38 protein-coding genes and 2 tRNA genes are annotated in these 44,046 nt (G+C 72.8%); 31 read left to right on the top strand and 9 right to left on the bottom strand.

The features are described from left to right. From JXZ78_RS37620 to JXZ78_RS37660, 9 genes are all read left to right on the top strand, one after another. On the top strand, positions 1-2,923 hold a 2,923-nt coding region (locus tag JXZ78_RS37620), incomplete at its 5' end, for an Rne/Rng family ribonuclease (RefSeq protein WP_238783655.1). 227 nt (positions 2,924-3,150) lie between these two features. After that, a complete protein-coding gene (gene rplU, locus JXZ78_RS37625; RefSeq protein ID WP_030020525.1) occupies positions 3,151-3,471 on the top strand; it encodes a 50S ribosomal protein L21 in 321 nt (106 codons plus the stop codon). Positions 3,472-3,485: 14 nt separating this feature from the next. Beyond that, positions 3,486-3,743 (top strand): 50S ribosomal protein L27, encoded by a 258-nt coding sequence (gene rpmA / locus JXZ78_RS37630; RefSeq protein WP_030020524.1) that lies wholly within the window; start codon positions 3,486-3,488, stop codon positions 3,741-3,743. 142 nt (positions 3,744-3,885) lie between these two features. Then, complete coding sequence (gene obgE, locus JXZ78_RS37635) at positions 3,886-5,322, top strand: GTPase ObgE (protein WP_030020523.1); 1,437 nt, start codon at positions 3,886-3,888, stop codon at positions 5,320-5,322. 252 nt (positions 5,323-5,574) lie between these two features. Then, positions 5,575-6,693, top strand: coding sequence for a glutamate 5-kinase (gene proB / locus JXZ78_RS37640; protein WP_443735646.1), 1,119 nt, complete (start codon positions 5,575-5,577; stop codon positions 6,691-6,693). Positions 6,694-7,050: 357 nt separating this feature from the next. Next, a complete protein-coding gene (locus JXZ78_RS37645) occupies positions 7,051-7,548 on the top strand; it encodes a DUF8830 family protein (RefSeq protein WP_030020521.1) in 498 nt (165 codons plus the stop codon). A 163-nt stretch (positions 7,549-7,711) separates the two neighbouring features. Beyond that, positions 7,712-8,980, top strand: a complete 1,269-nt coding sequence (locus JXZ78_RS37650) for a glutamate-5-semialdehyde dehydrogenase (RefSeq protein WP_030020520.1) — start codon at positions 7,712-7,714, stop codon at positions 8,978-8,980. Positions 8,981-9,098: 118 nt separating this feature from the next. Beyond that, the gene (locus JXZ78_RS37655; RefSeq protein ID WP_030020519.1) at positions 9,099-9,734 is read left to right on the top strand and encodes an SCO2584 family spore wall biosynthesis protein; all 636 of its coding nucleotides are present in this window, start codon (positions 9,099-9,101) and stop codon (positions 9,732-9,734) included. A gap of 150 nt (positions 9,735-9,884) precedes the next feature. Further along, positions 9,885-11,045, top strand: coding sequence for an SCO2583 family membrane protein (locus JXZ78_RS37660; protein WP_030020518.1), 1,161 nt, complete (start codon positions 9,885-9,887; stop codon positions 11,043-11,045). On the opposite strand, the gene JXZ78_RS37665 is transcribed toward JXZ78_RS37660, so the two are convergent. After that, complete coding sequence (locus JXZ78_RS37665) at positions 11,008-12,153, bottom strand: M48 family metallopeptidase (RefSeq protein ID WP_030020517.1); 1,146 nt, start codon at positions 12,151-12,153, stop codon at positions 11,008-11,010. The genes JXZ78_RS37660 and JXZ78_RS37665 overlap by 38 nt on opposite strands. Positions 12,154-12,293: 140 nt before the next feature. Between JXZ78_RS37665 and JXZ78_RS37670 the strand changes: the two genes are divergently transcribed. The 10 genes from JXZ78_RS37670 (at position 12,294) to phsA (ending at position 19,824) form a co-directional block, all read left to right on the top strand. After that, positions 12,294-12,479 carry a hypothetical protein gene (locus JXZ78_RS37670; RefSeq protein ID WP_030020516.1) on the top strand — a complete coding sequence of 62 codons (186 nt, stop codon included), beginning with the start codon at positions 12,294-12,296 and terminating at the stop codon, positions 12,477-12,479. A 167-nt stretch (positions 12,480-12,646) separates the two neighbouring features. Next, positions 12,647-12,808, top strand: coding sequence for a hypothetical protein (locus tag JXZ78_RS37675; protein WP_030020515.1), 162 nt, complete (start codon positions 12,647-12,649; stop codon positions 12,806-12,808). A 52-nt stretch (positions 12,809-12,860) separates the two neighbouring features. Next, on the top strand, positions 12,861-13,490 hold the full coding sequence (gene nadD, locus JXZ78_RS37680; RefSeq protein ID WP_050502535.1) for a nicotinate-nucleotide adenylyltransferase: 630 nt from the start codon (positions 12,861-12,863) through the stop codon (positions 13,488-13,490). 60 nt (positions 13,491-13,550) lie between these two features. Continuing rightward, entirely contained in the window at positions 13,551-15,500 is a 1,950-nt protein-coding gene (locus JXZ78_RS37685; RefSeq protein WP_030020513.1) for an LCP family protein, read from the top strand. Between the two features lie 240 nt (positions 15,501-15,740). Then, entirely contained in the window at positions 15,741-16,175 is a 435-nt protein-coding gene (gene rsfS / locus JXZ78_RS37690; protein WP_030020512.1) for a ribosome silencing factor, read from the top strand. After that, positions 16,172-16,825: a histidine phosphatase family protein gene (locus JXZ78_RS37695; RefSeq protein ID WP_030020605.1), complete on the top strand. Its 654-nt coding sequence runs from the start codon at positions 16,172-16,174 to the stop codon at positions 16,823-16,825. Before rsfS ends, JXZ78_RS37695 begins: the two co-directional genes overlap by 4 nt. Positions 16,826-16,974: 149 nt before the next feature. After that, a tRNA-Ala gene (locus tag JXZ78_RS37700) sits at positions 16,975-17,047 on the top strand. A gap of 265 nt (positions 17,048-17,312) precedes the next feature. Then, positions 17,313-17,552, top strand: coding sequence for a hypothetical protein (locus JXZ78_RS37705; RefSeq protein WP_030020511.1), 240 nt, complete (start codon positions 17,313-17,315; stop codon positions 17,550-17,552). Between the two features lie 3 nt (positions 17,553-17,555). Continuing rightward, positions 17,556-17,789: a hypothetical protein gene (locus tag JXZ78_RS37710; RefSeq protein WP_030020510.1), complete on the top strand. Its 234-nt coding sequence runs from the start codon at positions 17,556-17,558 to the stop codon at positions 17,787-17,789. Between the two features lie 193 nt (positions 17,790-17,982). Continuing rightward, on the top strand, positions 17,983-19,824 hold the full coding sequence (gene phsA, locus JXZ78_RS37715) for an O-aminophenol oxidase PhsA (RefSeq protein ID WP_030022999.1): 1,842 nt from the start codon (positions 17,983-17,985) through the stop codon (positions 19,822-19,824). A 111-nt stretch (positions 19,825-19,935) separates the two neighbouring features. On the opposite strand, the gene JXZ78_RS37720 is transcribed toward phsA, so the two are convergent. Continuing rightward, positions 19,936-21,321 (bottom strand): glycosyltransferase 87 family protein, encoded by a 1,386-nt coding sequence (locus JXZ78_RS37720; protein WP_063726151.1) that lies wholly within the window; start codon positions 21,319-21,321, stop codon positions 19,936-19,938. Positions 21,322-21,489: 168 nt separating this feature from the next. On the opposite strand from JXZ78_RS37720, the gene JXZ78_RS37725 reads away from it, so the two are divergent. Further along, a tRNA-Ala gene (locus tag JXZ78_RS37725) sits at positions 21,490-21,562 on the top strand. A 149-nt stretch (positions 21,563-21,711) separates the two neighbouring features. Here the strand turns inward: JXZ78_RS37725 and JXZ78_RS37730 are convergent. After that, positions 21,712-22,044 (bottom strand): winged helix-turn-helix transcriptional regulator, encoded by a 333-nt coding sequence (locus JXZ78_RS37730; RefSeq protein ID WP_308281077.1) that lies wholly within the window; start codon positions 22,042-22,044, stop codon positions 21,712-21,714. Between the two features lie 268 nt (positions 22,045-22,312). On the opposite strand from JXZ78_RS37730, the gene JXZ78_RS40925 reads away from it, so the two are divergent. Beyond that, entirely contained in the window at positions 22,313-22,540 is a 228-nt protein-coding gene (locus tag JXZ78_RS40925; RefSeq protein WP_030023001.1) for an SDR family NAD(P)-dependent oxidoreductase, read from the top strand. 199 nt (positions 22,541-22,739) lie between these two features. Here JXZ78_RS40925 and JXZ78_RS37740 read toward each other — a convergent pair whose 3' ends face one another. Continuing rightward, positions 22,740-24,281 carry an NADH-quinone oxidoreductase subunit NuoF family protein gene (locus JXZ78_RS37740; RefSeq protein WP_030023002.1) on the bottom strand — a complete coding sequence of 514 codons (1,542 nt, stop codon included), beginning with the start codon at positions 24,279-24,281 and terminating at the stop codon, positions 22,740-22,742. Further along, positions 24,278-25,168, bottom strand: a complete 891-nt coding sequence (locus JXZ78_RS37745) for a hypothetical protein (RefSeq protein WP_050502847.1) — start codon at positions 25,166-25,168, stop codon at positions 24,278-24,280. The genes JXZ78_RS37740 and JXZ78_RS37745 overlap by 4 nt, the downstream gene beginning before the upstream one ends. Positions 25,169-25,778: 610 nt before the next feature. On the opposite strand from JXZ78_RS37745, the gene leuS reads away from it, so the two are divergent. From leuS to JXZ78_RS37770, 5 genes are all read left to right on the top strand, one after another. Then, positions 25,779-28,652: a leucine--tRNA ligase gene (gene leuS, locus JXZ78_RS37750; protein ID WP_030023004.1), complete on the top strand. Its 2,874-nt coding sequence runs from the start codon at positions 25,779-25,781 to the stop codon at positions 28,650-28,652. A gap of 203 nt (positions 28,653-28,855) precedes the next feature. Beyond that, a complete protein-coding gene (locus tag JXZ78_RS37755; RefSeq protein ID WP_030023005.1) occupies positions 28,856-29,620 on the top strand; it encodes a hypothetical protein in 765 nt (254 codons plus the stop codon). Between the two features lie 364 nt (positions 29,621-29,984). After that, positions 29,985-30,830, top strand: coding sequence for a DegV family protein (locus JXZ78_RS37760; RefSeq protein ID WP_030023006.1), 846 nt, complete (start codon positions 29,985-29,987; stop codon positions 30,828-30,830). A 785-nt stretch (positions 30,831-31,615) separates the two neighbouring features. Beyond that, positions 31,616-32,371 carry a ComEA family DNA-binding protein gene (locus JXZ78_RS37765; RefSeq protein WP_308281076.1) on the top strand — a complete coding sequence of 252 codons (756 nt, stop codon included), beginning with the start codon at positions 31,616-31,618 and terminating at the stop codon, positions 32,369-32,371. After that, complete coding sequence (locus JXZ78_RS37770; RefSeq protein ID WP_030023008.1) at positions 32,368-35,076, top strand: ComEC/Rec2 family competence protein; 2,709 nt, start codon at positions 32,368-32,370, stop codon at positions 35,074-35,076. Before JXZ78_RS37765 ends, JXZ78_RS37770 begins: the two co-directional genes overlap by 4 nt. On the opposite strand, the gene JXZ78_RS37775 is transcribed toward JXZ78_RS37770, so the two are convergent. Beyond that, positions 34,979-36,553 carry a PstS family phosphate ABC transporter substrate-binding protein gene (locus tag JXZ78_RS37775; protein ID WP_050502851.1) on the bottom strand — a complete coding sequence of 525 codons (1,575 nt, stop codon included), beginning with the start codon at positions 36,551-36,553 and terminating at the stop codon, positions 34,979-34,981. The two genes, JXZ78_RS37770 and JXZ78_RS37775, sit on opposite strands and share 98 nt — an antisense overlap. 181 nt (positions 36,554-36,734) lie before the next feature. Between JXZ78_RS37775 and JXZ78_RS37780 the strand changes: the two genes are divergently transcribed. Beyond that, the gene (locus JXZ78_RS37780; protein WP_030023010.1) at positions 36,735-37,220 is read left to right on the top strand and encodes an RrF2 family transcriptional regulator; all 486 of its coding nucleotides are present in this window, start codon (positions 36,735-36,737) and stop codon (positions 37,218-37,220) included. Between the two features lie 77 nt (positions 37,221-37,297). After that, positions 37,298-38,092: an arylamine N-acetyltransferase family protein gene (locus tag JXZ78_RS37785; protein WP_030023011.1), complete on the top strand. Its 795-nt coding sequence runs from the start codon at positions 37,298-37,300 to the stop codon at positions 38,090-38,092. Positions 38,093-38,173: 81 nt separating this feature from the next. On the opposite strand, the gene JXZ78_RS37790 is transcribed toward JXZ78_RS37785, so the two are convergent. Further along, positions 38,174-38,419: a hypothetical protein gene (locus JXZ78_RS37790; protein ID WP_030023012.1), complete on the bottom strand. Its 246-nt coding sequence runs from the start codon at positions 38,417-38,419 to the stop codon at positions 38,174-38,176. 207 nt (positions 38,420-38,626) lie between these two features. Between JXZ78_RS37790 and holA the strand changes: the two genes are divergently transcribed. Next, positions 38,627-39,610, top strand: coding sequence for a DNA polymerase III subunit delta (gene holA, locus JXZ78_RS37795; protein ID WP_030023014.1), 984 nt, complete (start codon positions 38,627-38,629; stop codon positions 39,608-39,610). 33 nt (positions 39,611-39,643) lie between these two features. On the opposite strand, the gene JXZ78_RS37800 is transcribed toward holA, so the two are convergent. Both JXZ78_RS37800 and rpsT read right to left on the bottom strand, forming a co-directional pair. Beyond that, the gene (locus JXZ78_RS37800) at positions 39,644-40,285 is read right to left on the bottom strand and encodes a hypothetical protein (protein WP_050502852.1); all 642 of its coding nucleotides are present in this window, start codon (positions 40,283-40,285) and stop codon (positions 39,644-39,646) included. Positions 40,286-40,936: 651 nt separating this feature from the next. Next, positions 40,937-41,203 (bottom strand): 30S ribosomal protein S20, encoded by a 267-nt coding sequence (gene rpsT / locus JXZ78_RS37805; RefSeq protein WP_030023016.1) that lies wholly within the window; start codon positions 41,201-41,203, stop codon positions 40,937-40,939. A gap of 192 nt (positions 41,204-41,395) precedes the next feature. Here rpsT and lepA point away from each other — a divergent pair, with 192 nt between their 5' ends. Together lepA and JXZ78_RS37815 are read left to right on the top strand one after the other, a co-directional pair. Beyond that, the gene (gene lepA / locus JXZ78_RS37810; RefSeq protein WP_030023017.1) at positions 41,396-43,264 is read left to right on the top strand and encodes a translation elongation factor 4; all 1,869 of its coding nucleotides are present in this window, start codon (positions 41,396-41,398) and stop codon (positions 43,262-43,264) included. 315 nt (positions 43,265-43,579) lie between these two features. Beyond that, positions 43,580-43,867, top strand: a complete 288-nt coding sequence (locus JXZ78_RS37815) for a hypothetical protein (RefSeq protein ID WP_030023018.1) — start codon at positions 43,580-43,582, stop codon at positions 43,865-43,867. Positions 43,868-44,046: the final 179 nt, after the last annotated feature.

The raw sequence follows: 44,046 nt of genomic DNA on the forward strand, positions 1-44,046 counted from the left end.
CGCGGCGGCCGCCGCCGCTGCCGAGCAGGCCGCCGAGGAGCCCGCCGCCGAGCAGGACGAGCAGCCCGCGTCCGGCGGCCGCCGCCGTCGCCGCCGGGGTGCCGCCGCCGAGCCCGAGCAGCAGCCCGCGGCCGAGCAGGCGCCCGCCCCGAAGGCGGAGAAGGCCAAGCCCGTCCAGGACACGCAGGACGTCCAGGACACCGAGGACGCCGAGGACACCGAGGACGACACCGACGACGAGCGCGGCGACGCCGCGCAGGGCGACGACGAGTCGGGCGACCGCCCCTCCCGCCGCCGCCGTCGCGGAGGCCGCCGCCGCCGTCGCGGCGAGGCCGCCGACGGCAGCGACGACCAGCCCGGCGACGACCGGCCGTCCGACGCCGGTCAGCCGGCCGCCGAGGAGGAGCAGGCCGAGCCGGCCGCGCCCGCCGAGGAGGACGACGACGACCAGCAGGGCGGCGGCTCCAGCAGCAGCCGCCGGCGCCGTCGCCGCCGCCGTCGCAGCGGTGACGCCGGTGACGGGGACGCCGCCCAGGGCGGCGACGACCCGGAGCGCACGGTCGTCAAGGTCCGCGAGCCCCGCAAGAAGGACGAGCCCTCCGACGAGGTCCAGTCCATCAAGGGCTCGACGCGCCTGGAGGCCAAGAAGCAGCGCCGCCGCGAGGGCCGCGAGCAGGGCCGCCGCCGGGTGCCGATCATCACCGAGGCGGAGTTCCTGGCGCGCCGCGAGGCCGTCGAGCGCGTGATGGTCGTCCGCCAGAGCGGCGAGCGCACCCAGATCGGCGTCCTGGAGGACGACGTGCTCGTCGAGCACTTCGTCAACAAGGAGCAGTCGACCTCGTACGTCGGCAACGTCTACCTCGGCAAGGTGCAGAACGTCCTGCCGTCGATGGAGGCCGCCTTCGTCGACATCGGCAAGGGCCGCAACGCCGTGCTGTACGCGGGCGAGGTCAACTTCGAGGCGCTCGGCATGGCCAACGGGCCGCGCCGCATCGAGACCGCGCTGAAGTCCGGCCAGTCCGTGCTCGTGCAGGTCACCAAGGACCCGATCGGCCACAAGGGCGCCCGCCTGACCAGCCAGGTCTCGCTGCCCGGCCGCTACCTGGTCTACGTGCCCGAGGGCTCGATGACCGGCATCAGCCGCAAGCTCCCGGACACCGAGCGGGCGCGCCTGAAGCAGATCCTGAAGAAGATCGTCCCCGAGGACGCGGGCGTCATCGTCCGTACCGCCGCCGAGGGCGCCAGCGAGGACGAGCTGCGCCGCGACGTGGAGCGCCTCCAGGCGCAGTGGGAGGACATCCAGAAGAAGGCCAAGGCGGGCTCCACCAGCTCGCCGAGCCTGCTGTACGGCGAGCCCGACATGACCGTCCGGGTGGTCCGCGACATCTTCAACGAGGACTTCTCCAAGGTCATCGTCAGCGGTGACGAGGCGTGGGAGACCATCCACGGCTATGTCTCGCACGTGGCGCCGGACCTGGCCGACCGCCTCCAGAAGTGGACCTCGGACGTCGACGTCTTCGCGACGTACCGCATCGACGAGCAGCTGATGAAGGCGCTGGACCGGAAGGTCTGGCTGCCCTCCGGCGGCTCGCTGGTGATCGACAAGACCGAGGCCATGGTCGTCATCGACGTCAACACCGGGAAGTTCACCGGTCAGGGCGGCAACCTCGAAGAGACCGTGACCAGGAACAACCTGGAGGCGGCCGAGGAGATCGTGCGCCAGCTGCGGCTGCGCGACCTGGGCGGCATCGTCGTCATCGACTTCATCGACATGGTGCTGGAGTCCAACCGGGACCTGGTGCTGCGGCGGATGCTGGAGTGCCTGGGCCGCGACCGTACGAAGCACCAGGTCGCCGAGGTCACCTCGCTGGGCCTGGTCCAGATGACCCGTAAGCGGGTCGGCCAGGGCCTGCTGGAGTCCTTCTCCGAGCCGTGCGTGCACTGCAACGGCCGCGGCGTCATCGTCCACATGGACCAGCCGGCCTCGGCCGGCGGCGGTGGCGGCGGCAAGCGCAAGAAGAAGGGCAAGGGCGGCGGCTCCGGCCAGGACCACCAGCAGCACGACCACCAGCACGATCACCAGCACCAGGACGACCACCAGGACGCGGAGAGCGCGCGGGCCGGCGAGCACCCGGAGCTGGAGCCCGTCGCGGTGACCGAGGCGGAGCTTCAGCCCGCGGTGGCCGACACCGACGAGTGGTTCGGCAGCCCGGCGGAGGCCGAGGCGGCAGCCGGTGGCGTACGCGGCCGTGGCCGCCGTCGCGCCAGCCGCAAGGTGTCCGCCCCGGCGGGTGCCCCCAAGGCGTCCGAGGCCGCCGCGATCGTGGTGGAGGCGGCCGAGCCCGCCCCGGCCGCCGAGCCGGAGCCCGCCGTGGAGCCGGAACCGGCCGCGGAGCCCGCGCCGGCCCGTCCGCGCCGCCGTGCGACCCGTAAGGCGACCGCTCCCGCGGGTTCGCCCAAGGCCGCCGGGGAGGCCCCGGCGGCGGAGGCCGCACCGGAGCCGGTCGCCGAGCCCGCGGCCGAGCCGGCTGCCGAAGCGGTCGCCGAAGCCGCCGAACCGGCTGTGGAGGCCGCTGCGGACGCCGCCGCGAGCACGGACGCCGCTGTCGGCACGGACGCCCCCGAGGCCGCCGAGGAGGCCGCCGAGGAGGCGCCCGCCAAGAAGACCGCGGCGAAGAAGGCGGCCAAGAAGGCGCCCGCGAAGAAGGCGGCGGCCAAGAAGACGGCCACCACCAAGAAGGCGGCGGCGAAGAAGACCACCACCGCCAAGAAGGCCACGGCGGAGAAGGCCCCGGCCGCCAAGAAGGCCACCACCAAGAAGACCACCGCGAAGAAGACCACGACGAAGAAGGCGGCGGCCAAGAAGACCGCTGCCGCCGAGCAGGCCCCGGCCGCGTCGGTGTCGGCTTCGACGGAGGACTGAGCAGGACGGACCGCGCCCCGGGCCGCAGCGCCCGGGGCCGGTTTGACCCCCCGGTCAAGGCCCCGTAACCTTGACCGTCGGCGTCTGTAGCGCGCCAAACCCCTGAGCAAACACCTCCCGGTCCGCCGGGGGAGGCCGCTCATCCACTCGGAAGTCACGGGATCGTCATGAACCCGTGCGAGCGGCTGGCATCAGTGGTCCCTATCTAGCGAGAGAGTGAGATCCGCGTGTACGCAATCGTGCGTAGCGGCGGCCGCCAGCACAAGGTTGCTGTCGGTGACGTCGTCGAGGTTGACAAGATTTCTGCCGGCAAGGTTGGCGACGCGGTCGAGCTCTCGACGCTGCTCGTCGTCGACGGCGAGTCGGTTACCAGCGACCCGTGGGTGCTGGCCGGGGTGAAGGTCCAGGCGGAGATTGTGGACCACCACAAGGGCGCCAAGATCGACATCCTGAAGTACAAGAACAAGACCGGCTACCGCAAGCGGATCGGTCACCGCCAGCAGTACACGGCGATCAAGATCACCGGCATCGACTCGCCGGCGAAGTAAGGGACTGAGGAGACATGGCACACAAGAAGGGCGCATCGTCCACTCGGAACGGTCGCGATTCCAATGCTCAGCGGCTCGGCGTGAAGCGCTTCGGCGGTCAGGCCGTCCTCGCCGGTGAGATCCTGGTCCGCCAGCGCGGCACCCACTTCCACCCGGGCACGGGCGTCGGCCGCGGCGGCGACGACACCCTGTTCGCCCTGGCCGAGGGTGCGGTGCAGTTCGGCACCCACCGTGGCCGCAAGGTCGTGAACATCGTCCCGATCGCCGAGTGACCCACCACTTCGGCATCGGGCGATAGCTCAGCAGCACCACTCCGAGGGCGGACCGCCTCTCCCCGCAGTACGCGGGAAGGCCGGTCCGCCCTTGGCGTGTTAGTACAGAGACAATCCCGTCGTATCTGGAGGCACCCCCACCATGACCACCTTCGTGGACCGCGTCGAGCTGCACGTCGCCGCGGGTAACGGAGGCCACGGCGTGGCCTCCGTGATGCGCGAGAAGTTCAAGCCGCTCGGCGGCCCGGACGGCGGCAACGGCGGCCGTGGCGGCGACGTGATCCTGGTCGTCGACCAGGACGTCACCACGCTGCTGGAGTACCACCACCACCCGCACCGCAAGGCCACCAACGGCCAGCCCGGCGCCGGCGACCACCGCGCCGGCAAGAACGGCCAGGACCTGGTCCTGCCCGTCCCGGACGGCACCGTCGTCCTGGACCGCGCGGGCAACGTGCTCGCCGACCTGGTCGGCCAGGGCACCACCTTCGTCGCCGGGCAGGGCGGCCGCGGCGGCCTCGGCAACGCCGCGCTGGCCTCCGCCCGCCGCAAGGCCCCCGGCTTCGCGCTGCTCGGCGAGCCCGGCGAGGCCCGCGACATCGTGCTGGAGCTCAAGACCGTCGCGGACGTCGCGCTGGTCGGCTACCCGAGCGCCGGCAAGTCCTCGCTGATCTCGGTGCTCTCGGCCGCCAAGCCGAAGATCGCCGACTACCCGTTCACCACCCTGGTGCCCAACCTCGGCGTGGTCACGGCCGGTTCGACCGTCTACACCATCGCGGACGTCCCCGGCCTGATCCCCGGCGCCAGCCAGGGCAAGGGCCTGGGCCTGGAGTTCCTGCGGCACGTCGAGCGCTGCGAGGTGCTCGTGCACGTCCTGGACACCGCGACCCTGGAGTCCGACCGCGATCCGGTCTCCGACCTCGACATCATCGAGGCGGAGCTGGCCCAGTACGGCGGCCTGGACAACCGGCCGCGGGTGGTCGTCCTCAACAAGATCGACATTCCGGACGGGCAGGACCTCGCCGACATGATCCGCCCCGACCTGGAGGAGCGCGGCTACCGCGTCTTCGAGGTCTCGGCCGTCGCGCGCACCGGACTCAAGGAGCTGTCGTACGCGCTGGCCGGCATCGTCGCCGAGGCCCGCGCCGCCAAGCCCGTCCAGGAAGCCACCCGTATCGTCATCCGCCCGAAGGCCGTGGACGACGCGGGCTTCACGGTCACCCCGGAGGGCGAGGGCTTCTTCCGCGTCCGCGGCGAGAAGCCGGAGCGCTGGGTGCGCCAGACCGACTTCAACAACGACGAGGCCGTCGGCTACCTCGCCGACCGCCTCAACCGCCTCGGCGTCGAGGACCAGCTGCGCAAGGTCGGCGCGCACGCCGGCGACGGCATCGCGATCGGCCCCGAGGACAACGCGGTCGTCTTCGACTGGGAGCCGATGATGGCGGCGGGCGCCGAGATGCTCGGCCGCCGCGGCGAGGACCACCGCATGGACGCGCCGCGTCCGGCCGCGGTGCGCCGCCGCGACCGCGAGGCGGCGCGGGACGAGGCGGAGGACGAGTACCAGGACTTCCGTCCGTTCTGACGTCTCCGGCGGACGTCCGTACGTGCGAAAGGCCCCCGGGTGCACCCGGGGGCCTTTCCCGTGCCGTACGCCGTTTCGCGCCGCCCCACGGAGGGTTCCCACAGCGGGCGGCGAGGCGTGCCGTGGGAATCCGACGGGCGCCCGCCGGGCCCCCTGCCGTAGATTGCGGTGGTACGGAAACACCCGTACGGAACCTCCCGGACACGGGGCCGGCCGTACGCGGCGGCGCACAGGCGAGCACAGGGGTAGGCAGTGGCAGGCGCAAGGCAGGACGTGACGGACGCCCGCAGGATCGTGGTCAAGGTCGGTTCGTCCTCGCTGACCACGGCGAGCGGCGGCCTGGACGCGGACCGGGTGGACGCGCTGGTGGACGTGCTGGCCAAGCACCAGGACAAGGAGATCGTGCTGGTCTCCTCCGGCGCCATCGCGGCCGGTCTGGCACCGCTCGGCCTGGACCGGCGGCCCCGCGACCTGGCCCGGCAGCAGGCCGCCGCCAGCGTCGGCCAGGGCCTGCTGGTCGCCCGCTACACCGCCTCCTTCGCGCGCTACGGCCGCCGCGTCGGCCAGGTCCTGCTGACCTCCGACGACACCAGCCGCCGCGCCCACTACCGCAACGCCTTCCGGACCCTGGACCAGCTGCTGGCCATGGGCGCCGTACCGATCGTCAACGAGAACGACACCGTCGCCACCGACGAGATCCGCTTCGGCGACAACGACCGGCTGGCCGCCCTGGTCGCCCACCTCGTACGCGCCGACCTGCTCGTCCTGCTCTCGGACGTGGACGGGCTCTACGACGGCGACCCGAGCCTGCCCGGCACCTCCCGGATAGCGCGGGTGAGCGGCCCGGCCGACCTGGAAGGCATCTCGATCGGCAGCGCCGGCCGGGCCGGCGTCGGCACCGGCGGCATGGTCACCAAGGTCGAGGCGGCCCGGATCGCCGCCGCGGCCGGCATCCCGGTCGTCCTGACCTCCGCCGTGCACGCCGCCGACGCCCTGGCCGGCGGCCCCACCGGCACCCACTTCCTGCGCACCGGCCGCCGCTCCGCCGACCGGCTGCTGTGGCTGGCGCACGCCTCCACCCCGCGCGGCGCGCTGGTGCTGGACGACGGCGCCGTCGAGGCCGTCGTCGAACGGCACTCCTCGCTGCTGCCGGCCGGTATCGCAGCGGCCGAAGGGGAGTTCAGCGCCGGCGACCCGGTCGAGCTCCGGGACACCGCGGGCCGCGCCGTCGCCCGCGGCCTGGTCAACTTCGACGCGCGGGAGATCCCGCGGCTGATCGGCCGTTCCACCCGTGACCTCGCCCGCGAGCTGGGACCCGCGTACGAACGCGAGGTCGTGCACCGGGACGATCTGGTCGTACTGCACCACTGACGGCCGTCACAACAGGGAAACAAGTGGCAGGAAAGGTCCAAAGACCAGCCTTTCCACGGAGACCTTCTCGAAAATGCCCCCGCGACGGCCCGCGGGCTGGTCAACTTTGTTGCGGGGACGGCGTCCGGGGAGCGCCGTCCGCCGCGCGCGAGTGCGCGCCGTGAGACAGCAGTGCCGGACCACTGCCGAGGAACCGCCCGCGACCGGGCTCCGGAGCAGCGCGATCCGCGGTGACCCGGGCGGTCCGCACGCGGCGGCGCATCCGGCGGCGGGCCGGTGCCGGTGACGGACGACAGCACCGATCGGCTCCGCCCCCGTACGTACGAGCGGAGCGATACGCATAACAGGAGGCCGCCGGTGAGACGAGGGCGCTCAGGGGCGCTGCCCCGAGGGACGGCGGAGCGCACACTGACCAGCGTCGGACCCGCCGGACCGGCCGGCGGGTCCGCGTCCGGGGACCGTGCCGGTCCGGGCCGGGCGACGTCCGAGCGGCCGTCGCCCGGGCGCCGCGAGGCGTCCCGGCTGTGGCACGTCACCCTCAGCGTCTCGGGGGCCGAGGCCCCCGTCCAGGAGGTCCGGCGGGCACTGGAACAGCTCGCCCACGACCACCCCTTCCTGCTGACCAGCCGCTACGCCAACGACCACGCCGAGATCCGCTACTGGGAAGAGGCCCGCGACCTGCACGACGCCGCGGCGGTCGCCCTGCGGCTGTGGGGCGAGCACCGCTCCTCGGCCGGGCTGCCGCCGTGGGAGATCGTGGGCCTGGAGGTCATCGACCGGGAGACGTACCACCAGCGCGTCGCCGAGGGGTACGGGCCGCCGCCCGCGTCCCGGGTGGGCGTGCATCCGTACTGAGACCGGGTACGGACGCCCGTAGGGGCGCCTGTACGGACGGGCGCCCGCACCGGCGGGCGGCGGGCCGTGCTCGTGGGCCGTGGCCCGCCGGGCGCGGACCGCGGCGTCTTGCCAGATGGAACGCGGCCGGTCCGCGTTCCGCCGCCCGGTTACGCTTTCCGCCATGACCAGCGAATCAGCGCACCCCTCACCCGTCATCGAAACCGCCCGGCGCGCCAAGGAGGCGGCGGCCGTCCTGGCGCCGCAGCCGCGCACCGCGCGCGACGGCGCGCTGCTCGCCATCGCCGACGCCCTGGTGGCCCGTACCGAAGAGATCGTCGCCGCCAACGCCGGGGACGTCGCCAAGGCACGGGCGGCGGGCACCGGCGAGTCCCTGGTGGACCGGCTCACCCTGACCCCCGAGCGGGTCACCGCGATGGCCGCCGACGTCCGCGACGTGGTGGCACTGCCCGACCCGGTGGGCGAGGTGCTGCGCGGCTCCACCCTGCCCAACGGCCTCGACCTGCGGCAGGTCCGCGTCCCGCTGGGCGTCGTCGGGATCATCTACGAGGCCCGGCCGAACGTGACCGTGGACGCCGCCGCGCTGTGCCTGAAGGCGGGCAACGCGGTGCTGCTGCGCGGCTCGTCCTCCGCCTACGCCTCGAACACGGCGCTGGTCGAGGTGTTGCGGGACGCGGTGGCGAGCGTCGGGCTGCCGGCCGACGTCGTCCAGCTGGTGCCGGGGGAGAGCCGTGACTCGGTGCGCGAGCTGATGCGGGCGCGCGGCCTGGTGGACGTGCTGATCCCGCGCGGCGGCGCCTCGCTGATCCGTACGGTCGTCGAGGAGTCCACGGTCCCGGTGATCGAGACCGGTACCGGCAACTGCCACGTGTACGTGGACGAGCACGCCGACATCGACATGGCGCTGGACATCCTGATCAACTCCAAGGCGCAGCGGCCCAGCGTCTGCAACGCCGCCGAGACGGTCCTGGTGCACGCGGGCATCGCGGAGACGTTCCTGCCGCGGGCGCTGGAGGCGCTGACCCAGGCCGGTGTGATCGTGCACGGTGACACGGCGTGGCAGCAGGCCGGCCCCGGCCTGGTGGCGCCGGCCACGGACGAGGACTGGGCGGCCGAGTACCTCTCGTACGACATCGCCGCGGCCGTCGTGCAGGATCTGGACGCCGCGGTCGCGCACATCCGCCGCTGGTCCTCCGGGCACACCGAGGCGATCGTCACCACCTCGCAGGCGGCGGCCCGCCGTTTCACCCAGCTCGTGGACTCCACGACGGTCGCGGTCAACGCGTCCACCCGCTTCACCGACGGCAGCCAGTTCGGGTTCGGCGCCGAGATCGGCATCTCGACGCAGAAGCTGCACGCCCGCGGCCCGATGGGGCTGCCGGAGCTGACCTCGACGAAGTACGTCGTCACGGGGGACGGCCACACGCGCTGACGGTACGGGCGGGGGGGGCTCCGGCGGTCCGGGGACGGCGCCGGTGCCGCACGCCGGTCCGCGGCCGAATTCCCGTCCTACCCGCCCACGACCGTCCGCCCCGGGCTAGTCTGGAGGGGTGCCGGACGACGTGGGGGGCAAGCCGTTCCCGGACGGCGAGGAGCCCGACGAGCACAGTCAGCCGAGCCACGGGGAAGCGGACGAGGACTTCGCCTCCGTGGTCCTCGACGAGGACTTCGTGCGGTCCGCGCGCTTCCACGAGCCCACCGCGGTGGAGCGGATGCTGGCCGCCGCCCAGGCACGCGCCGAGGCCGACGCCGCCCGCGGCCGCCCGGGGTACGGCACCGACCCGGACACCGACGACGCCCCGGACGGCCGCCCCCGCGCCACGGGCCGCCGCTACGGCCGCGGCACCGGCGCCGACCCCGGGCGGGGCGCGGATCCGGACGCGTACGGCCCCCACGGTCCGTACGGCCCGTACGGCGGCGCCCTGCGCCCGTACCGCGGCAGCGTCCGCTGGCATCGCCCGGTGGCCTGGGTGCTCGCCGTCCTCATGGGCATCGGTCTCGTCGCGCTCGCCTTCTCAGCGGTCTACCGCGGCGCGTCCGGGGGGCGCACGCAGACTCCGGCGCCCCCGCCCGCGACCAGCGGGGTGGACGGCGTACCGCCCGTCCGCTCCAGCCTGGTGCCGTCGGCGTCCGCCTCGGCCGAGTCGACGCCGCCGCCCGCTTCCGCCGCTCCGCGCACCGGCTGAGAGCCCGGAGCCGCGCGCCCCGGGGGCGCCGGGCGGCTCCCGCGCACGGGTGCGACCGCCGCAAGCGGGGGCCGCAACTCCGGCAGAACCCGCCGAACTTGTCCCGTACCAGGGCGTTTACCGGCGCCTCCGCGGACCTACTCTTGTGGTATGGCCGGTGCTGGTGACCCTCCCGAAGGGACCCCCGAGGGCGCCGCGGGAGGCGGAGAGGACGAATACCGATCCGTCGTCTTCGACGAATCGTTCGTACGAGCTGCACGCCTTCAGGAGTACTCGGCGAGGGAGCGCATGGAGGACCACGCACGGGCCGTACGCACCCGGCACGCCTGGGCGCGGCTCGGCGGCGCCCGGCAGGCCGTGCTCCTGGCCCTGCTGATCGTCATCGCCTTCGGCACCGCGATCTACATGGGGGTCCGCCACCCCTACCGGCCCCCCGAGCCGATGGCGGCGGAGCCGCTGCGGTCCACGGTCGTGCCGCTGGCGCCGGACGGCGCCGTGCCGGGCGGAAAACCGGCCGACCTCTTCGCGCGCAGCCCCGCGGCGCAGTACCGCATCGGCGCGGCGGGCGTGAACCTGCCCGCGGTCTCGCGGACCGAGCACTTCTCGGACGGCCAGGTCGTCTCCGCCCTGTCCCTCGCCAAGGACTACCTCGTGCGCTCCTCGATCGACCCGGCCACCCTGACGGGCGGCTCCGTACGGCCGGTGGGGCTGCTGCTCGACCCCGGCCAACTCGACCAGTTCGACCGGAGCCTGGCGCATCCGGCCGACGACGGGCGGCACGCGGCCACCGGCTGGCTGACCCGCTTCGATCCGGACCAGGTGGAACTGGCCGACACCGACGTACGGGTGACCGGCACGCTGTCGGCCACCGAGGTCGGCGCGGACGCGCTGGAGGTGAGTGCCGACTTCACCTTCGCCTACGCGGTACGTCCGGCTGGTGCTGGTGCTGGTGCTGGTGCTGGTACGGGTGGCGGTGCCGGGGCTCGCGGCGGGGCCGGGGCCAAGGCCGCGGCGGGTCAACAGGACGCCGCCGCCTCGCTGTTCACCGTCCGCCGCGAACTGCGCTTCCGGATCAGCCGCGACGACCTGGACGACCACCGCCTGGAGGTGCTGCAGAGCAACCTCCAGGCAGGGCCGATGTCCTGCTCCGCCGACGCGTCGAGCACGTTGCGTCCGCTGTTCGCGGGGCAGCGGGCCGGGGGCGCCGGACCGGCGGCCACCGACCCGTACGCCCGCGGCCGTTCGAACACCGGGCTTTGCGGGAAGCTGGCGGCTACTTCCCAGCCGGGCCCGGCCCGTCCGGCCCGTTAGCGCCGTCCGGTCCGTTGGCGCCGCCCGAGCCGCCCGAGCCGCCCGAGCCGCCCGTACCGCCGGAACCGCCCGGCCGGGAGCCGCCGCGGAAGACCGTGTCCCGCAGCTTGCCGCCGAGGTCACCGGCGCCGCCGGCGATGTCGCGCACCAGACCCATCAGCGGGTCCTTGCTGGTGCGCACCGACTCGGCGTAGTGCGCGGCGGACTCACGGAAGGAGTCGGACACCGAGGTGTCCTTGTCCTCGTCCCGGCGCGGGTAGTGGCCGTCCATGATGCGCTGGTAGTCGCGGCTGGCCGCCCACTTCTTCAGCTCGGCCGCCCGCACGGTGGTGAACGGGTGGCTGCGCGGCAGCATGTTCAGCACCTTCAGCACGGAGTCGCGCAGGTCGCCGCCTGCTTCGTACTCCTCGGCCTGCTTCAGGAACGCGTCCACGTTCATCTCGTGCAGGTGGTTGCCGCCGGCCAGCTTCATCAGCCCGCGCATGGACGCCTGGAGATCCTGCCCGACCAGCAGTCCGGCCCGGTCCGCCGACAGCTCCGACTTGCGGAACCATTCGCGCAGCGCCGTCACTATCGCCATGATCGCGACGTTGCCCAGCGGAATCCAGGCGATCTTCAGTGCCAGGTTCGTCAGGAACAGCAGGATCGTGCGGTACACCGCGTGCCCGGACAGGGCGTGGCCGACCTCGTGGCCGATGACCGCGCGCATCTCCTCCTCGTCGAGCAGCTCGACCAGGCCGGTGGTCAGGACGATGATCGGCTCGTCCAGCCCGATGCACATGGCGTTCGGCACCGGGTCCTGATTCACGTACATCGGCGGGACCTTCTCCAGGTCCAGGATGTAACAGGCGTCCCGCAGCATGTCGTTGAGGTGCGTGAACTGCTGGTCGCCGACGCGCACCGAGTCCGACAGGAACAGCAGCCGCAGGCTGCGCTCCGGCAACAGCCCGCTGAGCGTCTTGAAGACGGTGTCGAACCCGCTCAGCTTGCGCAGGGCCACGAGCGCGGAACGGTCTGCCGGGTGCTCGTAGGCGCGGGACGAGATCCCGGGGAACCGCCTGCGGTCCCGGCTCGGTACGCGCTCGCTGCCGCCTGGGCTCTCCGTCATTGGGGCCTCCCCCTGTTCGACTGCGTGTGATTCAGACTAGAGGACGCCACTGACAGCCATTTGGATGCCCAGGCGTACGCTGGCGAGCGCACCGGGGCCCGCAGATGCCCACATGCCCGTACAAAGGGAGCGCTTCAGTCATGCCGAACACGAGCGTGCTGCTCGCCGCCGCGGCGGAGACCTCGAAGAACGACGGCCCGGGATGGATCCTGCGCACCGTCCTGATCGTCGGCATCCTCGGCGCCGTGTTCCTCGCGTGGGTCCTGCTGCGCAATTACGGGAAGGACGACCACGACGGCCAGGACGGCCGCGACGACCGGGACTGACCCCGCCCCTTCCCGGCCGGCCCACCCGCCCGCTGACCCGGAGCGGCCCCCGCGGACGGGCGTGCGAACGCCCTCCCGGCGGAGTCGGCGTGAGACACGGGTGAGCTCGCGCATACGATGTGGCGGAAGTCTCTGTCCGACCCCATCCCGGATTGGTTCTGCCGACGATGAGCCTGCACACCACCGCACAGCACCTGGTCACCCTCGCCGAAGGCGGTCACGAGGGGGGCGGGCACGAGAGCCTGAACCCGTTCGTCACGGGTGGCGGCGCCCTGATCGCCCTGCTCCTGCTGCTCTGGATCACCACCCGCTTCAACCGGGACCGCTGAGGGCGGGCACCGGGACCCCGGCACCGCGCAGCGCCCAGTAGGGTCTGCACGCATGGGAGAGCAGACAGGGCCCGTGAAGCGGCGGCTCGGAGTGATGGGCGGGACATTCGACCCGATCCATCACGGACACCTGGTCGCCGCCAGCGAGGTGGCCAGCCAGTTCCACCTCGACGAGGTCATATTCGTCCCGACCGGGCAGCCGTGGCAGAAGAGCCACAAGACGGTGTCGCCGGCCGAGGACCGCTATCTGATGACGGTCATCGCGACCGCGTCCAACCCGCAGTTCTCCGTCAGCCGGATCGACATCGACCGCGGCGGCAAGACGTACACCATCGACACGCTGCGGGAGCTGCACGAACAGCACCGTGACGCGGACCTCTTCTTCATCACCGGCGCCGACGCGCTCGGCCAGATCCTGACCTGGCACGACGCGCCGGAGCTGTTCTCGCTCGCCCACTTCATCGGGGTGACCAGGCCCGGGCACGTACTCGCCGACCCCGGGCTTCCCGAAGGGGCGGTGTCCCTGGTCGAGGTGCCGGCGCTGGCCATCTCCTCGACCGACTGCCGGGCGCGCGTCGCCCAGGGGGACCCGGTCTGGTACCTGGTGCCGGACGGTGTCGTGCGCTACATCGACAAGCGCGACCTGTACCGCGAGGACCTGACCGGCCACGACGGCCGTTGACATCCGCTGCCGACGGCCGCCGACGACGACCGCCGACGGGGCTCACGGAAAGGGGCACCGGTGAACGACCGACACGACCCGTACGTGCCGCGGGACCCGTATGCCCAGGACCAGCAGGGGCAGCCGGGGTACACCTACGACGCCTACGGGCAGCCGGTGTACCCGGAGGCGCCGCAGCAGGCCGCGTATGACCAGTACGGGCAGCCGGTGGGTTACGACCCGTACGGCGCACCGGGCTCGTACGATCCGTACGGCCATCAGCAGCAGAGCGGGCAGCCGGGCGCCGGGCAGCAAGGCCATCAGGACCAGGGCCACCAAGGCCAGGGCTATCAGGCTCAGGGCTATCAGGGTCAGGGCCACCAGGGGTACGGCTACGACCCGTACGGTCAGCAGCAGGTGCCGCAGCAGACGCCCCAGCAGGCGCAGTACCCCCAGCAGTACGACCCGTACGGGCAGCCTCAGCAGTTTCACCAGCCTCAGCAGCCCCAACAGTCCCAGCAGACGCAGCAGCACGGCCTGCCGCAGCAACAAGCACCGCAGCAGACCCAGCAGCAACAGCAACAGCAGGGCTGGATCCCGCAGCAGTCGACGCAGCCCTCGTACGAGCAGGTCTCCTACCAGGAACCGGAGCCCCAGCCCCAGCCGTACGGGCAGACCGGCCAGGAGACCGCCGAGCGGACCCCGCGCGACGGGGCCCCGGGTGCTGCGGGCCGTGCGCCCGGCCAGGGTGCCGCGCCGGGCCCCGGGGGCGCCGCGGACCCGGACTACCGCACCGAGCAGTTCTCGTTCATCGAGGAGCCGACCGAGGACTCCGAGGACGTCATCGACTGGCTCAAGTTCACCGAGAGCCGTACCGAGCGCCGTGAGGAGGCCAAGCGGCGCGGCCGCAGCCGCAAGGTCATGCTGATCGTGCTGCTGGTCCTGCTGCTCCTCGGCGGCGTCGGCTACCTGTGGTGGGCGGGCAAGCTGCCCGGCCTCTCGGGTGCCGAGGCGGGCAAGGAGGCCGGGGGCGCCGGGGAGAAGCGCGATGTGCTCGTCGTGCACCTGAAGGACCCCAAGGGCAACAGCTCCACCGCGCTCCTCGTGGACAACGAGAGCACCCACAAGGGCACCACGGTCCTGCTCCCGAACAGCCTGGCGGTCTCCACCGAGGACGGCGGGTCCACGACGCTGGCCAAGTCGGTCAAGGACCAGGGCATCGACCCCACCAGGGAGGCCCTGAACACGCTCTTCGGCGCCGACATCAAGGCCAGCTGGCGGCTGGACACCCCGTACCTGGAGAACCTGGTCGAGACGACCGGCGGCATCACGCTGGACACCGACGCGACCGTCCCCGGCGCCAAGAAGGGCGACGGCCCCCTCGTCAAGCAGGGCAAGAGCCAGGAGCTGAACGGCCAGGCAGCCGTGGCGTACGCCACGTTCCAGGGGCCCGGCGAACCGCAGACCAAGCAGCTGGAGCGCTTCGGCCAGGTGATGCAGGCCACCCTGAAGAAGGTCTCCAGCGACGCGGACGGCGCCACGGCCACCGTGAAGTCGCTCCTCCAGGTGCTGGACCCGCCGCTCACCGAGGCGGAGCTGGGCAGCTCGCTCGCCCAGCGCGCCGAGCTGGCGAAGGCCGGCTCCTACGGGACCACCCTGCTGCCGGTGCAGCAGGACGGCACGCTCAGCCGGCAGGCGGCGGACGGTGTGGTCAAGGAGGTGCTCGGCGGCACGGTCAAGAAGGCCGACCCCAGCTCGACCCCGAGGGTCGGCGTCCAGAACGCCACCGGCAAGAAGGAAGCGACCGACAAGGCGCGGATCGCCCTGGTCAACGGCGGATACTCGTTCGTCGACGGCGGGACCGCGGCGGCCAGGCCGGCCTCCCAGGTGACGTATGCGGACGCCGCCCAGAAGGCGAAGGCCGAGGAGGCCGCCAAGACGCTGGGGCTGCCGGCCGGCGCGGTCAAGCAGGGCCAGACGGCCTCGAACGCCGACGTGACGGTGGTGCTGGGGCAGGACTACAAGGGCTGACAGGGCCGGGGCACGCCGGGCCGGTGCCCGGCAGGCCGAGGGCGGTCCGGGGCGGCACGGCCCCGGACCGCCCCGCCGCCGGGGCCGTGCCGCACCGGCCGTAAAGCCAGGTGGGAGTGTCGGCGGTCCGTGAGACCCTTGGTGGGTACCCGAGAGTCTGTGTCATGACCCCGGCCAGGCGCCCGCCGCCTGGCCGGGGTCATGACACAGACTCCGACCACCCGTCCCGAAAGCTGGATTGTGACCGCCACCGACCGCTCCATCGAGCTCATCCAGGCCGCTTCGCTGGCGGCCGCCGACAAGCTCGCGCACGACATCATCGCGTACGACGTCAGCGACGTGCTCTCGATCACCGACGCGTTCCTGCTGGCCTCGGCCCCCAACGACCGCCAGGTCAAGTCGATCGTCGACGAGATCGAGGAGCGGCTGAACAAGGAGCTGGGCGCCAAGCCGGTGCGCCGCGAAGGCGACCGCGAGGCCCGCTGGGTGCTGCTCGACTACGTCGACATCGTCGTCCACGTCCAGCACAGCGAAGAGCGCGTCTTCTACGCCCTCGAACGCCTCTGGAAGGACTGCCCCGAGCTGGACCTCCCCGAGGAGGCCAAGGCCACCCGCGGCAAGGCCGCCGCGCACGCCGACGCCACGGCGGCCGAGCAGGACGGAGACCTGAGCTGAACGGCACCGGGAGCGGCCGTGGCCGCCGGATAGTCCTGTGGCGCCACGGCCAGACGGCGTGGAACCTGGAGCACCGCTTCCAGGGCTCCACGGACATCGAGCTGACCGAGGAGGGCGTGGCGCAGGCGCGGCGCGCCGCCCGGCTGCTCGCGGCCCTCGAACCGGACGCGATCATCGCCTCCGATCTGCGCCGGGCCGCCGCCACCGCCCGTGAGCTGGCGGCCGTCACCGGCCTGGAGATCACGCACGACGCGGGGCTGCGCGAGACGTACGCGGGCGCCTGGCAGGGCCTGACCCACCAGGAGATCGTGGCGCGGTACGGCGAGCAGTACGCGGCGTGGAAGCGCGGCGAGCCCGTACGGCGCGGCGGCGGCGAACTGGAGACCGAGGTCGCCGACCGCGCGGCCCCGGTGGTGGAGCGCAGTGCCGACAAGCTGCCGGACGGCGGCACCCTGGTCGTCGTCAGCCACGGCGGCACGATCCGTACGACCATCGGGCGGCTGCTGGGCCTGGAGTCCCACCACTGGGAGGGACTGGGCGGGCTGTCGAACTGCTGCTGGTCCGTACTGGGCGAGGGCGCCCGCGGCTGGCGGCTGATGGAGCACAACGCCGGCACGCTGCCGGAGCCGGTGCTCGGCGACGACGCCTGAGCGGTCCCGCGGCCGGTCCCCATGGACCGGCGGACCGCCTCTCCGGGGGCCCGGAGCGACCGGATTTCACATTTGGGCTGGTCGCAGGCTAGAGTTCTTCTTGTTCGCGGCGCCGCCGGGGAAAACCCCGGAGGAGCGGAACAAGACCCGGGGCTATAGCTCAGTTGGTAGAGCGCCTGCATGGCATGCAGGAGGTCAGGAGTTCAATTCTCCTTAGCTCCACACCTCGGATGATCCCGTCTCCCACTCTGGGAGGCGGGATCATTTCGTGCACGAACGGGCGCACGAACCGGTGCGTAACGGGGTAGACCTTGTCGGGAGCCCGCCCTGCGGGACCGCGCGGCCGGTCCGCGTTCGACGCCGCTCCCTCCGGCGCTCCGGCCGCCGTACGGCGGTGTGCTGGTACAACGGGTACGGCGGCGGGACTGACCCGGTCGGCGGTCCGTGGCAGAATTCGGACGGCGCCGGCAGGGGAGGAGAGAACGCGATGCCCACGAGCATCATGGAGGAGGTCGACGACCTGCTCGATGCGACCGCTCCCGTGCAGAGCGCCGGCCCGCTGTCCGAGGACGCTCCCCGTCCGGCCCACCCCGTCCGTGGCGCGCACGGCACCGGCAGCGCCGTGCTCCAGTGCCCGTCCTGCGGCTCGGCCCATGTGGCGCAGGTGCTGGGCGACAACGGCGGCATCTCGTTCGTCTGCACGGCCTGCGGCCACAGCTGGAGCTGACTGATGGGCGCTCACAGCAGGAAATGCGACTGGTGCGGCAGCGGGACGCCGATCGTCCGGGACATGGAGCCGGTCAACCCCGAGTACCAGTACTGGTGCGAGGAGTGCGCGCGGGCCCTGGTCATAAAAGGCGACCCGATCGAGACGTACCGCGAACTCGACGGGGAACCGATCTACGGGCGCCTGCTCGACGAGCACTGCACACTGAAGCGTTTCTATTCGTTCGCGACCGCCTGAGCGCGGTGCGGGCGGCCGGCGGGGCGGCCGGTGGGGGTGGTGGGCCGGGGAGCCTGCCGAGATGCCACGGCGGGCATCAGTGCGAAATTTTCCGTGGAAGGCGGAACTCCGTTCGAAGGGCGGGGCGTTGAACGCGTGAAGCTGCCGTCGGAGACGGCCGGCGGCACGGGGGAAGCGATACGGGGGTCGCATCGTGAGCGACGTGACGATTCATCCTGTCCGGGAAGCGTCGGTGGACCAGCCGTCCGACGCGCCGCACAAGCGGGAAGCCGCGGCCGGACTGACACCCTTCGTCGACGAGCTGCGCATCCCGCCCGTCCTGCGGCCCGGCCGCAAGGAGGCGTTGCGCGGCATCGACATCGACCAGACCACCACCTGGGTCCGGCTGCACTCCGAGCTCCCGCCGACGAAGGTGTGGGCGTACGAGGGGTACTACCCGGGCCCGACGATCGAGGTGCGTCGTGGCCGGCGGCTCCGCATCAACTGGAACAACCGCCTCACCGGCGGTTATCCGGTCACCGCCGCCGAGGCCAAGCCCTCACAGAGCGCGCCCCGGCCCACCGAGGAGCCGGGCCGCGCGAACAGCACCGTCGTGGAGGGCGTCGCCGACCTGCCGCCCTGGACGGTCACCCACCTGCACGGCGCGGTGACCGGCGGCGGCAACGACGGCTGGTCGGAGAACGCCGTCTCGCCCGGCGACTCCCAGCTCTCGGAGTATCCCAACGACCACCGTGCGACGTGCTGGTGGTACCACGACCACGCCATGGACATCACCCGGTGGAACGTCTTCGCGGGCCTGGCCGGGATGTACCTGATCCGCGACGACGAGGAGGACATGCTGCAACTGCCCTCCGGCAAGCGGGAGATACCGCTCGTCATCCAGGACCGCAACCTCGACACGGACCCGGACGGCCGCCTGACGGGCCGTCTGCTGCACAAGACCCGGATCGTGACCGCGGACAAGGACGGGAAGAACGTCACCCTGCCCTTCACCGGCCCCTACACCCTCGTCAACGGAGTCATCTGGCCCCACGCCGACGTCGCGGCGTGCTGGTACCGCTTCCGCGTGCTGAACGCGGCGAACAGCCGCACCTTCCAGCTCCGGCTGGTGGACGACGCGACGGGCGAGCCGGTGACGGGCGCGGTGTGGCAGATCGGCTCGGACGGCGGCCTGCTGCCGCGGCCGGTCCCGGTGGACGGCCCGCTGCCGATGGCGTCCGCCGAGCGGATGGACCTGCTCATCGACTTCGGCCTGCTGCGCGGGCGCACGCTCCGGCTCGTCAACGACACGCCCGGGGTGGCGTATCCGGACGTGATGCAGTTCCGGGTCGGCACCACGCAGGTGCGCGACCCGTTCGTGCTCCCGCAGGTGATCTCCCCGTCCTTCGAGCGGCTCACCCACGACTCGGCGCCCCACCACGAGCACCGGCTCGTCGTCCTCACCCCGCCCGGCCCGGTCGGCAACTTCCACCCGGAGATGTGGGAGGTGGAGGAGATCCCCGACACGGGCTCGGAGTTCCCCGTCGAAGGAGTCGTCCAGATCCACGGCGCGGACGGAAAGACCCGCACGTACCGCCGTAAGGCCCGGATGTTCGACGACACGCTGGGCCACACGGTCCGGCACGGCGACTGGGAGCAGTGGAGCTTCCTGAACCTGGGCGGTGCCGGCGTCCACCCGATGCACATCCACCTCGTGGACTTCCAGGTCCTGAGCCGCGACCGCTACCCGGCGGACGGTGACCCGGACAGCCCGTACGACAACAAGGTCGGCGGCACCCGCGTCCCGCTCGAATACGGCGGCCCGGTCCCGATATCCCCGGGCGACCAGGGCTGGAAGGACGTCATACAGGTCCCGCCGGGCCAGATGGTCAACGTGCTCGCCCGCTTCCAGGGCGCGACGGGCCGGTTCATGTACCACTGCCATCTGCTGGAGCACGAGGACATGGGCATGATGCGGCCGTTCGTCGTCATGCCGCGCGAGGTGCTGAAGTTCCATCACCACCAGCCGGGCGGACACGGCCACGGCGCGCACTGAGGCGGGGGAGAGGCAGCGCTGAGGCGGGGGCTGGCGCAGGGCCGGGGGCGACGCCCCGGCTCAGCGTTCCGGCGTGGCAGCCTCGGGACCGGCGCCCGGCGTGGCCTCGCCTTACCTTGTGCGCGGCGTGGCCTCGCCCGGCCCTGTGTCCGGCGTGGCCATGCCCTGCCCTGTGCCCGGCAGCGTCCCGGCCTCACCGGCACCGTCCCTCCGCACCAGCACGGCGGTCAGCACCAGGAAGACCAGCCCGGCGATCGGATAGATCCCGGACAGCAGCATCTGGCCGCCGTTCTGGTGCAGTTCCTCATGATGGTGGTAGCGGTGCGGCACGAACCACAGTGCGAACGAACAGAAGAGGAGACCCATCGCCAGCGTCCCCGCCCACCAGCGACGGCCGGCCCGGCTGCCGAAGCCGCCGCGGCCGATCGCCTCCGAGCCGAGCAGGATCAGCATCGGTACGCCCCACACCCAGTGGTGCGACCAGGAGATCGGGCTGACCAGCAGCGCGGTCACGGCACAGGCGACGGCCGCCCAGGCCCGGCGGCCGCCCAGCAGCGCGCCGACCGCGGCGGACAGCCCGAGCACGGCCACGACGGCCGCGGCCGCCAGCCACCACAGGCCGGGGTCGTGGGTGTGCAGCAGCCGGGCCAGCGCGCCGCGCAGCGACTGGTTGGCGGTGATCTCCACCTCGCCGACCCGGTCGGCGGCGAAGATGATCTCCGTCCAGAAGCGGCGGGAGTCGTGCGGCAGGACGAGCGCGGACAGCAGCGCGGTGCCCAGGAAGGTGAGACAGGCCACGGCGGCCTGCCGCAGCCAGGGGTTCCACGCCTGCCGCGGCCCCGCGCCGGCCCGCAGCCGCTGCCAGGCCCGTACGAGCCCGGCCAGCGCGAGGAAGACCGCGAACAGGGCCGGGGTGAGCTTGATACCGGCCGCCAGCCCGATGCCGATCCCGGCCCACCGGTTGCTGTCCTTACGGGTCAGGTCCCACAGGACCAGCACGGCGAGCAGCAGGTTGATCTGCCCGTAGCGCAGCGTCGTCCACATCGGCTCGCACCAGACCAGCAGCGCCGCCACCCCCAGCGCCGCGGCGAGCGGCGGCACCCGCCTCGGCCGCCCCACGAGCCGCAGACCGAGGTGGGCGACGGCGACCAGCAGCAGGAGGTTGCCGAGGGTGGCGAGGGTACGCATCTCCGGCACGCCGACCAGCGTGAGCGGCGTGAACAGCAGCGCGGCGAAGGGCGGATAGGTGTTGGGCAGGTGCGCCGAGGTCGCGACCATGTCGTAGAGGTCCTCGCCGTTGCGGGCGGTCCAGCCCTCGGCGCGGTAGACCATCAGATCGACCATCGTCACGTGCGCCAGCCGCTGCGCGACCCAGAAGGCGGCGAAGGACAGCACACAGCCGACGGCCGCCACCAGCAGCGGACGGCGACGGACGAAGCCCCTCAGCGGGGAGGAACCGCCGGGTGCAGCGGACTGTTCCAGCTCCAGCGCGGACACGGCGTACAGCTCCCCAGGACGAATCGGGCACGGCCCGCCGACAGTACCTCGCCCCCTCGCCCGGGGCCCCAGGACAACCGATTTGGCAGAAGGCGGGGAGGGCCGTGTAATGTAGGCGATGCCGCAGCGGGGAGCCGCAAGGAAAAGAACCGCGGCGGACCACAGCAAGGGGCTATAGCTCAGTTGGTAGAGCGCCTGCATGGCATGCAGGAGGTCAGGAGTTCAATTCTCCTTAGCTCCACAGAAGGATCAACAGTGAGGTGACTCACCGAGATCCACGAGATCCCGTCCGGTCTGAATGACCGGGCGGGATCTTGCGTTTATGGATGCCCGGATGCCGGACTCGTAGGGGTCGGCCGCGGCGAAGTGAGGGGGCGGAGCGCGCCGGGATCAGGGCCGCTTCCGCGGCGGATGGCCGCGTCGTAGTGCCGTCGGTAGTCGCCGATCTCCTTCCGACGGGTGGCGGCCCATCCCCCGAGGGCGACGACGGAGCCCAGCAGTGGCGTCCCGAGTTCCGTCAACGCGTAGCTCCACGCGGGGCGGGACACAGGCATGGACGGTACGGGTCACGAGCCCGTCGCGTTCCAGCTGGCGCAGCGTCAGTGTGAGCATGCGCTGGGAGACGCCGGTCACGGCTCGGTGCAGTTCCCCGAAGCGCAGGGTGCGGTCGCATAGTTGCCCGACGACCAGAATGCTCCATTTGTCACCGATCAGGGCGAGAATCTACAGAACTTCGCGGCACGCCTCCTGACCGACTCGCCGGACCTCTGTCCTCCGGCGTCCCCCTGGTCGGTCAACGGTTACCTCCTTGTGCGTAGCTGACAGAAATGTGCCGTCTTGTCAGGCTCTTCACCGTGACCACGCATGTGGCTACGCACAGAGAGTAAGTATCAGCGCCGGGCGGAATTCCGCGCCCGGTCGCTGCGACCGAAGGGTCAACTGTGACGAAGACACTCGTTGCTGTCGGTGCGGGGCCGGGAGTGGGTATGGGGTGGCCCGCGCGTTCGGCCGGCGCGGCTTCCGGGTCGGGCTGATCGCGCGGACCAGGGCGAAGCTGGATGCGCTGGTCGGGGAACTGGCCGGGCTGGGAGTCACGGCCGCCGCCTTCCCCGCCGACATCCGCGACCGCGACAGCCTGACGGCCGCACGGTCCGCGGCGAGGAGCGCGATGGGGCCGATCGGCGTCCTGGAGTTCGGTCGCGGTCGTCCCGGGCGGTGAGGCCGACCCGGAACTGATCGGCGACCGGTACTACCGCATGTACGAGGAGCGGGACCGCGCCGAATAGGTCATCGGCGACCTGGCGGCCTTCCGGGCCCTGGTCGACAGCGGGCAGGGGCCGCCCGCGACCCACCGGTGACGCACGTGCTCCGTAATGGCCGTGCCGTCCGGTTGCCGGGGCGGTGTGTGGCGGCCTTGCTCAGGTTTTCTCCAAACGCAAGGCGAGGGCGGGGCAGCGGCTGACCGCGCGCTGGGCGCGTTGGTGGAGCCGGGGCGGTAAGGCGGTGTCCGGGAGGAGTGGGTAGCCGTCCGGGTCGAGGCGTACGGCTTCGGGGAGGAGCCTGGCGCACAGGCCGTGTCCTTCGCACAGGGTCCAGTCGACCGCCAACCGGCCCGCGGCAGCCGTCGCGCCCGCAGTACCCGTGCCCGTACCGTCGGCCGCGTCGCCCGTCTCCGGTGCGGGGAGAGGGAGTACAGCGGCGGTCTCCCGGCCGCATCCGCCGCCCAGGGTGTGCGCGGCGAGGTCGTCGGGGAAGGCGTCCAAGGCGGAGAGCATGAACCGCACGGCACCGTCGGGGTGTTTGCAGGCCCCGCGCCCGTGCACGGTCTGCGTGGCGCGCCGTACGCCTTCCAGTGCTTCCTGACCGCCGCCCGCCAACGTGTCCGCCAGCGCGCTCGCCAGGGAAGGCAGGCCCAGGCGGCAAGGCCCGCACTGGCCCGATGACTCAGCGGCGAGCCAGCGCGCTACGAGCAGGGTTTCGCCGAGCGGGCAGGTGCCGACGGGCAGCGGCAGTACCGCGCCCGCGCCGAGCGCTCCGCCAACGGCCGCGAGTGCTTCGCGGGTGACCACCGTTGCGTACGCGGTCGCGGCGGCCAGCCAGGCGCCGTGGTAGCCGCCCACCAGGACGCCGCCGGGGGCCGGGTCGGCGGCACACACCTGGAGGACGTACGGAAGCGGCACCCCGCTCGGTGCCTCGACGACGGCGGGGGAGGGCACCGCGCCGGACACGGTCAGGAGCAGGGTGCCGGGTTCGTGGGGCGCCCCGGTCGCGGCGTACCGGTCGGCGCCCGTCCGGGCCGCGACGGCGAGCTGCGCGAACGTCTCGGCGTTGGAGAAGAGCGTGGGCGCGCCGCCGAGCCCGGACTCCGCGGCCCGCACCCGCCGCCCCGGCGGCAGCGCCGGTCCGCCTTCCGCGGCCCGGATCAGCGCGGACGCCTCGCCGGAGACGAGCCGTTCCGGTACGCGGACGAGCCGGGCGCGCAGCGACCGCCCGCGCCGCCGGTCGCTCAGGCCGCGCTCGGCCAGCGCGTCCCGCACCGACCGCTCGGCCGCGTCCTTGGTCACACCCACCACCAGCGTGCGGGCGCCGAGCGCGTCGGCGGCGAGCAGCGCGCCGTCCAGGACGAGGTGCGGCGCGCGGCACAGCAGGACGGTGTCCTTGCGGCACGCGGGCTCGCCCTCGCAGCCGTTGACGACGACCGCGGGCCGGACGCCCGAGCGCCGCGCGTGGTGGGCCACCGCCTCCAGCTTCCGTACGAGGGGGAAGCCCGCGCCGCCACGACCGCGCAACGCGATGGCGCCGGCCAGCTCGGCCAGCCGGTCCGCCGACAGGGACGGCGGCGAGCCGTGGACGAGCAGGTGGGCCCGGCGGTCGAGGCGCTCGCCCTCGTCGAAGCCCGCGGTCAGCCGGGGCGGACCGATGGCCTGGACGGGCGGGACGTCGGGCAGCGGGCCGGTCATGATCGGCTCCTGCCGTGCGAGGCGGGCCGGGCGGGGACGGGGTGGAGCGCGTGCCGGCCGTACGGCGGTGAGGAGTCAGGTGGCGAGGTATCCGGATATGAGGGGACAGGTGGCGGGGAATCCGGATAGGGGGAGTACGGCGGTGGGGCGTCCGGGGACGAGGGGTGCGAGTACGGGTACGTAGGAGGTGGCGGTGGTGGCGCGGCGTCGGCGGTACGGGCGCGCAGGCGGGCCCGTAGGACGTGCGGGAGGAAGGCGCGCGCCAGGAGGGCGGCGGCGACCGCCGCCAGGCACAGCGCGTACCCCGTGGTGACCCACCCGGAGGGGGCGCGACCGGTCTTCAGGCCGTGGACGAGCGCCAGGCACCAGGCCGGGTACGCGCAGGCGTGCAGGGCGCGCCAGCGTTCCGAGGCCCGGCCGCGGCCGGCGAAGGCGCTGCGGAGCGCGCCGGTCGCGGCGGCCAGCGCCATCAGGTAGCCGGCCACGGCGCCGAAGCCGATCAGTGCGGAAGCGCCGGCGGGCGTCCTGGTGAACGGCAGCAGCGCGTTCAGTACGTACGCGTGCCCTTCGGCGACCTTGACCGCGACGTGCAGGGCCAGGAAGCCGAGCGAGGCGGTGCCCAGGGCCCGGTGGACGCCCTGGGCGAGCAGCCGGCTGCGGGGCAGCAGGACCGTACGGCCCGCGGCGACCAGCCCCCAGACGACGGCGGCCGTGAGGGAGACGAGCGTCAGCACACCGCCGGTGAAGTCGACGAAGCCGCGCAGCGGGTCGGTCCCGGAGAGCAGGAGGAGAGCGAGAGCGGCGACGGCTCCGGCGGCGGCCGCGGGACGGCGGCGCAGTCGGGGGCGGCGCGGGACCGGGACCGGGCCTGTCGCCGGGCCTGTCATCGGGCCCGGAGGGGCGGTGTGGCGCGGGCCGTCCCGGGGGCCGTGACGGCGCGGGCGCGGGCCGGGGGACGGGCGGGACAGGCCCGGGAGGCCGTCCGGAAGGCGGAGCGGGAGGCGGACCGGGAGGCGAGGTAAGCCAGGGGGCCGCGGGCCGGCGGCGACGCGGCTCTTGCGGTGGGGACGCATGCGGGAAAAGTAGGGCGGTGCGAGGCCCGGGCGGCGGGCTTTCCGTAAGCGGCGTGCTGCGGGGCGGCGCGCTGCTACCGTCGGGTGCCGGGTTTGTTCGAAAGAGCCGGGCCGTGTGCCGCCCGGTGCCGCCAGGCGGTGCTTCGCGCGCTTCCGCCCACCCCGGAAGCCCCCGCCCGTAAGCGCGTGCCCCTTCCCCGGTTGGACGGCTCCCAGCGGGCCCGGCGGCCCCTGCGGTACCCTGACGCCATGCGTGCCGTACGCCTTCTGCTTAGCGGGCCGCGCTGATCAGTACCGACCGGTGAGCTTCCGGTCGGCATCGGCGCGGCGTCCCCTCCTGTGCGAGGGGTCTTTTTGTTTCCGCAAAAGTCGCACTTTTTCGCAGTAGCCGCAGGCAGAGACGACCGATGGAGCTTTGAGGACGATGACCGAGACGACTTCGGCTGCCGAGGTGGCAGCGCCGCACCGCTACACGGCAGCGCTGGCCGCCGACATCGAGGCGCGCTGGCAGGACTTCTGGGAGGCGGAGGGCACGTACGAGGCCCCGAACCCGAAGGGCGACCTGGCGGGCGACCCGGAGCTGGTGGCCAAGCCCAGGAAGTTCATCATGGACATGTTCCCGTACCCCTCGGGTGCGGGCCTGCACGTGGGCCACCCGCTCGGCTTCATCGCGACCGACGTGTACGGCCGCCACCTGCGCATGACCGGCCACAACGTGCTGCACACCCTGGGCTTCGACGCCTTCGGCCTGCCCGCCGAGCAGTACGCCGTGCAGACCGGCACGCACCCGCGCGTCTCCACCGAGGCCAACATCGTCAACATGCGGCGCCAGCTGCGCCGGCTGGGCCTGGGCCACGACCCGCGCCGCTCCGTCGAGACGATCGACCCGGACTACTACAAGTGGACCCAGTGGATCTTCGTCCAGGTCTTCAACTCCTGGTACGACGCCGACGCGAAGAAGGCGCGCCCCATCGCCGAGCTGGTGGCGCAGTTCGAGGCCGGAGAGCGTACGACGCCGGACGGGCGCCCCTGGAACGCGCTGAGCGCCGCCGAGCGCGCCGAGATCCTGGGCGAGTACCGCCTGGCGTACGCCTCGGACGCGCCGGTCAACTGGTGCCCCGGCCTGGGCACCGTGCTGGCCAATGAGGAGGTCACCGCCGAGGGCCGCTCCGAGCGCGGGAACTACCCGGTCTTCAAGGCCAAGCTGCGCCAGTGGAACATGCGCATCACCGCCTACGCCGACCGCCTGCTGGAGGACCTGGACGGGCTGGACTGGCCGGACGCGATCAAGCTCCAGCAGCGCAACTGGATCGGCCGCTCCGAGGGCGCGCGGGTGGACTTCCCCGTCGGCGACGAGAAGATCACCGTCTTCACCACCCGGCAGGACACCCTGTTCGGTGCCACCTACATGGTGCTGGCGCCCGAGCACGAGCTGGTCTCCGGCGAGCAGTCGATCGTCCCGGACGCCTGGCCCGAGGGCACCCACGAGGTCTGGACCGGCGGGTACGGCACCCCGGCCGAGGCCGTCGCCGCGTACCGCAAGCAGGCCGCGGCCAAGTCGGACGTCGAGCGACAGGCCGAGGCCAAGGACAAGACCGGCGTCTTCACCGGCGCGTACGCGACCAACCCGGTCAGCGGCGAGCGCGTCCCGGTCTTCATCGCCGACTACGTGCTGATGGGCTACGGAACCGGCGCGATCATGGCGGTCCCGGCGCACGACAGCCGTGACTTCGCCTTCGCGCGCGCCTTCGAGCTGCCCATGCGCTGCGTCGTGGAGCCGTCGGACGGCCGTGACCAGGACCCCGCCACCTGGGACGACGCCTTCGACTCGTACGAGGCGAAGATCGTCAACTCGGCGGGCGCCGACATCGCGCTGGACGGCCTGACCGTCCCGGACGCCAAGATCAAGATCACCGAGTGGCTGGCCGCCGCCGGCATCGGCGAGGGCACCGTCAACTTCCGGCTGCGCGACTGGCTGTTCAGCCGCCAGCGCTACTGGGGCGAGCCGTTCCCGATCGTCTACGACGAGGACGGCGTCGCGCACGCGCTGCCCGAGTCGATGCTGCCGCTGGAGCTGCCCGAGGTCGACGACTACTCGCCGCGCACCTTCGACCCGGACGACGCCGACACCCAGCCCGAGACCCCGCTGTCCCGCAACGAGGACTGGGTCAACGTCGAGCTGGACCTGGGCGACGGCCCGAAGAAGTACCGCCGCGAGACCAACACCATGCCCAACTGGGCCGGTTCCTGCTGGTACGAGCTGCGCTACACCGACCCGCGCAACGACACCGCGCTGGTCGACCCGGAGATCGAGCAGTACTGGATGGGCCCGCGCGAGGGGCAGCCGCACGGCGGCGTCGACCTGTACGTGGGTGGCCAGGAGCACGCCGTACTGCACCTGCTGTACGCGCGGTTCTGGTCGAAGGTGCTGCACGACCTGGGGCACATCGCGTCCTCCGAGCCGTTCCACAAGCTGTACAACCAGGGCATGATCCAGGCGTTCGTCTACCGGGACGGCCGCGGCATCGCCGTACCCGCCGCCGAGGTGGAGGAGCGCGACGGCGCGTACTACTACCAGGGCGAGAAGGTCAGCCGCGTCCTGGGCAAGATGGGCAAGTCCCTGAAGAACGCCGTCACGCCCGACGAGATCTGCGGGGAGTACGGGGCGGACACCCTGCGCCTGTACGAGATGGCGATGGGCCCCCTGGACGTCTCGCGTCCGTGGGACACCCGCGCCGTGGTCGGCCAGTACCGCCTGCTGCAGCGGCTGTGGCGCAACGTCGTGGACGAGGCGACCGGTGAGGCCACCGTCGTCGACGCCGAGCCGGACGAGGACACGCTGCGCGCGCTGCACAAGGCGATCGACGGCGTCGGCCAGGACATGGCCAACCTGCGCTTCAACACCGCCATCGCCAAGGTGACGGAGCTGAACAACCACCTGACCAAGGCGGGCGGCCCGGTCGCGCGCTCGGTGGCCGAGCGCCTGGTGCTGCTGGTCGCGCCGCTGGCCCCGCACATCGCCGAGGAACTGTGGCGCAAGCTGGGCCACACCGACTCGGTCGTCCACCAGGACTTCCCCGTCGCCGACCCGGCCTACGTGGTCGACGAGACCGTGACCTGCGTCGTGCAGATCAAGGGCAAGGTCAAGGCGCGCCTGGAGGTCTCGCCGTCCGTCTCGGACGCGGACCTGGAGGCGGCGGCGCTGGCGGACCCGGCGGTCGTGGCGGCGCTGGGCGGCGCGGGCATCCGCAAGGTGATCGTGCGGGCGCCGAAGCTGGTGAACATCGTTCCCGCGTGAGGGGCTGATTCCGTTGCCGGAGCCCTTCGGGGCGTGGCCGGATCCGGACGGTCGCCGGGCTCTTCGGGGCGTGGCTAAGGGATGACCACTACGGGCAGGTTGGGGGTTCGAAGGGAACCCCCGGCCTGCCCGTGGCGTTTACGGTGGAAGAGCCGGGACCCCGGCGCCTCCGCCCACCGTGCCGTCGCCATCGAGGAGTAACCATGGAAGCCGTCGCCGCGATCTTCGGGCTCCTCTTCCTGCTGTTCGTCGCGGCCGGTGTCTTCGTCACGGTCAAGGCCGTCAAGGCGGCCAAGCGCGGGGTGGACCGCGGGGTGGCACAGGCGCGCCGGACCGTCGAGGACACCACCCTCAGGGCCCGTCAGTTCACCCAGCCCGGTGTGGCCGGTGAGCTGGCCCAGCTGCGGCTCTCGCTGCGTACGTCCATGCGGGCCACCCAGGACGCGCTGCACACCGGCGCCGAGCAGGACACCTCGCTGACCGAGGCGCTGGGCCTCTTCGAGCGGCTCAGCGCCCACGGCCACGAGCTGGACGACGAGCTCAAGCGGCTGGAGCGGGAGCCCGCCAAGGCCGGCATCGCGGCCCGGCTGCCCGAGCTGCGCGAGCGGCTGGAGCGCATCACGCACTCCGCGGAGTCGCTGCGGTGGGCAGCCCGGGACCGCGCACGGCAGTTCGCCGACGACGACCTCGCCGCGCTCGGCGAGCAGATCGACATGGAGGCCGGAGCCCTGCGGCATTGGTCGAAGGAGCCGCTGGAGGACCGCATCGAGGCGTCCGGAGGCGCGTCGGCGGCCGCCGGGGCGGGGGCGCCCGGGGGAGCGGCCGGGACTTCTTCGGAAGAGGCGGCGGCAGGGCGGAAGTCCTGGAGGGCCGCCGAGGACGAGACTCCCGCCATCACGGCCCGTGACCCGCGTACGCAGCCCACGTACGCATGGCAGAAGGCGCCGCGTACGGAGCGGACGACCTGAGGGCGCAGGGGCGGGCGGCGGGTCCTTGATGCCGGCCGGGCTGGTGACGTCGATGACGACCGGATCGGTGATGCCGGGCGGGTCCCGACGCCGACGGGGCCGGTGAGGCTCGGCGGGCTCCCGAGGCCAGGCTGGCTGCTGTGGCCGGGCCGGTGACGTCGGCCGGGCCGGTGGGCGCGGGGCAGGCCGGTGGGCGCGGGTGAGGCCGACGGTTCCGCGCGCACCGGGCGGGCCGATCACGTCGGCCGAGGCGAGCGACCGGCAGCCGCCGCCGGGCGTCTTCCTCCCGGTCCGGCCGGTGCCGGCGGATCTTGGCAGGGGCCCGCACTGTCGGCCTCCGGGATCCCCGGATAACCTCCCAGTCATGTCCCGCCATGTCGCGATCGTCACCGATTCAACGGCCTACCTGCCGCGGGCGGCACTGCGGCGCCACCGGATCACGGCGGTACCGCTCACCGTCGTCCTCGGCGACCAGGCCCTGGAGGAGGGCACCGAGATTTCGGCGAGATCGGTCGCCCAGGCCCTGCAGAAGCGCAAGTACGTGACGACATCGCGGCCGAGCCCCGAGGACTTCGCGTCCACCTACCGGGCCATCGCCGAGGCGGGGGCCGAGAGCATCGTCTCGCTCCACCTGTCCTCGGAGTTCTCCGGCACGTACGACGCGGCGGTACTGGCTGCCGCCGCGGCCCCCGTACCGGTGCGGGTCGTGGACACCGGCATGGTCGCCATGGCGCTCGGCTTCTGCGCCCTGGCGGCGGCCGAGGCCGCGGAGTCCGGCGGCAGCCTGGACGAGGCGGTGGCCGCGGCCGAGAAGCGCGCCGAGCAGACGTCCGCCTACTTCTACGTCGACACCCTCGACTACCTGCGGCGGGGCGGCCGGATCGGAGCGGCGCAGGCGCTCCTCGGCTCGGCCCTCGCGGTAAAGCCTTTGCTCCAGCTCGCCGACGGGCGGATCGACCTACTGGAGAAGGTCCGTACGGCTTCGAAGGCGATCGCCCGGCTGGAGGAGATCGCCGTGGAGCGGGCCGGGGAGGCACAGGTGGACATCGCCGTGCATCATCTCGCGGCGGCCGAACGGGCGGACGCGCTCGCGGAACGGCTGCGCGAGCGGGTGCCCGGGCTGGCCGAGCTGCACGTGAGCGAGGTGGGAGCGGTGATCGGGGCGCACACGGGGCCGGGGCTGCTGGGGGCTGTGGTCTCGCCGCGTTAGCGCGGAAGCCCTCCTTCGGGTGACGCGGTTATCCACAACGAGCCGGTTGTCCCCGGAATTTGACGGCGCGCAGCGGGATCGGCGCGAAGTGCCTAACGTTCGTGGGCATGACGCCACAATCACTCTCTGTAACTGCATCGTCAGGTCGGTCCGCTAGTGGCCCTGGTCCAGACGTCGGCTCCCGTCCGGGCTCCGGCCCGGGTTTTGACCCGGGTTTCGGCCCCGGCTCGCACTTCGGCTTCGGGCCCGACCCTGGCACCGGCTTCGACCCTGGCACCGGCTTCGACCCTGGCACCGGCTTCGATCCGGGCCCCGGCTTCGACCCTGGCCCCGGTTCCGGGGCCGAGCTCGGCCTGGCCTCCCGGTCCGACTTCGCTCCGGATCGCGGCACCGACGCCCCGCCCTCCCGCCGGAGGGCCGTGCGTGACGCGGTGCACGGGCGGGCCGCCCGGCGTGCGGAGACCGTTGCTGCGGTACGTACGCGGGCCGCGGGCCTCTTCCGGGGCCCACCCGGCCCGGACCGGCGCGCGAGCCCCGCGCAACCGGGCGGCAGCCCACCGCCCTCGGGCAATCCGCCACCTCCGGGCAGCCCGCCGACTCCGAGCCTCCCGGAAAGCCCTGCCGCCGCAGATGCTCCAGGCATCACAGACGCCACTAGCACCACAGAAGGCCCAAGAGCCCGAGACACCACAGGCGCACCAGCCGCTGACGACCTGACCGACGACCGGCCCCAGGGCCCCCGCGAAGGCGCGCGTCCGGACCGTGCCGCCCGGCTGGCGCTCACCGTGCGGGAGCGGCTGCCGCTGTGGGTGCAGTCGCGATGCGCGATCGCCCCGAGAGCGCTGGCTGCTCTGGCCGTGGTGTTCGCGGTGGCGGTGGCCTTCGCGGCCCATCACTTCTGGGCGTCCCGGCCCGAGCCCGTCCGGGCACCGGCCGCCGCCCGGGCCCCGGCGCTGTCGCCCCCGGCCCCGGCGCCCACACCGCAGCCACAGGTGGCGGCGCCGCCACCGGGAGGCGCGCCGCCGACCGTCGCGGGGCGGCTCCTCGTGGTCGACGTGGTCGGGAAGGTGCACCGTCCCGGCATCCACCGGCTGCCGCAGGGAGCCCGCGTCGCCGACGCGCTGCGCGCGGCGGGCGGGGCGCTGGACGGTGCGAACACCCGAGGACTGAACCGGGCCCGGCTGCTGGTCGACGGCGAGCAGATCGCCGTGGACACCCCAGGGGCCGTGCCGGGCGCGGGCCCCGGAGCGGCCACGGGAGCTGGGGCCGGAGCGGCTTCCGGGGCGGGCACCGGCGGTGGTACGGCGTCCGGAAGCGCCGGCGTGTCCGGTGGGACGGGCGCCGGAGCCGCTCCCGTCAGCCTGAACTCCGCGACCGCGGAACAGCTCGACGGCCTCCCCGGCGTCGGCCCCGTCCTGGCCCGGCACATCATCGAGTACCGCACCGCGCACGGCGGCTTCACCTCCGTGGAACAGCTCCGCGAAGTGAACGGCATCGGCGACCGCCGCTTCGCCGACCTGCGGCCGCTGGTCCAGCCATGACCCCGTACCCCACCACACCGCCTCATCTGCCTCCACCGCCCCAGCCGCCCCCACCATCCCAGGCCTCCGACCTCCACACCGCACCCGGCACCGTCTCCGCCCGAACGGCCGACCCGGCGGCCGCCCGCTCCGCCGTCCACGCGGCGGCGTCCTCCCCCTACGGCGCCGCCGACCCCCGCCGGCCGGACGAAGCCGTCGATCTTCGACTGGCCGGGCCCGCGGCGGCCGCGTGGGGCGCGGCGGCACTGGCCCTGGGGTGGTCCGGCGGCTCGGTGGCGGCGGCGTGTGCCGTGGCCGCGGTGCTGGCGGCGATCGTGGTCGTCATCGCGGTCCGCCGGCCCCGGCGGCCGGCCACCGGGGCCTTGGTCGCCCTCGCCGCGGTGCTGCTGGGCGCGGTCGCCGGAGCCGCGTCCGCCGCACTGCATGCGGCGGACGTACGGCGCGGTCCGCTGCCGGAGCTGGCGCGGCGGCACGCCCCGGTCACAGCCGAGGTGGAGCTGACCGGCGATCCGCGGCTGACCCGCCCACGGGTGAGCGGCGCCCGCCAAGCGCCGCCCGCCGTCGTGTTCACCGGGGACGCCCTCCGCGTCACCGCGCCGGACGGTTCGGTGACCGCCACCCGTACCCCCGTACTGGTCGTCGTGCACCGCACGAAGCACCTCGCCGACTGGCAGGGCCTCCTGCCCTCGACACGCGTGCGTGTCGCGGCCCGCGCGGCGCCGCCCCTCCGGCCGTCCGACCGGGCCGCAGCCGCCCTACAGGTCACCACGGGAACAGGACCTCACGTGGTGGGCGCCCCCGACGCCTTGCAGCGACTCGCCGGTGACCTGCGGGCCGGGCTCCGGGAGGCCAGTGACGACCTGAGCCCCGACGCCCGCGCCCTCCTGCCGGGCCTGGTGGTCGGTGACACCGCGCGTGTCCCGCCCGACCTCGACGACGCCTTCCGCACCACCGACCTGACCCACCTGCTCGCCGTCTCCGGCAGCAACCTGACCATCCTGCTCGTCCTGCTCATCGGCCCGCCCCACCTCGCCGTACGGGCCGAACGCCGCGGCCTGGCGCCGCTCCTGGGTCTCTCGCTGCGCACCACCGCCCTCATCGGCGGATCGATCGCCCTCGCCTTCGTGATCGTCTGCCGCCCCGACCCCAGCGTGCTGCGCGCCGCCGCCTGCGGACTGATCACCCTGCTCGCCATCGGGACGGGGCGCCGCCGTTCGCTCGTCCCCGCGCTCGCCGCCGCCGTCCTGGCCCTTGTGCTCTACGACCCCTGGCTCGCCCGCAGTTACGGCTTCCTGCTGTCCGTACTGGCCACCGGCGCCCTGCTCATCCTCGCCCCTCGCTGGAGCGCGGCCCTGCGACGCCGCCGCGTGCCGCCCCGCCTCGCCGAGGTGCTCGCCGCGGCGGCCGCGGCGCAGGCGGCCTGCGCACCCGTCGTCGTGGTGCTCGCCGCACGCGTCGGTCTCGTCGCCGTCCCCTGCAACCTGCTGGCCGAGCTCGCCGTCGCCCCGGCCACCGTCCTGGGGTTCGCGGCGCTCGCCACCGCACCGTTCGCGCCGCCCCTGGCCCATGCCCTGGCCTGGTGCGCGAGCTGGCCGACCGAGTGGATCGCCGGTGTGGCCCGTACGGGGGCGGGCCTGCCCGGCGCGGAGGTGGACTGGCCGGGCGGGTGGGCCGGCGCGGTGTCGCTGGCCGCCGTGACGGTGGCGTTCGTCCTGGTGGGACGGCGGTTGTCACGCCGGCCCTGGCTGTGTGTCCTCGGTGTCCTGGCACTGCTCGTCGCGGTGCTGCGGCCGGTCCCGGTCACCCGCGTCATCACCGGCTGGCCGCCTCCCGGCTGGCGAGCGGTGGTGTGTGACGTGGGCCAGGGCGACGGCCTGGTGTTCACGGCGGGGGAGGACACCGCCGTGGTCGTGGACACCGGCCCGGAGCCGGACGCCATCGACCGCTGCCTGACCGACCTGGGCGTACGCCGTATCGCGCTGCTCGTCCTCACCCACTTCCACGCCGACCACGTCAGCGGGCTGCCCGGCGCCTTGCGCGGGCGCTCGGTCGGCGCCATCGAGACCACGACTCTGCCCGAGCCACCCGGCCAGGCCGCCTTCGTGCAGCGCACCGCGGCGGCCGCAGGCGTGCCGGTGATCGGCTCCACGCCGGGGGAGCGGCGCAGCATCGGTCCGCTCAGCTGGGAGGTCCTGTGGCCACCCGGCACCGGCCCCGGCCAGCCCTTCCCCGGGCCCGCCTCACGTGCCGTCGAAGGCCCCAACGACGCCAGCGTCACGCTGCTGCTGCGCACCGCCGGACTGGACTTCCTCCTCCTGGGCGACCTCGAACCGGTCGCGCAGCAAGCGTTGTCGACCGCGCGCCCCGACCTGGGAGCCGTGGACGTCCTCAAGGTCGCGCACCACGGCTCCGCTTATCAAGATCCGCAGCTGATACGCCGCCTGGCGCCGCGCGTCGCCCTGATCAGCTGCGGCACCGGCAACCCGTACGGCCATCCGGCGCCGCGCACCGTCGAGTCGCTGCGCTCCCGAGGGGCCCGGGTGCTGCGTACGGACACCGACGGCGCCATCGCGGTACTGGGCGGCAGGGACCGGCTGACCACCACCGTCAGGGGCCGCAGGCGGAGCCCGGCGTGCCCGCCAGGTCGGCGCAGGGCACGTGCTCGTACTTGCGCAGGATGTTCTTCGCCGTGTCGGAGTCCATGAACGCCCGGAACTTCGCGGCGAGCGAGCCCGCCTCGGGCTGCCCGTACGTGTAGAGGTACTCCACCGTCCAGAAGGGATAACTACGTTGACCAGCCCACTCGATGTCGGGCTCACGCCCGTTCAGCCGGACGCGGGTCACCCGCGGGTTCTTGGCCGCCGCGTACACCTCCGCGTACCCGATCGCACCCGGCACGCGGCCGACCGTGTCCAGCAGGCTGCCGGTGCCGTTCACCTCGCAGCGCGTGACGCGGGCCGTCGCGTCACGGTCCTTGCCGCTGCAGTCGTACGACGACACCGTGCCCGGCTCCGAGCCGCGCAGCACGGTCGTCTCGAACGCCCGCCGGGTGCCGGACGTCGCGTCCCGGCCGACGATACGGACCGGCAGGTCGCTGCCGCCGAGCTGCTTCCAGTTGGTGTACCGGCCGTCGTAGATGCCGCGCAGCTGCCCGGAAGTGAGGTTGTCGACGCCGGTCCGGCCGTTGACGACCATGCCGAGCAGGATGACGCCGACCCGACGGCCCGCCAGCTTCCGGTAGATGGCGGGCGCAGCGACGTCCGACACCGCCAGGTACGCCGGCCCGCCGGCCGGCGCGGACCTCCCCGCCCGGTTGAGCCGCCCCAGCCCGGACAGGCTGCCGCTCTCCGCCACCTCGATCTCGGCTCCCCGGCAGCGCGCCGCGTACTGCCGGGCGATCTCCCGCATCGGCGGTGCGAAGGCGCTGGAGCCGTCGACGGTCAGCCGCCCGGTCGCGCACTCCGCACTCGCCACCACCGCCGGCCCGTTGAGCAGCAGCCCGCCCAGCAGGCCGACCAGGATGACGCAGACGCCGCCGAGGCCGAGGCTCAGTTTGCGCGGTCCCCAGCGCTGCGCGTTGCGCCGGATCCGCCCGCCGCTGATGAACCCGCCGACGACGACCTCGCCCGGCCGGCCGCCGTCCGCGCCCCCGGCACGGCTGCGCTGCGCCCCGTCCCCACCCCTGTCTCCGTCCCCGCCCCTGTCCCCGGTTCCGTCCTCCGCCGACAACAGGACCAGCAGCTTGAAGTGGTTGCGCTTGTTCAGCGGCACCTTGGGTATGACGAGCCGGCCACCGTCGTACCGCAGACCGCCGCCGTTACGGGTGAGCATCCCGACCAGGTCCGGCGGGTTGGTGTCCGGCACCTCCACCCCGATGACCGTGCGCCCGGTGAACTCGGCCGTCAGCGGCTCCTGGTAGTCCTGCCGCACGATGTCCTTGCCGCCGTCGTTCTCGAACCGCAGCAGCGCCAGGGTGGCGTCGGTGATCTCCTGGTCCTGCCTGAGCAGCCGCAGCTGTACCAGGCTGTGGGCGTCCCGCGGGTTCATGCCGATCGCGGTGTCCATCTGGACGCGGTAACCGATGCGCTTGCGGCCCGGCAGGAACCGCTCGACGGCCCAGAGCACGGCCGTGGCGACGAGCCCCGCCGCGGCGAGGAGCGTCTCGGTGTCCGGCAGGGTCACGACTACCTCGCACGGCTGATCGGATGGCGGAATGCCTGCAATGTAGGGACGCGGGAGACGGCCCGGTGCGGCTTCGGCATCCCGACACCAGAGGTTCATCCGCCGGCCGCGCGACCGGTTGCGGCAGGGGGCCCGCCGGACCCGGGCGCCCCCTTAATCAGGACCTGTAAACTCCAGAAATATGAGGATGAGCGAGGGCGTCGAATGGGCCCTGCACTGCTGTGTGACCCTGGCCTCGCTCGGCGACGCGCGTCCCGTCTCGACGGCTCGGCTGGCCGCCTCCTTCGACCTGCCCCAGGCCTATCTGAACAAGCGCCTCCAGGCCCTGGTCCGGGCCGGTGTCCTGACCTCGACCCCTGGCGCCCGCGGCGGTTTCCGGCTGGCCAGGCCGCCCGAGCGGATCTCCCTGATGGACGTCGTCGCCGCCATCGAGGGCACCGACGACGCCTTCCGGTGCACCGAGATCCGCCGCCAGGGCCCCGGTTCCGGAGCGCCGGACCGGGACTTCCGCCGCCCCTGCGGCATCTCCACCGCGATGCGCAGGGCGGAGCTGGCCTGGCGCCGCGAGCTGGCCAAGCAGACCGTCGCCGACCTCCTGGCCGGCGTCCCGGGACCGGCCGCGGAGCGCACCCGCCGCTGGTTCGCGACCGAGAGGACGAGCACCTGATGGACTCCCCGCAGACCCGTTCCGCCTCCCGGGCGGACGGCGGAACGGCGGCCGCCCGCCCCTCGGACGCCGAACGGATGCGGGCCGAGCCGCTCGACCCGGCACGTACCGACGCCTACCTGCGGCGTATCGGTGCCGACCGTCCGGCGGTGCCCGACGCCGAGGCGCTGCACGATCTGCACCTGCGGCATCTGCGAGCCGTCCCCTTCGAGAACCTCTCCGTGCATCTCATGGAAGACGTGGCTCTGGAGTACGAGCCGCTGGTGGACAAGGTCGTCGGTGCCTCGCGCGGCGGATTCTGCTACGAACTGAACGGCGCCTTCGCCGCCCTGCTCCGCGCCCTCGGCTACCGCGTCGAGCTGCTCGCCGCCCGGGTCCTCGGCCCGGAAGGCCCCGGCATCCCGTACGACCACCTCGCGCTGCGCGTCCACACCGCCGACGACCAGGGCGGGCCGTGGCTCGCCGACATCGGCTTCGGCAGGAACAGTCAGTACCCGCTGCGCCTGGACAGCCGCGAGCAACAGCCCGACCCCGCCGGGCTGTTCCGCATCGAGGAGACCGCCGACGGCGATCTCGACGTCCTGCGGGACGGCGTGCCCCAGTACCGGCTGGAACAGCGGCCGCGTGCCCTGGCGGACTTCGAGGCGGGCTGCTGGTACCACCGCACCTCGCCGGCCTCGCCCTTCACCCGGTCACTGGTCTGCTCCCGGCTGACGGAGACCGGCCGCGTCACACTCTCCGGCCGTACGCTCGTGATCACCGACGCCGACGGCGGCCGGGACGAGCGCGAGTTGTCCGAAGCCGAGGTGCTCCCCGCCTACCGCGCCCACTTCGGCATCACGCTGGACCGCATACCGGAGCTGCGCGGCTGACGGGCGTCTGCCCGGCAGACGGCGACGTGTTCCTGACCGGCGCGCGGCTGACGTGCGCCGGTCAGGCGGGCTGCCGACGTGTCACTCGGCCTCCAGCCAGCCCTCGTACTCGTCCGCCAGGGCGTCCAGCTTCGCCGGGTCGTGCACACCCGTGGGATCTTCGACGACCACCAGCCACTGGGCGTCCTCGGCGTCGTCCTCGCCCGCCAGGGCGTCCCGGACGAGCTGGGGTTCCTCCGTGACGCCGAAGCGCTCGGCCAGCGCTTCGGCGACCTCCTCGGCGGAGTCGCGGTCGGGCAGCACCAGAACATGTCGTACATCGCTCACCCGGCCATTGTCCCGGTCGTCGTCCGGTGGCGCGGTCCGGGCACCGGACGCCGCTGTCGCTGACGGCGCTGTCGATGACGCCGTTGTCGCTGACGGCGCCGTCAGTGTCGCCGTTGTCAGTAAGGCTGCCGTTGTCAGTAAGGCTGCTGTCAGCGACGCTGCTGTCAGTGGCGGCGCTGTCAGTGGGGCGTGGGATGCTGGTGCGCGATGGCCAGGAAAGCAGCAAACGACGACCCGCTCACCCCGCTCACGCTCGCCGTGGGCCAGGAGGACCTGCTCCTGGACCGCGCCGTGCAGCAGGTGGTGGCCGCGGCCCGCGCCGCCGACGCGGACACCGATGTGCGCGACCTCACGCCCGACCAGCTCCAGCCCGGCACGCTCGCCGAGCTGACCAGCCCCTCGCTGTTCGCCGAGCGCAAGGTCGTGGTGGTCCGCAACAGCCAGGACCTGTCCGCCGACTCGGTCAAGGACGTCAAGAAGTACCTCGGCTCCCCGGCCGAGGAGATCACCCTCGTGCTGCTGCACGCCGGCGGCGCCAAGGGCAAGGGCCTGCTGGACGCCGCCCGCAAGGCCGGTGCGCGGGAGGTCGCCTGCGCCAAGATGACCAAGCCCGCCGACCGCCTCGCCTTCGTGCGCGGTGAGTTCCGTACGGCGGGCCGGTCCGCCACCCCGGAGGCGTGCCAGGCGCTGGTGGACGCGATCGGCAGCGACCTGCGCGAACTGGCCTCGGCCTGTTCGCAGCTGGTCGCCGACATCGAGGGCACCATCGACGACGCCATCGTGGCCCGCTACTACCGCGGCCGCGCCGAGGCGTCCAGCTTCACCGTCGCGGACCGTGCCGTGGAGGGCCGGGCCGCCGAGGCGCTGGAGGCGCTGCGCTGGGCCATGTCGACGGGCGTCGCACCCGTCATGATCACCAGCGCGCTCGCCCAGGGCGTGCGCGCCATCGGCAAGCTGGCCTCCGCCCCGCGCGGCGCCCGCCCCGGCGACCTCGCCCGCGAGCTGGGCATGCCCCCCTGGAAGATCGACCGGGTGCGGCAGCAGATGCGCGGCTGGTCGGCGGACGGCGTGGCGACAGCGCTGCGTGCGGTGGCCGAGGCCGACGCCGGCGTCAAGGGCGGCGGTGACGACCCCGAGTACGCACTGGAGAAGGCCGTCGTCACCATCGCCCGCGCGGCCCGCTCCCGCTGACCGCCGGGGGAGTGGAGAGGGCAGGCAGCGGCCTCAGCTCCGCAGTCTCCGGAGCGTCTGCGTCGCGCTCGCCTTGAGCATCCCCGTGACCTGCTCGGCCGTCGGTGGCTTGGCCGAGCTGCTGCGCGAGGTGTAGCTCGACCAGGTGATCTGGTAGGTCGCCCAGCCGTCGCGGACGCCGAGGATCACGTACGAGCCGCTGCTGTCGTCGGACCGGCTGACGAGATACGCCTCGTCACCGATGCCCGGCACCGGGGTGACCCGGTAGGCGACCGAGCTGCGCTGGCTCTCGTACGCGCGGTAGCTGTCCGCGAACTCGGCCGACGGGTCGGTCTTCTTGTGCAGGGTGGCGCTGCTGTACACCCAGGTCGAGGAGTAGTCGTTGCCGTCCGCGCCGGACGGCTTCAGCTCGGCGTTGCACCACATCGAGTCCATCGCGCCCTGCTGGACGCCGCTGTACTGCGGGTTCTGCGGGTTCTGCGCGTTCTGTGCGCTGCTGCCGGAGGAGCCCGACGACGAGGAGCTTCCGGCCGGTTTGATCTTGAAGTTCGCGTTCTCGAACGGCGTGAACGCGGTGCGGTTGCACAGGTCGGACGTGTACGAGTAGTCGGCCAGGTCGGGCTCGGGCCGCGCGTCCCCGAAGGCCCCGGCGGCGAAGAGGATCGCACCGCCCATCGCCGACGCGGCGACCGCCCCGCCGAGCGCCCACAGCCAGTGCTGCGTACCTCCGACGCCGCCACCGGTACCGCCCGCACCGGGCCCAGCCCCAGGCCCAGGCCCGACCCCAGCCCCAGCCCCGACCTCAAGCCCTTGAGCGTACGGATTGTGCTGCGGCCCCCCGGGCCCGTACGGCCCCGGTCCGGTCCCCGCCCCCGGCTGGTGCGGCAGGAGCGGCGGCTGGGAGGGAACGGACGGCTGTGGCTGCGCGTAGGGATGGTGCTGATCCCCCGGAATCGACATGCGCGGCAGCGTAGCGGACCGGAACCGGCCACATGGCCGTAATCGTGACCTGGACCACACCCCTTCCGTAGCTCGCCCGCCTCTACCCAGGTCAAGCGGCCAGCCCTCACCCCTGCCCAGAATCGAACGGCAGCCCCACCCCCGCCCCAGGCCCGAGCGGCCTCCACCCCCACCCTCACCTCACCCCACGACAAAGGACCCCGCATCACCCTGGGGAAGGGTGACCGCGAGGTCCTTCGTCTCAAGCTGTGTGTGCGCCGCACCCGCGTGGCGAACGCAGGCCGTGTGCGGCGCGGTGGTGCACCGGAAGGAGCGGAGAGAGGGGCCGCTGGGCCCTTACCGGCAGTAGTGAAGCGTCAGAACAGGTCAGGCCTTGAGGGCCGCGACCTTCTTGGCCAGCGCCGACTTCTTGTTGGCGGCGGCGTTCTTGTGGATGACACCCTTGCTGACGGCCTTGTCCAGCTTCTTGGCGGCCTCGGCCTGGGCGGTGGCGGCCTTCTGCAGGTCGCCGGCCTCCACGGCCTCACGGGTGCGACGGATCGCGGTACGCAGCGAGGACTTGACAGCCTTGTTGCGCTGACGAGCCTTCTCGTTGGTCTTGATCCGCTTCATCTGGGACTTGATGTTCGCCACGAAAGAGCCTTTTCAGGTTCGTTGGAATTTCGAGTCGCGCCTCGTACGAGAGAGGGCACAAAGCGCAGTGGACCAGGCTACCAGCAGCTTCCTCGGCCTCCCAAACCGGACCAGGGCCGCCGCGCATGGGACCATGGGGGAGACGAAAAACAACCGAGTCCCGCCTACCCGCGTTCTCTGAATGGACCCTGCGTGCCCGCGACCCCTACGAACGTGCCGGAGCCGAGCCGTACCGACCCGGCTCTCATCCGTAACTTTTGCATCATCGCGCACATCGACCACGGCAAGTCCACGCTCGCCGACCGGATGCTCCAGCTGACCGGCGTCGTCGACCAGCGGCAGATGCGCGCGCAGTACCTCGACCGCATGGACATCGAGCGCGAGCGCGGCATCACGATCAAGTCCCAGGCCGTCCGGCTGCCCTGGGCCCCGACCGACGAGGACGCCGGCGCGACCCGCATCCTCAACATGATCGACACCCCGGGCCACGTCGACTTCACGTACGAGGTCTCGCGCTCCCTCGCCGCGTGCGAGGGCTGCATCCTCCTCGTGGACGCGGCCCAGGGCATCGAGGCCCAGACCCTCGCCAACCTGTACCTGGCGATGGAACACGACCTCGTGATCATCCCGGTGCTCAACAAGATCGACCTGCCGGCCGCGCAGCCCGAGAAGTTCGCCAAGGAGCTGGCGAACCTCGTCGGCTGCGAGCCCGAGGACGTGCTGAAGGTCTCCGCCAAGACCGGCGTCGGCGTGCCCGAGCTGCTCGACAAGGTCGTCCGCGAGGTCCCGGCCCCGGTCGGCGTCAAGGACGCGCCCGCCCGCGCGATGATCTTCGACTCGGTCTATGACGCGTACCGCGGCGTCGTGACGTACGTGAAGGTCGTCGACGGCACGCTCAGCAAGCGCGAGCGGATCAAGATGATGTCCACCGGCGCCGCCCACGAGCTGCTGGAGATCGGTACGAACTCGCCCGAGATGAAGGCCGCCGACGGCCTGTCCGTGGGCGAGGTCGGCTACCTGATCACCGGCGTGAAGGACGTCCGCCAGTCCAAGGTCGGCGACACCATCACGCAGCTCAGCAAGGGTGCCGAGGTGCCGCTGGGCGGCTACAAGGACCCGAAGCCGATGGTCTTCTCGGGCCTGTACCCGCTCGACGGCTCCGACTACCCGGAGCTGCGCGACGCCCTGGACAAGCTCCAGCTCAACGACGCCGCGCTGGTCTACGAGCCGGAGACCTCCGCGGCCCTCGGCTTCGGCTTCCGCGTCGGCTTCCTGGGGCTGCTGCACCTGGAGGTCATCCGTGAGCGTCTGGAGCGCGAGTTCGGCCTCGACCTGATCGCCACCGCCCCCAACGTGGTCTACCGCGTGGACATGGAGGACGGCGCCGAGCACGAGGTCACCAACCCCAGCGAGTTCCCGACCGGCAAGATCGACAAGGTCCACGAGCCGGTCGTACGGGCCACCATCCTGGCGCCCAGCGAGTTCATCGGCGCGATCATGGAGCTGTGCCAGACCCGCCGCGGCAACCTGCTCGGCATGGACTACCTCTCCGAGGACCGGGTCGAGATCCGCTACACCCTCCCGCTCGCCGAGGTCGTCTTCGACTTCTTCGACCAGCTGAAGTCCAAGACCCGCGGCTACGCCTCGCTGGACTACGAGCCCACCGGCGAGCAGGCCGCCGACCTGGTCAAGGTCGACATCCTGCTGCACGGCGACAAGGTCGACGCGTTCTCCGCGATCTGCCACAAGGACAAGGCGTACGCGTACGGCGTGCGGCTGGTCGCCAAGCTGCGCGAGCTGATCCCGCGGCAGAGCTTCGAGGTGCCGATCCAGGCGGCCATCGGCAGCCGGGTCATCGCCCGTGAGACGGTCCGCGCCATCCGCAAGGACGTGCTCGCCAAGTGCTACGGCGGTGACATCTCCCGTAAGCGGAAGCTGCTGGAGAAGCAGAAGGAAGGCAAGAAGCGGATGAAGATGGTCGGCAGCGTGGAGGTCCCGCAGGAGGCCTTCATCGCCGTACTGTCCTCCGACTCCGACGGCGACTCCAAGAGCAAGAAGTAGCCGGGTAGGCGGGTGGTCCGGGCCGGTGGCCCGGCGTGCCGGCCACCCCGCGGCTCCGCCGTCCAGCCCCCGGCCGCTTCCGGCCGGGGGCTGTGTGCTGCCACGGTTCCGGTCAGGGGCTGTGTGCTGCCACGGAACGGACGTCCGGTTCGTACGGCATCCGGGCGGTCGGCGGGGAAAATCGGCGGCCAGGCGGTTTCCGGGACGCGCCGGACGCCGTTGTCGTGGGTGGCAGCGGTGTTCCGGGCGGCCCAGGGGCGTCCGGGCGGCATGAGTGCCGTGCCGCCGAGGAGGCCGCGCCGGAAAGGGATACGTATGAAGTACACCAGGGCCGCCGCGCTGCTGGCCGGGGCCGCGCTGTCGGTGGGCGTCGCCACGCCCGCCTTCGCCGACCAGACGGGGGCGGACAAGTTCAAGAGCGGCGTCAGCGGGACGGTCGGCGGTGCGCAGAAAGCCGTCACCAACCTCGGTGACGGGCTGAAGAAGGTCAACGGCACGCTCCGGGGCGATGAGAAGGTCGGCCACATGGTCGGCGACTCGGCCTCCTCGAACGCGCCCAGTGCCGACGGCATCGGCCTCCAGGCCGCTTCCCTCGGCCGCTGACCGGCGGCCTGGGGCCCGCTGTCTGTGACCCGACGTTCGTGACCCGACGTCCGTGGCCCGACGCCTGTCGCCCGACATCCGTGGCCCGCGCCCGTGGCCCGCGCCCGTGGCCCGCGCCCGTGGCCCACGGGTGCCGGCCGCCCGCGCACCCGAGCCGCCCGCGCACCCCCGAGCCGCCC

This window comes from Streptomyces monomycini (assembly GCF_022271435.1).
In the GTDB taxonomy this organism is placed as follows: Bacteria; Actinomycetota; Actinomycetes; order Streptomycetales; family Streptomycetaceae; genus Streptomyces; species Streptomyces monomycini.

Coding starts and splice junctions, on each gene's coding strand:
- JXZ78_RS37755 (WP_030023005.1), top strand. CDS start 28,856: ATGGAAGCCGTCGCCGCGATCTTCGGGCTCCTCTTCCTGCTGTTCGTC.
- JXZ78_RS37780 (WP_030023010.1), top strand. CDS start 36,735: ATGAGGATGAGCGAGGGCGTCGAATGGGCCCTGCACTGCTGTGTGACC.
- holA (WP_030023014.1), top strand. CDS start 38,627: ATGGCCAGGAAAGCAGCAAACGACGACCCGCTCACCCCGCTCACGCTC.
- leuS (WP_030023004.1), top strand. CDS start 25,779: ATGACCGAGACGACTTCGGCTGCCGAGGTGGCAGCGCCGCACCGCTAC.
- JXZ78_RS37770 (WP_030023008.1), top strand. CDS start 32,368: ATGACCCCGTACCCCACCACACCGCCTCATCTGCCTCCACCGCCCCAG.
- JXZ78_RS37800 (WP_050502852.1), bottom strand. CDS start 40,285: ATGGGCGGTGCGATCCTCTTCGCCGCCGGGGCCTTCGGGGACGCGCGG.
- JXZ78_RS37705 (WP_030020511.1), top strand. CDS start 17,313: ATGCCCACGAGCATCATGGAGGAGGTCGACGACCTGCTCGATGCGACC.
- JXZ78_RS37650 (WP_030020520.1), top strand. CDS start 7,712: ATGACCAGCGAATCAGCGCACCCCTCACCCGTCATCGAAACCGCCCGG.
- JXZ78_RS37670 (WP_030020516.1), top strand. CDS start 12,294: ATGCCGAACACGAGCGTGCTGCTCGCCGCCGCGGCGGAGACCTCGAAG.
- JXZ78_RS37740 (WP_030023002.1), bottom strand. CDS start 24,281: ATGACCGGCCCGCTGCCCGACGTCCCGCCCGTCCAGGCCATCGGTCCG.
- JXZ78_RS37745 (WP_050502847.1), bottom strand. CDS start 25,168: ATGACAGGCCCGGCGACAGGCCCGGTCCCGGTCCCGCGCCGCCCCCGA.
- JXZ78_RS37785 (WP_030023011.1), top strand. CDS start 37,298: ATGCGGGCCGAGCCGCTCGACCCGGCACGTACCGACGCCTACCTGCGG.
- JXZ78_RS37660 (WP_030020518.1), top strand. CDS start 9,885: ATGGCCGGTGCTGGTGACCCTCCCGAAGGGACCCCCGAGGGCGCCGCG.
- JXZ78_RS37665 (WP_030020517.1), bottom strand. CDS start 12,153: ATGACGGAGAGCCCAGGCGGCAGCGAGCGCGTACCGAGCCGGGACCGC.
- JXZ78_RS37710 (WP_030020510.1), top strand. CDS start 17,556: ATGGGCGCTCACAGCAGGAAATGCGACTGGTGCGGCAGCGGGACGCCG.
- rpmA (WP_030020524.1), top strand. CDS start 3,486: ATGGCACACAAGAAGGGCGCATCGTCCACTCGGAACGGTCGCGATTCC.
- JXZ78_RS37815 (WP_030023018.1), top strand. CDS start 43,580: ATGAAGTACACCAGGGCCGCCGCGCTGCTGGCCGGGGCCGCGCTGTCG.
- JXZ78_RS37760 (WP_030023006.1), top strand. CDS start 29,985: ATGTCCCGCCATGTCGCGATCGTCACCGATTCAACGGCCTACCTGCCG.
- JXZ78_RS37675 (WP_030020515.1), top strand. CDS start 12,647: ATGAGCCTGCACACCACCGCACAGCACCTGGTCACCCTCGCCGAAGGC.
- nadD (WP_050502535.1), top strand. CDS start 12,861: ATGGGAGAGCAGACAGGGCCCGTGAAGCGGCGGCTCGGAGTGATGGGC.
- obgE (WP_030020523.1), top strand. CDS start 3,886: ATGACCACCTTCGTGGACCGCGTCGAGCTGCACGTCGCCGCGGGTAAC.